44 protein-coding genes (1 of these 44 running past the window's edge) are annotated in these 57,671 nt (G+C 67.6%); 15 read left to right on the top strand and 29 right to left on the bottom strand.

What is annotated here, in order from left to right:
• From JYG32_RS18385 to JYG32_RS18355, 7 genes are all read right to left on the bottom strand, one after another.
• Window positions 1–1,149 carry the 5' portion of a putative porin gene (locus JYG32_RS18385; RefSeq protein WP_213266452.1) on the bottom strand. 666 nt of this gene lie to the left of the window's left edge, so the window shows 1,149 of its 1,815 coding nt (coding positions 1–1,149); it begins with the start codon at window positions 1,147–1,149; the stop codon falls past the left edge of the window.
• A 92-nt stretch (window positions 1,150–1,241) separates the two neighbouring features.
• Window positions 1,242–1,940 carry a TonB family protein gene (locus JYG32_RS18380; protein ID WP_174383742.1) on the bottom strand — a complete coding sequence of 233 codons (699 nt, stop codon included), beginning with the start codon at window positions 1,938–1,940 and terminating at the stop codon, window positions 1,242–1,244.
• A 4-nt stretch (window positions 1,941–1,944) separates the two neighbouring features.
• Complete coding sequence (locus JYG32_RS18375) at window positions 1,945–2,355, bottom strand: ExbD/TolR family protein (RefSeq protein ID WP_047902916.1); 411 nt, start codon at window positions 2,353–2,355, stop codon at window positions 1,945–1,947.
• A gap of 19 nt (window positions 2,356–2,374) precedes the next feature.
• Entirely contained in the window at window positions 2,375–4,180 is a 1,806-nt protein-coding gene (locus tag JYG32_RS18370) for a DUF2341 domain-containing protein (protein ID WP_213266451.1), read from the bottom strand.
• 68 nt (window positions 4,181–4,248) lie between these two features.
• On the bottom strand, window positions 4,249–5,901 hold the full coding sequence (locus tag JYG32_RS18365) for a ShlB/FhaC/HecB family hemolysin secretion/activation protein (protein WP_249744812.1): 1,653 nt from the start codon (window positions 5,899–5,901) through the stop codon (window positions 4,249–4,251).
• Window positions 5,902–6,052: 151 nt separating this feature from the next.
• The gene (cysC, locus tag JYG32_RS18360; RefSeq protein ID WP_249744811.1) at window positions 6,053–6,700 is read right to left on the bottom strand and encodes an adenylyl-sulfate kinase; all 648 of its coding nucleotides are present in this window, start codon (window positions 6,698–6,700) and stop codon (window positions 6,053–6,055) included.
• Window positions 6,700–7,872, bottom strand: a complete 1,173-nt coding sequence (locus tag JYG32_RS18355; RefSeq protein ID WP_213266449.1) for a TIGR03032 family protein — start codon at window positions 7,870–7,872, stop codon at window positions 6,700–6,702. Before JYG32_RS18355 ends, cysC begins: the two co-directional genes overlap by 1 nt.
• Window positions 7,873–8,595: 723 nt before the next feature.
• Between JYG32_RS18355 and JYG32_RS18350 the strand changes: the two genes are divergently transcribed.
• Together JYG32_RS18350 and gspK are read left to right on the top strand one after the other, a co-directional pair.
• Window positions 8,596–9,159 carry a hypothetical protein gene (locus tag JYG32_RS18350; protein WP_213266448.1) on the top strand — a complete coding sequence of 188 codons (564 nt, stop codon included), beginning with the start codon at window positions 8,596–8,598 and terminating at the stop codon, window positions 9,157–9,159.
• Window positions 9,160–9,191: 32 nt separating this feature from the next.
• Window positions 9,192–10,187, top strand: a complete 996-nt coding sequence (gene gspK / locus JYG32_RS18345; RefSeq protein WP_213266447.1) for a type II secretion system minor pseudopilin GspK — start codon at window positions 9,192–9,194, stop codon at window positions 10,185–10,187.
• Between the two features lie 86 nt (window positions 10,188–10,273).
• Here gspK and JYG32_RS18340 read toward each other — a convergent pair whose 3' ends face one another.
• Complete coding sequence (locus tag JYG32_RS18340; protein WP_213266446.1) at window positions 10,274–11,917, bottom strand: type II toxin-antitoxin system Phd/YefM family antitoxin; 1,644 nt, start codon at window positions 11,915–11,917, stop codon at window positions 10,274–10,276.
• A 182-nt stretch (window positions 11,918–12,099) separates the two neighbouring features.
• Here JYG32_RS18340 and JYG32_RS18335 point away from each other — a divergent pair, with 182 nt between their 5' ends.
• The gene (locus tag JYG32_RS18335; protein ID WP_213266445.1) at window positions 12,100–12,924 is read left to right on the top strand and encodes a hypothetical protein; all 825 of its coding nucleotides are present in this window, start codon (window positions 12,100–12,102) and stop codon (window positions 12,922–12,924) included.
• Between the two features lie 279 nt (window positions 12,925–13,203).
• Here JYG32_RS18335 and JYG32_RS18330 read toward each other — a convergent pair whose 3' ends face one another.
• The 6 genes from JYG32_RS18330 to gspG form a co-directional block, all read right to left on the bottom strand.
• The gene (locus tag JYG32_RS18330; RefSeq protein WP_213266444.1) at window positions 13,204–13,464 is read right to left on the bottom strand and encodes a FecR/PupR family sigma factor regulator; all 261 of its coding nucleotides are present in this window, start codon (window positions 13,462–13,464) and stop codon (window positions 13,204–13,206) included.
• Window positions 13,465–13,729: 265 nt separating this feature from the next.
• Complete coding sequence (locus JYG32_RS18325) at window positions 13,730–14,725, bottom strand: FecR family protein (protein ID WP_213266443.1); 996 nt, start codon at window positions 14,723–14,725, stop codon at window positions 13,730–13,732.
• 11 nt (window positions 14,726–14,736) lie between these two features.
• On the bottom strand, window positions 14,737–15,288 hold the full coding sequence (locus JYG32_RS18320) for an RNA polymerase sigma factor (protein ID WP_174381743.1): 552 nt from the start codon (window positions 15,286–15,288) through the stop codon (window positions 14,737–14,739).
• A gap of 6 nt (window positions 15,289–15,294) precedes the next feature.
• Window positions 15,295–16,041: a secretin and TonB N-terminal domain-containing protein gene (locus JYG32_RS18315; protein ID WP_213266442.1), complete on the bottom strand. Its 747-nt coding sequence runs from the start codon at window positions 16,039–16,041 to the stop codon at window positions 15,295–15,297.
• 186 nt (window positions 16,042–16,227) lie between these two features.
• Entirely contained in the window at window positions 16,228–16,725 is a 498-nt protein-coding gene (locus tag JYG32_RS18310; RefSeq protein WP_249744810.1) for a GspH/FimT family pseudopilin, read from the bottom strand.
• A gap of 10 nt (window positions 16,726–16,735) precedes the next feature.
• A complete protein-coding gene (gene gspG / locus JYG32_RS18305) occupies window positions 16,736–17,215 on the bottom strand; it encodes a type II secretion system major pseudopilin GspG (RefSeq protein ID WP_213267413.1) in 480 nt (159 codons plus the stop codon).
• Between the two features lie 64 nt (window positions 17,216–17,279).
• Here gspG and JYG32_RS18300 point away from each other — a divergent pair, with 64 nt between their 5' ends.
• A complete protein-coding gene (locus JYG32_RS18300) occupies window positions 17,280–17,726 on the top strand; it encodes a type II secretion system protein N (protein ID WP_213266441.1) in 447 nt (148 codons plus the stop codon).
• An 8-nt stretch (window positions 17,727–17,734) separates the two neighbouring features.
• Here the strand turns inward: JYG32_RS18300 and gspF are convergent, their stop codons facing one another.
• Window positions 17,735–18,952 carry a type II secretion system inner membrane protein GspF gene (gene gspF / locus JYG32_RS18295; RefSeq protein WP_213266440.1) on the bottom strand — a complete coding sequence of 406 codons (1,218 nt, stop codon included), beginning with the start codon at window positions 18,950–18,952 and terminating at the stop codon, window positions 17,735–17,737.
• 677 nt (window positions 18,953–19,629) lie between these two features.
• On the opposite strand from gspF, the gene JYG32_RS18290 reads away from it, so the two are divergent.
• The gene (locus JYG32_RS18290) at window positions 19,630–20,922 is read left to right on the top strand and encodes a substrate-binding domain-containing protein (RefSeq protein ID WP_213266439.1); all 1,293 of its coding nucleotides are present in this window, start codon (window positions 19,630–19,632) and stop codon (window positions 20,920–20,922) included.
• Here the strand turns inward: JYG32_RS18290 and JYG32_RS18285 are convergent.
• From JYG32_RS18285 to JYG32_RS18245, 9 genes are all read right to left on the bottom strand, one after another.
• Window positions 20,919–21,170 carry a hypothetical protein gene (locus JYG32_RS18285; protein ID WP_213266438.1) on the bottom strand — a complete coding sequence of 84 codons (252 nt, stop codon included), beginning with the start codon at window positions 21,168–21,170 and terminating at the stop codon, window positions 20,919–20,921. The genes JYG32_RS18290 and JYG32_RS18285 overlap by 4 nt on opposite strands.
• An 83-nt stretch (window positions 21,171–21,253) precedes the next feature.
• Window positions 21,254–34,015 (bottom strand): filamentous haemagglutinin family protein, encoded by a 12,762-nt coding sequence (locus JYG32_RS18280; RefSeq protein WP_213266437.1) that lies wholly within the window; start codon window positions 34,013–34,015, stop codon window positions 21,254–21,256.
• Between the two features lie 185 nt (window positions 34,016–34,200).
• On the bottom strand, window positions 34,201–36,435 hold the full coding sequence (locus JYG32_RS18275) for a tetratricopeptide repeat protein (RefSeq protein WP_249744809.1): 2,235 nt from the start codon (window positions 36,433–36,435) through the stop codon (window positions 34,201–34,203).
• Between the two features lie 23 nt (window positions 36,436–36,458).
• A complete protein-coding gene (locus JYG32_RS18270; RefSeq protein ID WP_213266436.1) occupies window positions 36,459–38,702 on the bottom strand; it encodes a tetratricopeptide repeat protein in 2,244 nt (747 codons plus the stop codon).
• Between the two features lie 42 nt (window positions 38,703–38,744).
• Window positions 38,745–40,967 carry a tetratricopeptide repeat protein gene (locus tag JYG32_RS18265; protein ID WP_213266435.1) on the bottom strand — a complete coding sequence of 741 codons (2,223 nt, stop codon included), beginning with the start codon at window positions 40,965–40,967 and terminating at the stop codon, window positions 38,745–38,747.
• A gap of 182 nt (window positions 40,968–41,149) precedes the next feature.
• Window positions 41,150–41,812: a PulJ/GspJ family protein gene (locus JYG32_RS18260; RefSeq protein ID WP_213266434.1), complete on the bottom strand. Its 663-nt coding sequence runs from the start codon at window positions 41,810–41,812 to the stop codon at window positions 41,150–41,152.
• Complete coding sequence (gene gspI / locus JYG32_RS18255) at window positions 41,796–42,227, bottom strand: type II secretion system minor pseudopilin GspI (RefSeq protein ID WP_213266433.1); 432 nt, start codon at window positions 42,225–42,227, stop codon at window positions 41,796–41,798. The genes JYG32_RS18260 and gspI overlap by 17 nt, the downstream gene beginning before the upstream one ends.
• 308 nt (window positions 42,228–42,535) lie before the next feature.
• Window positions 42,536–42,742 (bottom strand): hypothetical protein, encoded by a 207-nt coding sequence (locus tag JYG32_RS18250; protein ID WP_059585120.1) that lies wholly within the window; start codon window positions 42,740–42,742, stop codon window positions 42,536–42,538.
• A 341-nt stretch (window positions 42,743–43,083) separates the two neighbouring features.
• Window positions 43,084–43,689 carry an alpha-ketoglutarate-dependent dioxygenase AlkB family protein gene (locus JYG32_RS18245; RefSeq protein WP_174381755.1) on the bottom strand — a complete coding sequence of 202 codons (606 nt, stop codon included), beginning with the start codon at window positions 43,687–43,689 and terminating at the stop codon, window positions 43,084–43,086.
• Window positions 43,690–43,960: 271 nt separating this feature from the next.
• Here JYG32_RS18245 and JYG32_RS18240 point away from each other — a divergent pair, with 271 nt between their 5' ends.
• Window positions 43,961–44,548 carry a malonic semialdehyde reductase gene (locus JYG32_RS18240; RefSeq protein ID WP_174381756.1) on the top strand — a complete coding sequence of 196 codons (588 nt, stop codon included), beginning with the start codon at window positions 43,961–43,963 and terminating at the stop codon, window positions 44,546–44,548.
• A 7-nt stretch (window positions 44,549–44,555) separates the two neighbouring features.
• Here JYG32_RS18240 and JYG32_RS18235 read toward each other — a convergent pair whose 3' ends face one another.
• The gene (locus JYG32_RS18235) at window positions 44,556–45,704 is read right to left on the bottom strand and encodes a metallophosphoesterase (RefSeq protein ID WP_174381757.1); all 1,149 of its coding nucleotides are present in this window, start codon (window positions 45,702–45,704) and stop codon (window positions 44,556–44,558) included.
• A 504-nt stretch (window positions 45,705–46,208) separates the two neighbouring features.
• Here JYG32_RS18235 and JYG32_RS18230 point away from each other — a divergent pair.
• The 5 genes from JYG32_RS18230 to JYG32_RS18210 all read left to right on the top strand — a co-directional run bounded on the left by JYG32_RS18230 (window position 46,209) and on the right by JYG32_RS18210 (window position 52,147).
• Complete coding sequence (locus tag JYG32_RS18230) at window positions 46,209–46,502, top strand: hypothetical protein (protein ID WP_012339766.1); 294 nt, start codon at window positions 46,209–46,211, stop codon at window positions 46,500–46,502.
• Window positions 46,499–47,548 carry a multidrug transporter subunit MdtN gene (mdtN, locus tag JYG32_RS18225; RefSeq protein ID WP_213266432.1) on the top strand — a complete coding sequence of 350 codons (1,050 nt, stop codon included), beginning with the start codon at window positions 46,499–46,501 and terminating at the stop codon, window positions 47,546–47,548. Before JYG32_RS18230 ends, mdtN begins: the two co-directional genes overlap by 4 nt.
• Window positions 47,529–49,598 (top strand): FUSC family protein, encoded by a 2,070-nt coding sequence (locus JYG32_RS18220; protein ID WP_213266431.1) that lies wholly within the window; start codon window positions 47,529–47,531, stop codon window positions 49,596–49,598. The genes mdtN and JYG32_RS18220 overlap by 20 nt, the downstream gene beginning before the upstream one ends.
• Window positions 49,585–51,129: a TolC family protein gene (locus JYG32_RS18215; protein ID WP_213266430.1), complete on the top strand. Its 1,545-nt coding sequence runs from the start codon at window positions 49,585–49,587 to the stop codon at window positions 51,127–51,129. The genes JYG32_RS18220 and JYG32_RS18215 overlap by 14 nt, the downstream gene beginning before the upstream one ends.
• A gap of 310 nt (window positions 51,130–51,439) precedes the next feature.
• Window positions 51,440–52,147 (top strand): MgtC/SapB family protein, encoded by a 708-nt coding sequence (locus JYG32_RS18210; protein WP_126369164.1) that lies wholly within the window; start codon window positions 51,440–51,442, stop codon window positions 52,145–52,147.
• A 42-nt stretch (window positions 52,148–52,189) separates the two neighbouring features.
• On the opposite strand, the gene JYG32_RS18205 is transcribed toward JYG32_RS18210, so the two are convergent.
• On the bottom strand, window positions 52,190–52,909 hold the full coding sequence (locus JYG32_RS18205) for an autoinducer binding domain-containing protein (protein WP_213266429.1): 720 nt from the start codon (window positions 52,907–52,909) through the stop codon (window positions 52,190–52,192).
• A 73-nt stretch (window positions 52,910–52,982) separates the two neighbouring features.
• On the opposite strand from JYG32_RS18205, the gene JYG32_RS18200 reads away from it, so the two are divergent.
• The 3 genes from JYG32_RS18200 to JYG32_RS18190 all read left to right on the top strand — a co-directional run bounded on the left by JYG32_RS18200 (window position 52,983) and on the right by JYG32_RS18190 (window position 55,064).
• Window positions 52,983–53,426 (top strand): DUF4902 domain-containing protein, encoded by a 444-nt coding sequence (locus JYG32_RS18200; protein WP_213266428.1) that lies wholly within the window; start codon window positions 52,983–52,985, stop codon window positions 53,424–53,426.
• Window positions 53,427–53,639: 213 nt separating this feature from the next.
• Window positions 53,640–54,248: an acyl-homoserine-lactone synthase gene (locus JYG32_RS18195; RefSeq protein WP_174380588.1), complete on the top strand. Its 609-nt coding sequence runs from the start codon at window positions 53,640–53,642 to the stop codon at window positions 54,246–54,248.
• Window positions 54,249–54,299: 51 nt separating this feature from the next.
• A complete protein-coding gene (locus JYG32_RS18190; RefSeq protein WP_174380589.1) occupies window positions 54,300–55,064 on the top strand; it encodes a hypothetical protein in 765 nt (254 codons plus the stop codon).
• A gap of 202 nt (window positions 55,065–55,266) precedes the next feature.
• On the opposite strand, the gene JYG32_RS18185 is transcribed toward JYG32_RS18190, so the two are convergent.
• Window positions 55,267–55,557: a hypothetical protein gene (locus JYG32_RS18185; RefSeq protein WP_213266427.1), complete on the bottom strand. Its 291-nt coding sequence runs from the start codon at window positions 55,555–55,557 to the stop codon at window positions 55,267–55,269.
• A 292-nt stretch (window positions 55,558–55,849) separates the two neighbouring features.
• Between JYG32_RS18185 and JYG32_RS18180 the strand changes: the two genes are divergently transcribed.
• Complete coding sequence (locus JYG32_RS18180; protein WP_213266426.1) at window positions 55,850–56,236, top strand: VOC family protein; 387 nt, start codon at window positions 55,850–55,852, stop codon at window positions 56,234–56,236.
• A 21-nt stretch (window positions 56,237–56,257) separates the two neighbouring features.
• Here JYG32_RS18180 and JYG32_RS18175 read toward each other — a convergent pair whose 3' ends face one another.
• A complete protein-coding gene (locus tag JYG32_RS18175) occupies window positions 56,258–56,824 on the bottom strand; it encodes a GNAT family N-acetyltransferase (RefSeq protein ID WP_213266425.1) in 567 nt (188 codons plus the stop codon).
• A 153-nt stretch (window positions 56,825–56,977) separates the two neighbouring features.
• Window positions 56,978–57,628 carry a GTP cyclohydrolase II gene (gene ribA / locus JYG32_RS18170; protein ID WP_114179492.1) on the bottom strand — a complete coding sequence of 217 codons (651 nt, stop codon included), beginning with the start codon at window positions 57,626–57,628 and terminating at the stop codon, window positions 56,978–56,980.
• Between the last annotated feature and the right edge of the window lie 43 nt (window positions 57,629–57,671).

Genomic DNA, 57,671 nt, shown 5'->3' with positions numbered 1-57,671 from the left:
GTTCTGGAAGTCGTAGTACGCGACCGCGCCGCGCAGCCGGTTCTTCGCATCGATCTTCCAGTCCGCGCCGAACTGCGCGCCGAACATCCACTTCGTGTCGCTGCCGGCCTTGTCGGTGCTGTTCGACGGGAAGTTCTCGCTCGTGTACTGGATCGGGAACACGCCGAGCGTGCCGAACAGCGTGACGTCCGGATTCCACGGCAGCGCATGGCGCAGGTTCGCGGCAAGCCCGTCCATCATCAGGTCGTCGGAGAACACCAGGTCCGACTTGAAGAACGGATTGTCGAAACGGCCGGCCGTCAGGTTCAGCCACGACGTCGGCCGGTACGCGAAGAACGCCTTGTTCAGCCAGATGTTCTTCTTCGCGAAGCCGCCGCCGGCGGTCGACGTGGTCGACACGGGCCCGTTGTCGTTGCCGCTCGCGAGCTGGATCCCGGCGATCATGTCGTCGGACAGCGTCGCCGTCACGCCGAGCCGTGCGCGGTAGCGCAGCAGGTTGTTGCGGTTCTGCGTGGTGTTCTGGGTCGGCAGCTGTGTGTTGTTGGTGTTCGTGTTGACGTCGAACCCGCCGCCCTGGTTGATCGCCGCGAAGTTCGTCACGTTGTTCGCGTTGCGGCTGCCGTAGAAGTGGTATTCGTCGCGCACGCGCAAGTCGCCGTCGAGCTTGATGCGCGACACCCAGTCGGGGAACGTGTTCGGCTGCGCCCAGTTCTCGGCCTTCGCCTGCGCGATCACTTCCTGCTTCACCTGGTCGCGGATCTGGTCGCGCACGAGCTGCGGCACGTACGGCACCGCGACGTCGCCCGGCTGCGTCGGCGGGTTGACCACGGCGGCACCGGCCACCACCGGCCCGCCGGACCCACGCGCGGCCCTCGCCTGCACGGCTTCCGTGCGCGCCTCGCTGATCAGCTCGTTCGCGTTCTGCTGCGTGAGCACGCCGCGCTTGACGAGCAGGTTGATCAGGTTGATCACCACGCTCTCCGTCGGCGCGGCCTTGCCCGACGCTGCCTGCGCCTCGAGCGATTGCCCGTGCGCGGCGGACGCGCACGTCAGCCCGAGCGTCAGCACCGCCGCGCCGACACGCGACAGGCGCGCGGTCAGCACGCCGTTGCGGGGCACCCCACCCCGTCCGTTCATCTTCCGAATCATCGAAGCACTCCGAACAATTTTCGTTTCTTTTCCGGCAGCATCCGTGCAACGGCGCCGCCCCATGATTCATTCGTCATTTCGCGCGCGCATCGTCATGCCGGCTTGCGACCCTGGAGCCGGACGAGCACCGGATACGCGGTCGCGGGCGGCGGCACCTCGTCGACCTTGCCGAGCGCCTCGACCGCCGCGACCACGGCCGCATCGATCTTCGCGTCGCCGGTCGACTGCGCGACCGTCACCTTCGTGATCCGCCCGGACGCATCCATCCACAGGTTCAGGCTGCCCGCGAAACGCGCGCCGCCGGCCTCCTGCACGCCCTTGTCCTGCTCGATCGCGCGCTGCAGCACGTACACCATGTATTGCGCGTAGCTCGCATTGCCGAACTTGCCGCCCCCGCCGCTGCCGATCATCCCCGAGCCGTCTCCCGCGCCGATGTTGAAGCTGTCGGTGCCGGCCTGCGCGGGCGCATTCATCGTCATCTGCTTCGGCTGGTTGTCCGACGGCTTCGGCGCCTCGGACGGCTTCGGCGCGATCGTCGGCCGGTCGACCGGCGTCTTGACCTCTTCCTTCACCTTCTCGGGCGGCGGCTTCTGTTTCGGCGGCGGCGGGGGCGGCGGCAGCGGAATCACCGTCGTCACCTGCGGCGCGCTCACGCGCTTCACGCCCGCGGTATCGCCCGCGAAATGCCAGATCAGCGCGGCCAGCCCCGCGAGCACCAGCGCGATCGCAACCGGCTTCACGAAGCGGCCGGGGCCTTTCTGCGGCGGGCCGCCGTTATAGGTCATTTCCATCGCGCTAGCCGCCCTGCTTCGCCTTGCCGGTCACGAGCCCGACCTGCGACAGGTCGAGACGGCGCAGCAGGTCGAGCACGTCCATGACCTTCTGGTACTGCACGGCCGCGTCGCCTTTCAGCACGATCGGGAATTCCGGGTTGGTCGCCTTCTCGGTGCGCAGCCGGCTCTCGAGCTCGTCCATCGTCACCGGGTACGCGTCGAGGAAGACCTGCCCCGAATCGGCGACCGTGATCGCCTTCGTCTTCGGCTTCGCGAGACTCGCGGACGAGCTCGCCTTCGGCAGGTCGACCTTGATGCCCTGCACCGACGCGGTCGTCATGATGATGAAGATGATCAGCAGCACGTACGCGAGGTCGAGCATCGGCGTGATGTTGATGTCGTCGTACGGCTTTTCGTCGTCCTGAACCTGCATGGTGGTCTCCTGCGTGCGGTCAGTCGGCCAGCACCGCGTGATCGGGCGTGCGGTGCGCTTCGGCGAGGCGCGTGACGAATTCGTCGACGAACACCTGCATGTTCGCGGTCACGTTCTTGTTGCGGATCAGCAGGTAGTTGTAGCCGAACAGCGCGGGAATCGCGACGAACAGGCCGGTGACGGTGGCGAGCAGCGCGGCCGCGATACCCGGCGCGATCGCGTTCACGTTCACGTCGCCGGCCGCCGCGATCGCCGCGAACGTGATCATCACGCCGACCACCGTGCCGAGCAGCCCGAGGAACGGGCCGCCCGAAATCGCAATCGTCAGCAGCACCATCGATTTCGACAGCCGCTGGTTCTCGCGCACGAGCGTCGCATCCATCGACGCGCGGATCGCCTCGATCGATTCGGACGTGATCACCGTGCGGCCGTTGCCGTCCACGCGGCTGTGGATTTCATGCACACCGGCCTTGTACAGCCGGTACAGCGACGACTGGTACAGCCGGCGGCCGTCGGCGCTCGCTTCGTCGACATGCGCGAGACCGACCAGGTGTCGCCCGGCCACTTCGCGAAAGCGCTGCACGAAATACTGGTTCGCCTTGTCGACGGTGCCGACGTAGCGCGCCTTCGTCCACATCACGATCCACGACACGAGCGCCATGCCGAGCAGGATCGCGATCACGACCCACGCGTCGATGGTCACCGACTGCACGATCACGCCGAAGTAGCCGAAGCCGAAACCCGACTGCTTCTCGTCGGCGCCGTACGCGACGAGTTTCGATTCCGAGCCCTGCGCGAGCGCGTCGACGGCGAGCGCGGCCGGCGAGCGCGCGATCTTCGACAAGCGCAGTTCGTCGAGCGCGCCCGCGTAGGCGGCCAGGCCGGCCGGCGCGCCGGTCGCATCCGCGCCGATCGTCGCCGCGCCGTTCAGCGCGGGCAGCGTCGCCGCGACCTGCGCGGCCTGCTTGCCGTTCACGTAGACGGTCAGGTTCTTGCCGTCGGCCGTGACCGCCAGATAGGTCCACTGGTTCGCCGCAACCGGCGCGGCGGCCGGCGTGCGCACCGGCGCCGGGCTGCTGGCGCCACCGTCGACTTCCGCGAACGGCACGTCGTTGTCGAGACCGATCAGCAGCGCGTTCGCGCCGTCGCGGCGGCTGTACAGCACGGTGTTCGGCGCCAGCGCCGACGGCTTCACCCACGCGCTGAACGTGAAGCTGCCGCCTGCGGCCAGGTTCAGCGACGGGCTCGCCGGCAACGTCAGCGAGCCGCTGCCGTCGAATCGCACGCCCTTGCCGACGATGCCGTCCTCGACCGTGCGGAACGTCGCGTTCTGCGCGTTGTTGCCGTATGCGGTCGCGTCCTTCGGCGGCGCGCCCGCCGCGCCGTTGAAGTGATAGACGAGCGTGTAGTCGGCATCGAAGGTCTCGGCCGGCTTGCCGCCGTCCGGTGCCTTCTTGTTGCCGTAGTACATCCAGATCGACTCCGCGGCACCGGCCGGCATCGTCGGAATGTCGACCCAGATCAGGGCGACGCCAAGCACCGGATCGTATTGCTCGATGTGGTAATTCAGCGGCGTCTTGTCGTCGCCGGCGACGAAGCGGATATCGGCGCCGTTGTCGGCCAGCCCGTCGAACTGGAAGTTGCCCGAGTGCAGGCGGATCAGCAGCGGCACGCGGCCGGCCGATTCCGCGAGATTGGCACCCTTCACGCTCGCGTCGATCGTGATCGCCTTCCGGTACGACCAGTCGTTCTGCCACCATGCGTTCGCGATGCCGGGCAGCACGCCGAGCATCACCGCCAACAGGAAAAACAAGACTCGCTTCACGATCCACTCCCCCAATGTGCGGGCGCCGCGCTCGTCGCATCGCCCCCGGCACGATCAAAAAAAATCCGTCAGAACCCCAGCCTTACGTAGAAATCGAACCGCGGGCTGTACTGCCGCGTATAGACGCCCGCCTTCAACGGCCACCCGGCCTCGAAATCCGCGCTCGCATACTTCATGATCTGCAGCCGTGTGCCGACGCCGACGCTCATCAGGTTGAAGCGCGACGTCTGCTCCGGCAGCGGGCTCAGCAGCCACAGATGTGCCGCATCGAAAAACGCGTGGAAACGCCATTCGTTCACCCGACTGCCGACCGCGCCGCCGAGCCACTTCGACAGCGACGGGCTGCGCAGCTCCAGCGACGCGATCACGCCGCTGTCGGCCGTGTCTTCCGCCTGCATGTAGCCGCGCACGCTGTTCATCCCGCCCGCCGCGAACTGCTCGCTCGACACCAGCGGCGAGTTCGAGATCTGCGCGCTGACGTGCCCGTTGGCCTGCATGTCGTTCGCGAAACGCTGCGTGTGGTTGACGTCGAACTTGCCGTACACGAAATCGGGCGTCGCGTTGTAGCGCTTGTTGTCCCAGGCGCCCCAGTCGCTGCCGAGGCCGCGGATGTTCGTCGTCAGCGACGCCGAGAACGACGTCTGCGAGTTCTTCAGGTTGAGCTGGCCGTTGTACGAGAACGTCACCGGCACGTAGGTCAGCGGCGCCGTGGACGTCTGGCCCACCAGGCTCACGTTCTCGTCGTAATGCTTGCGGTCGATCTCGATGCTGACCGAATGCGCATACGTCTCCGTCGCCGGCAGCGCGTAGATCGCGGTGAAGCCGTAGGTCGTGCCCTTGCCGAGCACGTTCGTTCCGCCGACCGACGCGACGTTGCTGTCCGAGTGCACGACCGTTGCGAGGAAGCTCCAGCGCGAATCCTTGATCGGCGCGAGATACGAGAACGCGTAGACGCGCGCATCGTTCGGATGCTGCGGCGCGATCACATAGGTGCCGGAAATCACGTGGCCGAGCTGCCACAAATTCGAGTAACTGAGGCTCGCGCTCGTGCGCAGCGTCGACGTGCCGGGGCTGTTGTCGTTGTTCAGTTCGAGCGTGCCGCGCAGCGGGCTGTGATCGTCGACCTTCAGGTCGACGTCGACCGTCTGCGGCAGCGCGCCCGGCTTGAGCACCGGGATCACCTGCCGGTCCGCCGAGCGGTTCAGGTCGGTGAGCTGCTGCTGCGCCTGGTTGAAATCGGGCACCCGGCCTTCGGCCAGCGCGGGCACCGCATCGCGAATGTTTTGCGGCGAGTTGTACTTCGCACCGTCGACGCGCAGGCGACCGACCTTCGCCTCGGTCACCTGCAGCAGGATCACGCCGTTCTTTACCTGCTGCTGCGGCAACTCGACGACGACCGATTGATAACCACGCTCCTGATAAACCTTCTGCAATGCGTCGCGTGCCGCGTTCACGTCGGCGAGCGTCCGGCCCGGCCCTTCGAACGGATACACGGCCTTCTCGATCTCGATCGTCGGCAGCGTCGTGTTGCCGCGCACCACGAAGGCATTCACGTCGAACGTCTGCGGCGCCGACGGTGCCGTCTTCGCGGCCGGCGCGGCAGCTTCCTGCGCATGAATGCCCGGCGCGAGGCTCAGCCCTCCGACCAGCGCGGCGCCGGCCAGGCATCGGCAGTTCAGCCGCCATCGTTCGCGTGACTTGCGGTCTACTCTCGGCGGCATGCGCCATTCCCCTTTGTTGTTCCGGATCGCAGCGAAGCGCTCGGCACCCGTCGCCCGCCCCGCTATCAAATGCCTGTTTCACTTTGATGACGATTTATTCGTCATCCTTATCATGATCTGCGCAATGCTTTTTCCCAACTTCGATTCGAACTCAGCTGTAACGCACCTGCATCGGCCGCGTATCCGCCGGGCAACCGAACTGCGCGCACGCGAATCGCATCAGCGTATCGACGCACATCGCGATCGACGCCCGACTGGTGTCGATCATGAGATCGGCTTCCACCGGCGGCTCGTACGGCGACGAAACGCCCGTGAATTCCGGCAGCGCGCCGCACCGTGCCTTCGCATACAGCCCTTTGGGATCACGCACCTCGCAGCAGGCCAGCGGCGTGCTCACATACACTTCGCGAAATGCCGGCCCCACGATCGACCTCGCTTCGTCACGCATCGCCGCGAGCGGCGAAATGACCGCGACGATCGCGAGCCCGCCGGATTCGCTCGACAGCGCCGCGACTTCGGCAATGCGCCGCACGTTCTCGAAGCGGTCGTGCACCGTAAAGCCGAGATCCCGATTCAGCCGCGCCCGCAACCGGTCGCCGTCGAGCACCACCGGCTGCACGCATCGTTCGCGCAGCCGCGCCGCCAGCGCGTCGGCCAGCGTCGTCTTGCCCGCGCCCGACAGCCCCGTGAGCCACATCACCCCGCCCGCCCGCTGCGGCGACGCGCCGCGCACCGCATGCGTCGCGTCTACCGATAAGGACGAAACGACGCCGGAAAACCCGCAACAATCGACGTTCATCACGCTCGCCCCCCAGCGTTCGCGGGCTCGTCGTCCTCGCGCGGACGCGTTTGCCAGAAGCCGCCCTGCATCGTCACGATCGACGGCGTCTCGGCCCATTGATGCGGGCTCAGGATTTCGGCACGCCGCACGTTCGGGAGCACCTGCACGTCGAAGATCTCGTCGACGCCATTGAAGAACTGAAGGATGCCGAGCACGTCGCCGCTGTTCGCGTCGAGCGCGGCGACTCCCGCGACCAGCACATCCGATTCGCCTTCGATCGGCAACCCCTGCGGGCCGCGCTTGTCGCGCAGCTTCGACAGTCCGACGAACAGCACGCCGCCGTATTCCGCGAGGCCGTGCGTAAAGCCCGGCAGCTTCGCGAGCACACGTCGTGCGCCCGACTGCGGATCGATCTGCAGGACGTGGCCGCGACCGCCTTCGAGCACGTGCAGGCGCCCGCCGATCACGCGCGGCGAATGCGGCATCGACAGCCCCGATGCGACGATCCTGCCGGACGGTACTTCCATCACGATGCCGCCGCCGGCCATCCCGCTGCGCCAGCCGAACGGCTCGTCGCTCATCCCGAGCGCGGTCACGAACCGCACCTTGCCGTCCGCAAACGCCATGCCGTTCAGGTGGCAGCGATCGTCGGGCACCGTCGCCGTCACGAACGGCGGCTGCCAGATCGGCGTGAAGTTGAAATAGCCGTCGATCACGCTGATGCATGAATAGCGCGTGTTGACCGCGAGCAGGACGTGCTTGTCGAACGCCATGTCGTGCAGGTCGAGATCGCCGGTGTAGTAGGACATGCGCGGCACGAACATCGCGTCGTAATGATCCGGACGGCCCGGATAGAGCGGCGCGAGCGTCGACACGTTGGCGAACACCATCAGCTCGTGCATCGTCGCGACCGCGAGCCGGTTGCCCGACACGGCCATTCCCATCGAGCGCGGCAACAGGCACGCGGACAGCGTGGGGACGCCGCCGTCGACGCCGATCACCGCCACGCCGGACGGCCGGCGGCTCACGGCCAGCGAGCACTTGAGCGCATCGAGCACCTGCAGGAAGCGCCCCGTGTCGCGCAGGTTGATGACCGGCGACAGCGCTTCCGCTTCCCGCGCCGATACGTCGTCCGGTGCCGCGCCGCTAGCGCCGGCCGGCCGGGTTTCCTCGAACTGTTCCACTGTCATGCACCTGTCGGCTTCATGCCGCCTGATGAGAAAAATGCGCGGATCCGCGTGCGCCCGCCCGCCGACACGACGCATGCGCATCGATCGCGAACGGGTGCCGCTTACGGCGCACCAAGACGCAGCTCCCACCTACCTAGACGGAACGAAGCGCGCATTGCCGCAATGTTTTTTTGCGTGACGTCGACCGATCTGCCGCCACGGGCAAACGGTCGACGCAAACAGCCTGCGTGTACCGCGACCGGTGCACCGGCATGCCGTGCGACCGACGAGGCGCGGACTGCAATGCGCGCGCAGCCAGCCCGGCGCGAAGCGCGCGAGACGCGGCGCATGACCTGGCGTGGCCCCCGTTTCGTGTGCGTGTCGTCGCCCGGCCGATATTCGGCTCTTCAGCGGCCCGTACTTGCGCACGGACACGCCGGCAAACGTGTCGCCGTCCTGCTGGCCATCGTGCGAAAACGCGACGCGCCAGCGTGCGGCCCGACAATCCTCCGGTTTCAACCGGGAAGTTTTCGTGACATTCCGCTGAAGATATTCACGAAACGCACGCGAAACCCGGCCCGGGACCTCCGGGACCGCACTGAGACCGCACCGAGATCGTTTACGTACCGCGGACTCGCGATGCGCCGCGCGGCAAACCGCCGGCACGCACGAAATCCTGCGGCTTGCGGTCGGCCGCTTCGTCCTAGCTATTGAGAACGGAAAACATCAACGACAGGACCCTCCATGTCATTCGCCACGATGCTCGTACGGTGGCTCGCCGGGCGCTTGTCCGGCGCCGTCGGCACGCCGGGCCGGCTGCTTCCGCCCGCCGCTCATGCAGCGCCGAATCCGCCGCTGCGCTGGCGCACGCCCTGGCTCGCGTGGCAGCTGCTGTCGTGGACCGTGCTGACGCTGCTTGCGCCGCCGATCTGGATGATCGGCACGCTGTTGCTGATCAATCCGTCGAGCGACCAGCCGCTGTTCTGGGCGCTCGCCATGACGATCGTCCCCGTAGCGAACGGGATCGCGATCGTCGCGGCGAACCAGCGGCATCACCGCACGCCGTTCACGCGACGCCCGGCGGTCGCGCTGCACATGTTCGGCGTCGCGATGGCCGTCGGCTGTACGCTGTTCGTGGTGCTGCTGTGGCGTTCGCACGCGATCGCCAGCCTCGTCGGCCCGCTTGCGGCCGACGGCATGCGTCCCGCGACGCTCGCGTGCTGGGTTGCGGGGCTCGCCGCGCTGTTCGGCATCACGTCATCTGCGCATGCGAGCATCGCGCATGCGTGGCTGGCGTTCGAGGCCTGAGCACGCCGCGCCGACACTGCGGGGGCACGCGGATGCATCGATACGGGACAGGAAGGGCCGCACACGCGCGACACGAACGCGGCATCGCGATCGTGACGGTGCTGCTCGTCGTCGCGCTGGCGGCCACGCTCGCTGCCAGCGTGCTGTGGCGCCAGCAGGTCGCGACGCGCGACGTCGAGAACCAGCGGCTCGCGACGCAGACGATGTGGGTCGAGCGCGCCGCGGTCGAATGGGCGCGCGCGACGCTGCGCGCGCAAAGCGCGACGTCGAACGTCACGTTCGTCGGCCAGCCGTGGTCGTTGCCGGTTGCCGACGTGCAGCTCTCGGACCTGCTGCCGTCCGACGCGCTGGCGGTCAACGCCGAGCTGTCGCGCGCATGGATCTCGGGCAGCGTCGAGGACGCGCAGGCGCGCTTCAACCTGATGAACCTCGTGTCGCGCGTCGCGCCCGGCAAGCCGTGGCAGTCCAACGGCGAAGGCGTGCTGGCGTACCGGCGGCTGCTCGGCCAGCTATCGCTCGAACCCGCGCTCGCGCAGCAGACGGCCGACTACATGCTGCGCTCCCTGCGCGACGCGAACGGCCCCGGCGGCTGGCCGCTGCAGCTCGTGTCGGTCGACGATCTCGCGCGCATCCCCGGCTACGACGCGCACGCGATCGAAACGCTCGCGCCGTTCGTGACGATCCTGCCCGACCTGACGGTCGTCAATGCAAACACTGCGGCCGAGCCCGTGCTCGTCGCCGCGATTCCGACGCTGTCGCCCAGCCAGGCAAAGCGGCTCGTCGACCGGCGCGCCACCGCGTATTTCGTCAGCACCGGCGACATCGCCGAATACCTGCTGCCCGCGCAGGGCGGCAACCCGACGCTGCCGGACGGCTCGGCCGTCGGCGTGACCAGCGGTTATTTCATCGTGCACTGCCGCGTGCATTCGGCGCGTATCAACGCGCGCATCGACACGCTGATCGCGCGCTACGGCAGCGGCAATTTCGCGTGGACGTCGGTCATCTGGGTGCGTCGGCTCGCGAGTTGAAGCCGGAGGGGTGTGCATCCGCGTGGCTAGTCGCGCGGCGGGCCGACAACACGCAGTCGGCGGCCCGTCTTCCGCAGCCATGCCCGCTAGTTCAGCGACGATTCGCTCAACGCGACCGGGCGCACGCCCTGCGACGCCGCCGCATCGAACGACAGCCGCGTGAGGCTCGTCTCGCGCACTTCGCCGAGCAGCCGGTTCCAGTCGTCGATCGACACGAGCAGCGCGATCGGCCGGTTGTATTTCGTGACCATCACGAGCGCCTCGCCCGCGTGCCGCAGCGCCTTCGACGGATTGCTGCTGAAGTCGCGCGTCGCCATCGCGATCGTGCGCAGGCTGAACACATTCGCGGCCGGATCGTCGCCGTCGTCGTGCATCAGGCGCTCGAGCGTCGCCGCGCGCAGCAGCGCCTGCGACTTCGTGGACAGCCGGTTGTCGCGACGCCGGCGCCGCTCGCTGCGCGGATCGACATGCACGGCGAGCATGCGCACGATCTGGCCAAGCGTCGTCGCGGGCAACTGGTCGTAACGCTCCCACCACTCGGGCGGCAGCGCGATCATCATCCCCGCATAGGTGGCCGTCACGCCGTCGGCGATCAGCGACGGCAGGCGGTCGACGTCGCGCGCGTCGAGCGCGAGCGCACCGCCGACGACGCGCGTCATCACGCTGAACGCGTTGTACGCGAACGCCGCGATCCCGCTCGCCAGCAGCGCCGCGCGCGCAGGCACGCCGCCGAACGGTGCGCCGCCCGTCACGGGCTCGAGCGACAGCGGCAACGCATCGCGCCAGCGCCGGCAGGACAGTTGCACGACCTGCGGCGCGCCGAACCGCTCGGCCGGCAGATCGGTCAGCAACGTGACGATTGCGCCGGTTTCGCCGTGCGCCGCGGCGCGGCGCCATTCGATCCGCCGAAACGCGGCCGACACCCCGCCATCGCCGGCCATGCCGACAGACTGTTCGTACACGCGACCGTCGCCGAGCCCGCCGGCTTCCCGCCAGTCGCCAAGCGGCCGGCACGCGGCCGAACGACCGTATTCGCGCACGACGAACGCGCCGCCGCGGCGCGGCCAGCCGGACAGGATCGCGTCCGTATCGAAGCGCCCGTCGACGATCCACAGCTCGCCCGGCCTGACCGTTTCGAGCAGCGCGCCGACGAATGCGCGCTCATGCGAGCGGCCGCGCTCGTAAGGCAGCAGGTCGACGATCATCCCGAGATCCGGATCGTAGACCGGCAGGACGCGCGGTCCGCCCGCGGCGGCATCGCGCGCGGGGTCGTCGCACGCACGTCCGCAGCCGCAACCGTCGGCCCGGGGCGCGCATGCATCGCCGGCACCGTCCAGCACGCGCAGCCGCATCCCGTCGACTGCGCGCGCGCCGTCGACGGTGCGCACCGACGCGACGGGCAGCAGCAGTTCGACGCTGTCCTTCGCCAGCGCGCGCCCCCAGCCGGACCGCCACCGGCTCATGCGGTCGTGCAGCGCCGCCACCGCAGCGCCCAACCCCGGCGCAGCCGCACCGGCTGCATCCGGCATCCGCTGCCAGGCGGCAAGCGCCGCGATCGCGCCGACGGCGAGTGCGAACAGCGCCTCGCGGGTCGACTCGCCGTCGGGCTCGCCACCCGCGTCCGCCGCGGCACCGATCCAGTCGTCGTGCAGTGCGCATTGCAGCACGAGCCGCGTCATGATCGTCATCGGGCTCTGCTCGACAAAGCGTTCCACGATCGTGCGCATCATCGGGTTACCCCTCACAGTCTGGTTGAATGCGCGGGCCGCCGCAGCGGCATGCGCACGCGTGCGCCGCGATGCGATCGCACTTGACGGAGCGCTTTCGGCGCCGCAGCATCGTGGGCGACCGGATCCGCCCGACGACGCACCGTCGCGGCGGTCCGCCCGCAATCGATGCACGAGGCACCGGCATGTACGTAGATCCACGCGTGGCGCACGGCCGCGCCCGGTTCGACCTGAGCGGCTCGCCGCGGCTCGTCGCCGATGAGCGCCGCTGGGAAATCAGCGACGTCGTCACGCGCGGCATCGACGATTTCACGGGCGTGCGCAACCGCCGCAACCTGATGCGGCTGCTCGAACGCCAGATCGCGCCGAAGCTTGCGCGCCTCGGGCTCGCACCGTACGTCGGCGCGCTCGGTCATGCCGAAGGGCTGTTCGTCAACTTCTCGACGATGAGCGCCGAGCACGGCCTGCGCGAATTCCAGCTTCAATTGACGGTGCCCGACCTCGTACTGCGCAGCTTCGCGTCGAACGCGATCCGGCCGCACGCGGTCGCGCGCTGCATGCAGCGCAACGGCGTGATGTCGCTGGCGGAAATCGAGCATGAAACGCGCGTTGCGTTCGTCGCGGCGCGCGTGATGCGCTCGCTCGCACTCGCGGAAGGCTGGCAGCAGATCGGCGTGCCGACGCCCCACGGGCTGTTCGTCGGCACGCTCACCGACGCGCACGACGTCGCGATGAACACCTATTTCCGGCCCGGCGACAACGACCGGCCGTCGCGCTGGAGCGGCTTCTCGGCCCTCTTCTCGACGATGCCGGACTGGCGCCCGGAACAGGTCCGGCACGGCGGCGAACTGCTGCAATGGATGGTCAACCATATCGTGGCCCTGCAAGAATCCGCACCGTTCGTCGAACGCTTTCCCTTTCTGCGCGAGCCGCTGCGCGACGCCGGCGATCCGCTCGACGCCGCATGGAGCGGCGCACGTGCCGGCCTGCAGCAGGGGGCGCCATCCTGAATCGTGAATCCGGGCTTCCGTGGTCCGGTCGGCAGGATCTCGCCGCACGCCGTCCCCTGCATGAACGGCGATCCGGGGGCCGATCCCGGCCCCCGGTCCCGCTCTACAGCCCCAGCTCTACAGCCCCCGCTCTACAGCCCCTCTTCACGGCCCCCTCGCTCTCTCGTATACAAGGTCGAAGCGAGCCCGCGTAACCCGCAGACTTTCTTGCAACGCCCGTGCGCCGCGGCGTGAACGCGATTCCGGCGCGTGCAAATGCGCACCGCGCCGCTCGCCGCGTCAATGCGTGCGCGTCGACCCGCCCGGCTCACCCGGCTCCTGGCGGCCGACCGTCTCCAGCACGGCCCACATCCAGATCAGTTCGCGGACCGTGCGCGCATGCTCGTCGCTCTGCGCGCGCCAGCGCCCGAAAGCGTCGAGTTCGTGTTCCGTCGTATCGCCGGCGCGCAACCACAGCAGCCAGCGCACCGCGCCCTCGCGGATCGCGTCGGCGCGCGTGTTCGCGTCGCCGGAATCCGCATCCCGTTGCGATTCGTTCATGATCACGCCACCGCCCGAAGCTCCATCGACACATCCCCCGCACCGCGCATCGCATCGCATCGCTGCGCGGCCGGGGCGCTTGCCACCCACGCCTCGGGTCCGACGACGCCCCGCCGGGCCGCCACGAAAGGCAGCCTGGCGTTTGCCGGCCCTCATTGATCAGGTCGTATCGGACGGCCGTAACCCGCAGCGCGCGGACAGCCGAAAAGGAGGCGAATGAATCGCCCGTGGCAGGAAGACGGGGAAGTAAAACGCCGGAAGCCGGTCAGCTCAGCAGCACGATATTGCCGGGCAAACGCGTGATGTGCGCGCCATACAGGCGCCCGACCATGTCGATCACGTCGTCGAGCCGCGTGATCGGGAACTGCGCCTGCATCCGGTTCGCACCGAGCGACGCGCGGCGCAGGATCACCCTGCCGCGCCGGTAGCGGTTGATCTCGTCGACGACATCCGCGAGCGGCACGCCGTTGAACACCAGCATGCCGCGCCGCCATGCGCTGACCGCGCCCGGATCGATCCGCGACACCGGCTGCACGCCGCGATCGTCGTAGACCACCTGATCGTCGGCCGTCAGCGTGCGCGCGCCGCGCGGATGCTCGAGCGCGACCGTGCCCGACAGGCAGGTCACGCAGACCTGCGAGCCCGTGCGCCGCACATTGAAACGCGCGACGGTCGCCTGCATGCGACCGCCGCCCGCGACCACGGTGACGGGCTGGATCGGCGTCGCGCGGCCCGCCGGCGGCACGGCCGCGTCGATTTCCGCTTCGCCCGCGACGACTTCGACGCCGTGCGCGGCATCGCTCGCCGGCAGCACGTCGACGCGCGTCTGCGTATTCAGCTCGACCGTCACGCGCGACGACAGCGCGATGCTGCGCTGCTCGCCCGTGCCGGTGTGGTAATCGGCCGCGAGATCGCCGAGCGAAGGCCACAATTCCATCGGCGGGCGCAACGCGAGCCACGACGCGCCGGCCGCGACCGCGAAGCCGATGAACGCGCGCCGCCCGGTGCGCATCGTGCGCTCGCGCTTCGCAACGTTTGCCCAGGCAGCGGCCGTGCGTTCCTCGTGCGCGAGTTCGGTCGCGGCCGTGCGCAGCGAACTCCAGGTGTCGCGCAGCAGATCGGCGGCCTGCGGACGATCGGCGCACCAGCGCTCGAACGCGTCGGCTTCGGCCTGGCTCGCGTCCCCCGAGCGCAGACGCAGCAGCCACGCACTCGCTTCGTCGAGTTCGTCGTGGGCAGGTTCGGCCTGGGCTTTCGTCATCGTCCGGATACTCAAAATTTGCGCGGGCCGCCTCGCGAACCCGTGTACGAATCACCGTCTTCTTCCTGCATGCGTTGCAGGCAGTACTTCATCGCCGCGCTCAGCTCGCTTTCGACGAGCCGCAGCGAAATACCGAAATGCTCGGCGATCTCGCGATTCAGCAGGCCGTCCACGCGGGCGGCCAGCAGGATCGCGCGGCGCCGCGGCGGCAGGCCGCGCAGCACGTCCTTCAGTGTATCGACCTTGCGGCGCGCCGCGACGATGCGCTCGGGATCGGCCAGTTCGTCGGGCATCTCGAGCAGCGTCTCGACGTCGTCGTCGTGCAGATGGCGCCGTTCGCGGCGATGCTGGTCGATCGCGACATTGTTCGCCATCCCGAGGATATAGGCGTCTGCATTCGTCACCTGCGTGGAAACGTTCGCGTTCTCGAGGCGCAGCCAGGTTTCGTGCAGTGCATCGGCGGCGCCGTCCTTCGACCCCGTCACGCGTTCGAGGCGCCTGACCAGGTACGCGTAGCGCGACGCCAGCAGTTTCCTGAGCCCGGTGCGGTTGCTGTCGGTCATCGCGGCCTAGCCCCGAACGGCCGGCTGCGGCGCCGGACAGCGGAAATGCACGCCATTGCCGGCCGGCCGCAACAGGATCGTGACCGGCTGCGGCAGATCCGCCGGCGGCCCATCGTCCAGCTTCAGCGCGCGCAGCGCGCGCATCACCGCCGCGTCGCGGGCGGCCGAACCGCTCGATGCCACCATGTTGACCGCCACCACCGCCCCCCTGTTGTCGATGCGCACCTGCGCGACGAGTCGATAGCTGCCCGGCACTGCCGCCGGCTGCGCGCACAGCGCATCGATCAGATGCGCCTGCAGCAGGCCCGCGAACGCGCGCCGCTCGCCGGAATCGCCGATCCCGTCGATCGGCAAGGCCGCATCCGCCGGCGTGTCGGCCGTCGCGGGCGCCATCTCGGCGGCCGGCTGCGCGACGATGATCGCTTCGTCCGGACGCGAGAATTCCGCTCGCAACCCCGTTCCGGCCAGCATCCGCTCGAGCGCGTCGCGCGGCGCGAATTCGCCCTGGACCGGCGCACTCGTGCGCCCGTCGAGCAGCGGCGCCGGCGCCAGCACGATCAGTTCGGTGAGCCGCGCGAAGTCCTGCAAGGTCTTCGCGAGCGGCTGCGCGGGCAGATCGAACTGCACCACGCTGCCCGGCTGGCGACCGATGGAGCCGGCCTCCTGCGCCTGTACGCCGCGCATGCACAGCACGACGAACGCGAGCCACGCGACGAGCGCCAGGACACCGGTCGGCGCCCGTGAACGAGTCATGAATCCCTGGACGGAAGTGGAGTTGCACGTTGCATGCCGGAATGCGCACCCCCGTGAGCGGTTCCGTCGCAAGCGAACGACAGATTGTGGGCGGGCACTATGACAGTCAGGTGAACCGTGCAGCCACGCGAATCAATTCGACGCACCACTTTCGAGCGTCACGCGCTTACGGGTCCCGCATGCGATTCATGGCCGGCGCACGACGAAGTTGCCGATGCCCGTACCGACGACGGCCATCCGCACATCACCGGCCCACAGCGTGATCGTCACCGGCACGTCGATGCTTTCGCTGCCGAGCACGATCCGCGACGGCGCTTCGCCGCCGCCCGTATAACGCACCGACACGCCCGTGACTTCGGTGCCCCAGCGGCGCGCGCGATACAGGTCGTCGGTCATCGGCGCCCAGGTGCCGCTTTCCGTGCGCTGCACGAACCGGTAGCCGCCGCCCACCGGCTGCCACGCAATCGGCATCGACCGCACCTGCGCTTCGTCGCCTGCCGATTCGAGCAGGTTCGCGAGCCGCTGCGCTTCCTCGGCCAGATCCGTGCGGCGATTGCGCGACGGCGCGAGCGTCACGACCGCGACCAGCAGCCCGACGATCAACAGCACGACGAGCATTTCCAGCAGCGTGAAGCCGGCGTGGCGACTTCGACGCAATCGCTGCCGTGCTTTCATGCGCGTCATGCGCGCGCCGTTACTGCCACGAACCGATGTCCGCATCGTTCCCCTCGCCGCCCGGCTTGCCGTCCGCGCCGTAGCTGAACACGTCGATCGCGCCGTGCGCGCCCGGATTCAGGTATTGATACGCGTTGCCCCACGAATCTTTCGGCAACCGTTCCAGATAACCGCCGTCCTTCCAGTTGTTCGGCACCGGGTCGACCGCCGGCTTCTGCACCAGCGCGATCAGCCCCTGCTCCTGCGACGGATAGCGGCCGTTGTCGAGGCGATACAGGTTCAGCGACTGCATCATCGTGCCGATGTCCTGCTTCGCGGCGATGCGGCGCGCTTCGTCCGGCCGGCTCATGATCTTCGGCACGATCAGCGCGGCAAGAATCCCGAGGATCGCGACGACCACCATGATCTCGATCAGCGTGAAGCCGCGTTGCGTGCGGCGGCGTGCGTTTTCATGCGGCTCGCCTGCGCGCGACGTTCGGGTTTCGTCGTGGCCCGTCATCATGCATTCACCCTTTCATCAAAGAATGGAAATCGTCTTTCGTCCATCGCACCGACCTGTCGCCATGAAACCGTTCGCCCTGCTCCGCTTCGTTCCGTCCCGCGCCGATCTCCTGCCGCTTGTCGCGACACTCGCTTCCGGCGCGGCGCTCGTCGCCGTCTCGCTGTGGGCCGTGCGTTTGCTGAGCGTGTCCGATGCGCCGGCACCTTCGCCTGTCGCACCGCCCGCGCCGTTCGACGTCACCGCGAGCGCGCAGCTCTTCGGCGCAAAACCGGACAACGGCCGCGATGCGATCCAGTTGCTCGGCGTACTCGCGTTCGATGCGCGCCGCGCGGCCGCGATCGTCAGCATCGGCGGCGACGCGTCGCGCGTCGTGTCGCTCGGCGCGGCGATCGGCGAAGCCGCGAAGCTGGCCGAAGTTCGCGCGCGCTCGATCGTCGTCGATCGCAACGGCCTGCAGCGCGAGATCGCACTGCCTGCCGCGGAGAAGGCGAACGCGTTCGTGCGCTGAGCCGCGTATCACTGCACCATGTTGTTCAGCTCGATGATCGGCATCATCACCGCGAGTACGATTACGAGCACGACGCCGCCCATCGCGAGGATCAGCAGCGGCTCGAGCAGGCTCGTCAGGAACATCGTGCGACGCTCCAGCTCGCGCGATTCGCCTTCGGATGCGCGATCGAGCATCGTCGTCACGTCGCCGGTCGCCTCGCCCGAGCGGATCAGGTGCACGAGCACCGGCGGGAACGTCTTCGTATGGGCCAGCGCGCGCGACAGCGCCGTGCCTTCCCGAACGCGCACGATCGCATCGTCGACGTTCGCGCTCATCGCGCGGTTCGACAGCGTCTCGCCGGCCGCCTGCAATGCGCGCAGGATCGGCACGCCGGCGGCCGTCAGGATGCCGAGCGTGCTCGCGAAGCGCACCGTGTTGTAGCCGCGCACGAGCTTGCCGGCGAGCGGCGCGGTCAGCAGCCAGTGATCGAACCTGAGCCGCGGCCCTTCCTGAGACAGCACCTTGCGGATTGCGAAGACGATCGCGACCGTCGCGAGAAGAGACGCCCACCACCAGTGCCGCACGAAATCGGACAACGCCATCATCACGACCGTCAGCGTCGGCAACTGCTGCTTCGTGCTGGTGAACACGTTTGCCACCTGCGGCACCACGTAGCTCAACAGGAACGTGACGATGCCGAACGCGATCAGCGTGACGATGCCCGGATACGTGAACGCGAGCAGGATCTTCTGCTTCAGCGCGTTGCTCTGTTCGATGTAGTCGGCCAGGCGCGACAGCACGACGCCGAGCTTGCCCGTGTGCTCGCCGGCCGCGACGAGCGCGCGATAGATGTCGGGAAAATCGCGCGGGTGCTGGCCGAGCGCATTCGCGAACGAATGCCCGCCGACGACTTCCGCGCGGATCGACGCCATCAGCTCGCGCAGGTATTCGCGCTCGGCCTGCTCGCTCAGCACCGACAACGATTCGTCGAGCGGCAGCCCCGCGATCAGCAGGCTCGCGAGCTGGCGCGTGAGGATCGCCTGCTCGCGCTGCGACAGCTTGCGGCCGAGCGACAGGCGTTGACGACGCTCGCCGTGCTGGCGTTGCCCGGCGAGTTCGACGACGAGCGGCGTGAGCCCCTGCGTGCGCAGATGACTGCGCCCGGCGCGCGCGCTGTCGGCTTCGAGCACGCCTTTCAGCGTGCGGCCGGTGGGATCGATCGCTTCGTAGCGGAATGCCGACATGTCTGTGCCCTCGTGTCACGCGTAGGACTTTCCGACGACGTCGCGCAACGCGCCGGACGGAGTCGCCGGGGAAGACTAAGGAGCGAACCGGCGCAAATTTGTGACGGATGTTGGGCTACCTTTTTGGGCAGGGTTTATTACTTTCGGTCGTTATTCTTATATCGGAAAAACGATTTCATTCCGGATCGCGCCGGAGGTCATTCAAGCATTAACGATCAGGCGCACGCGAATCAGCGTTATTTTATAAAACACATTCGATAAATTTCAGGAATGTCTCGACAGAGGGCTAATCCGTTTCTGGAAGAAATGTTCCGTAGCATTCGCCACGAAACTGACTTGGAGTTGCTATAGCGCGGCACCTCATGCCGGGCGGCGTCCGTGTGACGCGCGAAAACGCGCCCCAGCACCCCGTCCACGTCTGCTCGAAGGCGAGCAGCAACGCTCCACGGTGCAATCTCAACATCTGGTAATTCCGGCACACATTGGATATCGACTAAATCGCCTCTTTATCAATCCGAATAACGCAATGGATTATTCGATGAAAATGTTACGCACCATTCGTTATGAAAAATTCACACGCGTCATACGGATTTCCCCCTACATTTACCCGGCGGTCCATAAGCATTCCAACCGCAGTAGCAGGGGTTCCCGTTTATCTTCGTTCAAGGAAATTTCTCATGAAATCCAGCAAGCGCAAGATCTGTCAAGTCCTCGCTCTCCTCGTTTCCGGTCTGGGCGCCACGGCCGCGATGGCCTCGCCGAACGTGCAAGGCGGCGGTTCGTCGCTCGTCGCCCCGACCATCGGCGCGATCGGCAACAGCGCGACCGAAATCGGCCTGTTCGGTACGGCCGAAGGTTCGTTCACGTATTTCTCGGTGGGTTCGGGCGCAGGCCAGAACGCATTCCTGAACAACCAGCCGACGTTCTTCGGTGCCGGTGTCACGGGCACGGTCCACTTCGCGAACAGCGATGCCGCACTGTCGACCGCCCAGCTCACGTCGTACAAGGCCGGCCTCGGCGCGACCAACGGCCCGCTGATCCAGATCCCGTACGTCGTCACGCCGATCACGGTGCCGGTCGTCAACGGCCCGGCCGTGACGAGCACGACGACGCCGCAAACAACGCCGGGGCAGGCGCATAGCATCGCGCTGAACGACGACGATCTGTGCGGAATCTTCTCGGGCAAGCTGACGAACTGGAACCAGGTCACGAATCCGGAAACGACCGCGGTCTATACGACGAACGCGCCGATCAAAGTCATCTATCGTTCGGACGGCAGCGGTACGACCGAACTGCTGACCCGTCACCTGGCAGCTGTCTGTACGACTGCCAATACGGCTACGGGCGTGACGTTCGTCGACTCGCTGACGTTCACGGCATCGTTCCCGGGCGGCGTCGTACCGTCGAACTTCACTGCGGCTTCGGGCAGCGGCGGCGTGCGCAACGCGCTGTCGGCTTCCACCGGTGCTGCGGTCGCTTACCTGAGCCCGGACTACACGAACACGTTCCTCGCGCCGTCGAGCACGGTCGTGACGCCGGCCGGCGCGCTGCAACTTCCGGTGGCGAGCCTCGTGAACAAGACGAACGGCACGTACTACGCGCCGACGTATGCCAATGCATCGACGGCGCTGGGTTCCGTTACCCCGCCGACTGGCGCGCGCGCGTCGAACCCGGCGAACTGGGTGCCGGCCGCTGGCAATCCGGCATCGGGCTATCCGGTTTCGGGCACGAGCCAGATCATCCTGAGCCAGTGCTACAAGGACGCAACGGTCAAGACGGCTGTGCATGACTTCCTGAACAGCCACTACACGAATGCCAGCTTCGCATCGATCGTTCACGGCAACGGCTTCGACACGGTTCCGTCGAACTACCGGACGGAAATTTCGAACGACTTCCTCAGCAACGTGAACGGCGGCAACCTCGACATCGGCAACGCGAGCGTCTGTACGGGCACGGTCACCGGTCGTTAAGCGGTTCGGACTGTATGGTCCGCAGCTGACTCGACTGCGCCTCCGGGAAACCAGGGGCGCAGTTTTTGTATTTCCGCTCGATCCATGTTGCGCAGCGCGTCGGCCTCGATGGCCGTTCTCATCGTGATGGGTGGAAATTCGTCGAACGTCGCACCGATGATCGGAACAATCGGCAACACGAGCATCGGCGCCGGAATCACGACCGGACGATAGCGACGAAATTCGCTCTCAGTCAGTCCACATTGCATCGTGTCCGCGATGCGGGCCTTTTCTCCTTGCGCATCGTCGGGTGCAAGCTGCCATTCGTTCCGGCAGCCTGCACGACTTTTGCTCAGATCTTGCCCAACCGTGCGCGCTCGTCGGGCGTGAGCGCTGCCCGTTGCGATGGCCCCGTCTGCCCGAAACCGAGGATCGACACCGAACTCGACGGGTCATAGCCAACCTGCTGCTTGTGCTTCTTCCCGCCGTCGCCGCCCGCGTCGCCGAACCCCTCGACCTGCACCGAGATCGTCCAGCGCCGCGCCGACGCACCGGACGCGTTGTTCTTCGCGATATCCTGTGCGACCTGGGTCGCGGCCGATGCGGCCGCACTCGCAGCCGTCAACGCGCCCGTATTCACGGCCTGCACGAGCGGGATGCCGCTTGCCTTGCCGGTCACCTGGATGTTGTCCGCGTTCACGACACGCAGCGCCGCGACGTTCAGGTTGCCTGCGCGAATGCCTGCGTCGCCGGCATCGACCGTGCCGCGCGGTGCGATCAGGTTGATCGTGCCGATCGGTACGCCCGGCACGCTTTGCAACGTCGCGATGCCCGCGCCCGTGACCTGCCCGCGCGCGTCGACCGTACAGTAATGGTTTGCATCGCACACGTATTGCGGCGCAGGTGTATCGGCCGACGACTTCGCCCCCTTGCCCGCGTTGATGTCGCCGTTCGAGCTCCAGATCGTCATATCGCCGCCTTGCTCGGTGAAGATCCGGCTCTGCGCGAGCAACACGCTGCGATCCGTAAAGATGTCGATGTCACCCTTCTCGAGCGTGAGGATCCCCATCGTCCCGGGCCCGGCAATGACCTTGCCCGTTGCATCGACGATCTGCGGTGGTGCGGATGTACTACCGATCAGCGCCTGTCCGCCCGGGCCGAGGATCGATACGTTACCGCCCTGCTGCGTCTGGATGGTCGTGCTGCGAATGTCCAGGTCACCCGTATCGATCAACCTGTTCGCACCGTTGCTGCCTCCGCCGAGATTGTTGGCCGTGTAACCCAGCGAAGCCGGGAACATCGTATTGAGCGCCTCGTATCCGCGTGCATACTTCTGATAGTACGGACTGGCGGGATTGTTGTAATCCTCGCCAACGCTGGTCAGCACCTTGAACAATACCTGTTCGGCAAAGATCTGCTGAACATACGGCGGCAGCGCCTTGAATTTCGACCACGCTTCGTCCGAGGTCAACGGCTTGATCGCCGGCTGATCGTTGACCAGCCCCGTATCGACCGAGAGACCCGCCTCGTATTGCTCCATGAACGTGACGAGCGCGGGCGCCGCACTGGAAACGCCGGGTACGGATTTCGCCGGATCGACGTACGTCGAGATGAACGAAGCAGTGTCGATACCCGGCCCGACCCCGAACAACACATTGACGTTTGCGCTTTCATGCGGCAAATACGGATTGTTCGCGTTGCCGATCGCATCGATTCCCGTTTGCAGCCCGGCGACGTAACTCCCGCTGCCCAGGGTTGCAAAGGCATCGGCTTGACTCGTCAACGGTCCGATGTTCCGGCCCGCCTCGATATCAAAGGTGCCCGGGCCGCCAAGTGCAAGTACGGGCGTAACACTCCCCCCCAATCCCGCCGTATCGTAAATGTCTCGCCCGGCCACGATTCGGGTCACGTCCGACTTGCGCAGGTTCTGTCCCACGAACGACAGGTTGACGATGTCTCTGCCCGCCTGAATCAGCGCAGGCTTGTCTATCACGACCGGTACAAGATAATCGTACCGGCCCGCGATCACGCCGGTCGTCTGGAGAACACCGTCGACGATATCGCCGTTGAGACTGTAGATTCTTGCCGGCACGGCGTCGTCGCGATGCAAGCCATCGGGATCATGTGCCGCCGCCGAAGCAACCGTCGGATTCGTGACGAATACGTTCGGCCTCGCCGGTGATGGCATCGCGGACGGGGCGACGTCGAGCATACCGAATGACGGCGACCCGGTAGGGGGCCCCATTCCGTTAATGGTCGACAGATTGACGGACTGGTCGGCAATCAGATTCAGATTGCCCGATGCCGACGGGTAAAGCTCGCCGCTCGCTGCCACCGTGATGCCGCCGGTGAACGCGGTCAAGTCCACCGACGCCGGCAGGATGGACGACAGGTCGAGCTTGCCCGGTGTCATCGGGTTGAAATTGCCGCCGCCGATCAGCGCGACGTTGGAAAGCGTGCCGATCGATACATCGCCCGTCGTCGACGCGATATTGACGGCGGATGTCGACGAATAGCCCTTCATGTCGGCTTGTTGCTTGTACGCAGACAACAGTACATTGCCCTGCACATACGACGGATCGAGCACGCGCCCGATGCTGACGCCTTGTCGCGCGTTTACGTCGAGTACGCCATCCTGCGTAGCCAGCAACGTATCCATCGTCACGGCCCGCGCACCGTCAAAGTTCGGAGGCACCACAATATCCGCCCCGATCTTCCCGCCCGCGGTGATCGTGCCCGATCCTTTCGCAACGAAATAGCCGCCGCTCAGAATGTCCCCGCCGGCCCGCACGGTCAGATTGCCACCGCCGATCGTATTGACCGTCGGGCTATCGGTATTTGCGCCAGTCAGATACCACGTCGTCGGCAACGACACCGACAGGTCGGAAATGTTGCCCCCAGCCGACACGGAGACATTTCCGCCCGAACTCAACACACCTTGGTCGAACGCGCCGAAGTTGATCGACGTCTGGACGGTCTGAGTCACGGGATTCGTTGCGCCGACCATCCCGGTCGGATTACCGATCTGCATCCACTGCCACCAGAATTGACTGATGTTGGCGCCACTCCGTCCGGTCACCGTTCCGTTCGTATCGATCACGTACTCGGCGCCCGTGATGTCGCCCTGCGCGTGGATCGTGATATCGCCCGCCGAATCGGGGCTCACGGTCGGCGTAATCAGAATGTCCTGATAGCCGGTTCCGGCATGCAGGATTGCCAACGTGGGGCTGCCCGCAGGCGCCGAAGCCGCGGGCGCACCGCCCGTATAGATCACGCCCGGCACGAGCACATCCGCATCGTTCGCTTGCGCGGCACCTGCGTCGAACAACGCGACACCGTTGGCCGCCGCCACGTCGATCGCCCCCGTTCCGGTACGGATCGACGTCGGCGCAAGCACGGCGAACCCGGTGTTGGCGACGTACGTCGTATGGCCGTCGAACACGACACTCCTGCCGTTCGTTCCGCCCCCGGCTGTCAACGGTCGAAGCGCAAGCGGATTCGTGCTGTCCAGGTCGGCGCCCGCGACCACCCGGAACGAACTGCTCGCTCCGCCGGCCAACGATGCGGACTGCAGCGGAATCGGATCGCCCGCGACAGGTGTCGGCGACGGAGAATTGTCGGTCACGGCCGGCAGGCTGATCGTCGGCGTAGCAATCACCGCAACAGGTTGCACGGCAGGTGCTGCAACGGTCGCGATCGAAGGCCATGCGCCCTTCTGCACCCGGAATCGAACTGCATCGCTCAGGTATTTCTGATACTGATTCAGATAGATCAGGTAGGAACCGGGATCCGTCGCTTGTTGCGCGGCAGAAGGCGCGACCGGTGCATTCGGTTGGCCGGGCACCGGGCTCGTACCGTTGAGCGTCAGCTTGTAGACGATTCCGATGTTGTTGAAACTCGGATCCCAGTTTAGCGCTGACGAAAGACTGGTCGCGGTCTGGTCCAGAAAATTCGCATACGCCATATAGAGCGCATAGTATTCTGCAATCTCGTCCGGTGTACCGCCAACCGGCTGCCCAGGGGCGAACGCTACATTTTTCTTCGCGTAGTACCAAATCCCATAGCCATAGGCTGCGTTGTAACCGGACGCCAGATTGAAAATGGCGTCCGCTACGCTCGACGTAGACAGCGGCGGCACCGGAATCGTCCCCCCACCGCCCAACGGATTCGCAATCTGGAAGAACCCATCCGACAGGCTCGCCTTCACCTTCACGTTGTTTTCGGCGCGTAATGTAACCACCGGCGCCTGCCCGTCAAACCGGAACGCGAGATTCGTCGGCGACGTACCCGCGCCGAGGTTCCAGTTCGTCAGCACCTGGATATCGCCGCCATTGATCGTCGAACTCGGGTTGTCGAGTTCGATCCCCGGCACGATGCGCGTGTTCGCAATGCCCCTCCCCGCGAACGGATCGACCAACGTATCGAGCCCATGCTGCACGAAGCCCATCAGCGTACCCGGCGCCGTTGTCGACGCATCGCCGTTCTGGTATCCGTAGAAGGTCTGGTGATCCGCATTCGCGCCACCGCTCGCAGGCGCGAAGTACATGTTGTTCAGCCCGCCGAACCCGATCGCGGAATTGCCGCCCTGAAGCTGCGCCTGCGTGACGCTCGCCGATGCACCCGTCGCCTGGTTCGTCAACGTGCCGCCACCCGAGCCGTCCGGCGTAAACGAGAAAGTCGCCGGCGTGCCGGACGTCCCCTGCGCGGTAAACGTGCCGGCCAGCAAATGCCCGCTGCGGTCATACCATCCCGCCGGGTCGATGATGCCGTCGAAGTGCTTCGCGCCCGTCGTCGCGTCCGTCGTGCTCCACACCGCATACGCTTCCAGCGACGTCGCGCGCGAACCGGCGATCCCCTTGCCGTTGTTGAACGTATCCGGCAGATTGAAATTCACACCGTTGTCGATCAACAGCGGTGCGCGGAAGTTCACGGTGCCGCCCGACAATCCTCCCGCCGTCCCGCCCGACACATCGATCAGCGCATTCGCGCCGAGCGTGATGGCACCCGAATTCCCGCGCAGGATGTTCTCGTAACCATAGGTCGCGTTGTACGCGTTCGAATTGCCGTTCGCATCGACGATCGTCGGATCGAACAGCGCGGTCGTACCGATGTTGACCTTGCCGCCGCGCTGGTTCGGGTCCGAACCACGTGCGAGCAGCGAACCTTCGATGTCCACGCCGTTGCGGCCGTACAGGTCGATCTCGCCGCCGGCCTTGCCGGACGCGTCGATCGTCCCGAGCACGTTCACGTTGCCGTTCGCCGTATCCGCCGCGCTGCCCGAACCGCCATCGGCCGTGAGCAGCACCGAATGCGCGGTCAGCCTGTTGCCTTGCGACAGCGTCAGGTTGCCCGTCTTCGTGTGAATCGCGATCGCCTCGTTCACGCCGCTCGACGCGAGCGTCTTCGACAGCGCATCGAGATCGGCCGCGCCGCCCGTATTCAACGAAAACGAGCCGCCCGCATAACCGCTCGCCGCGCCGCCCTTGATCGTGCCGTTCAGGTTCACGCCCTGCTGCTGCGCCGACAGCGCAAGGCTGCCCGCGGCACCGCCGCCGCTCGCCCCGGAAAAATCCAGCGTCGAGCCGGCCTGTACGTCGACGGTGCCCGCATCGGCCGTCAGCGTGATCGACCCGGCCGGCGCGTAACGCGTCACGTCGAAGAACTGCTTCGACACGCCCGCCGAACTGACCGTCGATCCGCCGCCGATCGTCAGGTTGCCGCTCGTTGCTTCGAGCGTCACGTTGCCCGCCGGCGCGCTGATCGTCGCGCCATTGTCGGCAACGGTGCCGCCGATGAAGGTCCACGCACCGCCGACCGCATCGTGCTTCAACGGCGTGCCCGATGCACCGTTCAGCGTCAGCGCACCTGTCGTCTTCACGGTGGCGGCCGAGCTCGTATCGGCCAGATAGACCGGCGCGTTGAGCGTCACCGGCAGCGCGCCGAAGTCGAACGTGCCGGTACCCTGCCCGACGATGCCGCCCGTCGCATTCATTACGGCCGAGCCGAAGCCGCTCGCCGCCTTCGAGCCGGTGCCGAAATCGATCTCCTTCGCGTTGACCGTCAGTGTGCCGCCGCCGGCCGTCGTCGCGCCCGGCGTGGCACCCATCTCGTTCGTGAACGCGATCTGCTGCGCGTTCAGCGTCACGTGACCGCCATCGCTCGTGAAGGTGCCCGCGCTCAAGTCGACGTTGTTGCCGAACGTCGCGTTCACGTCGCCGACGAAACCGATCGCACCGTAGCTGCGCAGCGTCACCTGCTGTGCATTCGAAAATTGCGCGAGGCCGGTCGGGTCGATCACGAAACCCGGCAGGCTCGCGGCCGCGCCGCCGCTCGCGTTCGTGAACGTGATCGCTGAGCCGTCCGCCGTGATCGCCTTGGCCGACAGCACGGCGGACGGATCGACCTTCAGGTTGCCGGACGAATCCAGCATCAGCGCCTGGCCGCCCGCGAGCGTCGCACCCGCGCCGACCGTCAGCAAGCCCGTGCCCGTGCCGCCGGTACGCGTCAGCGGTGCCATCGCGCCGTTCGACACGCGCAGCAGCGCACCGTCGCCGGCGATCGCGATCGGCTGGTCCTTGGCTGCCGGATAGTCACCCTGCGCGGCAATCGACGCGCCCGCATCGACGCGCAAACCGTTCGCCGCATTCGGATCGGTGCCGCTGCCGTCGGTCTTCGTGACGAGCAGGATCTCGGGGCCCTTGAGCGTCGTGTTCCCGGCGTTCGACAGGACGACGCTGTTCGCGATCGGCGTGATCGTGACGCCGCTGGTCGTCGTCGCACGCGTGCCGCCGATCAGCAGGCTGCCCGCGTTCAGCGAATCGAGCGCGTCGCTGCCGATCTGCAGATAGCCGGGCAGCGCCGCGCTGCCGTTGCCGGTGATCTGGATGTCCTGCGATGCGATATCGACCTCGGCCGGCGCACCCCCCGCACCGGCGGCCGCGTTCAGCGTCGCGCCGAGCGTCAGCGCCTTCGTCGCGGCCAGCACCAGCTGGCCGCCGTCCACCGGCAGCGGTGGCGTCACATTGCCCTTGCTCGCGGCGAGTTTCGTGAAATACGCGTTCGCGCCCGTCAGCGTGTATTGCGAGTACTGCTGCCACACACTGTTCGACTGTACGTTGAACAGCGTCGGCGTCGCGCTTCGGCTGCCCGTCAGCGTGTCCGCGAAATAGCCGGCCGTCACCACCGTGCCGTCCTGCAGCACCTGGCTCGCGCCCGGCACGACGTTGCCGGACGTATTCGACATGGTGACGCGATATGCACCCGGCAACGTCGCGTACTTGCCCGGCAGCAGCGTGTAGTAGCCGGCCGGCAGCCCCGGCACGCCCGACAGGTACACGGCCTTGCCGACCGCATCGCTCATGCCGGCCTGACCGACGCCGAGCGTCGCCGTCGCGGTCGTCGCCGTACCGTTCGCATTGGTCGACGGCTGCACCGTCTGTGCGAACGTCGGGTCATAGGCGGCGACGGGCGATTGCTTGCCCGGCACGATCGCATAGACGTTGCCGGCTCCCGCGTTGACAGGCACGGCTGTCGCGCCCTTGCCGCTCGCATAGCTCACGTTGTATTGCGACAGCACGTCGCGCGTGCCGCCCGTGCCCGGCACCCATTCGGCGGCCTGCAGGTCGCCGCCGCCGGACAGGTCGATCGTCGCGCCCTTGTCGAGTGCAACGTTGCCGGCGTTCACGCCGACATATTTCGCAGGCGATGCGGTCAGGTCGGCCGTCGTCGTGCCGGCGACCGGATTGAACTGCCACTCGACCCCGTCGATCGTCGTGCCGTACGGGATGACCAAACCTTCGTTCGACACCGACGTCACGCTGCCGCTTGCCAGCCTGACCGAATCCGTCGCGACGAGCGGCAGGCCCGCGAACTGCGCCTGCGTTGTCGTATTCGACGGATCGCCGATACCGAACACGAGCGTGCCGGACGGTGCGCGCACCGTGCCGCCCTGCACGATGTTCGCCGCGTCCACGAGCAGCGTGCCGCCTGCGGACAGCGGCGTGCCCGACGCGCCGTTCGCCGCGAACGTGACCGTCGTCGGCGCCGGTTTGCCCGTGGCCGGATCGGTCGGGCCGACCGCGTCGACGATGAAGGTGCTGCCGGTCGCCGGATACAGGTCCGCTGCCTTGAACGTCAGGTCGCCCGGCGTATAGAGGATGCCCGGCGTCAAGGTTTGGCCGGCATTCGTCGAACTCAGCCGGATGTCGCCGCCGCTCGTGAAGTTCGCATGGCTGAAATTGTTGAGCTGAAGCTGGTTCTTCAGGTCGATGAACGACGCATTCACGTTCAGCGTCGCATCAGACAGCGTCGCGACCGGTTTGAACGCGGGTGCCTGCGTCTGGATGAACGGCCCAGACAACGTGACGTAGGGCGCATCGATTTCCACCGTCGTGCCGAGTGGCGTTTGCGGCGCCTGTGCCAGCACGGCGTCGACCGCCGACGCAATCGTCCCGTCCGGCTTGCGTACCGGCGTCGACAGCAGCGTCGACAACTGCCCCATGCCGATGGCCGCAATGCGTCCCGCATTCAGGGTCACCGATTCGGGCAAAGACAGCGTAACGTCACCCGCAAACAAAATCTGTGTCGGTGATACGCCGAAGAGATTCGGCGGCGTGGCACCGCCGAGCACCAGGTTTGCTATGCCGGACCCGGTCAACCGGTCGGCCGCGAACTGGATCACCCCGGTCGGCTGGCCGATCGGCAAACCGGTTGTCGGATCGATCGCCGACGTAAAATCCTGTCCCGGCGCCAATCCCGCAGGCACGAGCGTTCCGTCTTGCCGCACAACCAATGCCGTGCCGCTCGCGCCATCGTTTTGATGCGGCAGGATCGTCAACGTACCGCCGCGTGCCTGCGCCGCCCCGGCATGCCCCGCCAGCGTCGCATCGGCGAACGAGCCGTTCGCCGCCAACAGCGTGATCGAGCCGGCATCGCTCCAGACCGGCTGCGAAGCGTAAGTACCATTGGCCTGCAACCGGTCGAAATTCGCCGACGTGCCGGACACATCGATCTTCGAGCCCGCCTGCGCTACCACGTAGCCCGTATCGCTCGACATCGTCACCGAGCCGCCGGGCAATACCTTGCCCGAGTTCGGCACGACCGTCGTCGCGCCGATCTTGACCGGCGCCGCAAGCGGATTGGCCAATGCCGTGCCCGATACGTCGAGCGACGCATCCGCGCCGAGCCACACCGACTGGCCCGCGCTCCGGAAACCGGTGTTGAACTGCCCGGCCTGCGCATACGTGCCGCCGCCGTCCGCGCTCAGCGTGATCGATCCACCGGGCGCGACGATCGAGCCGAGCACCGTGACCTGTGTCGGCGAACCGAGGCCGATGCTCGCGCCGGCATCCGCATGGATCGACGCTCCTTCCGACACAGTGACCGCGCCGGTCCCGCCCGGGTACGTTGGCACCGCGCCGGCTGAAGTCAGCCACGACGTGTAATTGCCGCCCGTCAACACGAAGTTCGTCGCCTGCCGGTGATACGCATCGAGCTGGCCGATCGACGTCAGGCTGCCCGCCGACAGGTTCGCGCCCGTACCGGCCTGTTGAAGCGCGACCGCATCCGGGATGCGGTTCAGTTGTGTCACGCCGACCATGGTGCCCGGCGCGACGGTCGCGTCGTAATACGCGTTCAGCACGTACTTGCCGAACCCTTGCCGCGCGAAGAAGGTCTCCGGGAGATACACGTCGAACGGCGACGCGGCCGCCGCATCGCCACCGATCCGGAATCCGAGCGCCTGAAGCGTCAGCGTGCCGCCGCCCGAAAAACCTTCGCTCAGGATCGTGCCGCCCAGCGCAAGCGTGCCGGCCGTCGGCTGCGTGGCGGGCAGCTCCGCACCGCCGCCGCCATCGGTCGTATGACCAAACTGTTTCGATTGCGGTGCCGCATAAGTCTGCAACGACACGTTGCCGCCACGCCCGGCCGGAACGCCGTTCTGCATCAGCATCTGGCCATTCGCCAGCATCTCGCCGCCGCTCGACACGTCCAGCACGCTGCCGGGCGGTAACAGGACCGAGCCGGTCGCGTCCGCATAGCCGGCGCCGGGCACAATCTGCGAATTCTGGATTGCCGACAGCGAGATCGTGCCGCCGTTGATGAACTGGCTGTTGCCCGGCGTCGAACCGGGCGCGGCCTGCACGTCGTTGTTCACCCATTGACCGGCAGCACTGATTGCCCCCTCCGGCCCTACGATGACGTTACCGCCGCTTGCAATCGAAATCGATCCCGACGGCACGATCAGCTTGCCTGCCACATTGACGTCGGCGCCGGGACGCGCGCTGCTGAGCGAAATGGAGCCTCCCGGCTGCAATTCCAATTGCGTGCCTTGCGGCACCACGATTCCCTTGCCGCCGACCTTGTCCTCGGTCACGTTCAGGTTCGCGAAACCACCGTTGTTCAATGTCGCGACCGGTACGACGGTGGTCAACAACACGTTGCGCGGGTCCGTGGCGGGCAGCGCCTGCAAAGTCTTGACGTCGAGCGGCGTATCGATGGAGAAACCCCGCGCGATCTCGTCGAGCGACGGTGCGTTGTCCTGCAGCACAACGAGGCCGGTGGCGCCGGTTCCCGCGTCGTGGTTGTTCGACGTCAGATGCACCAGCGCAGTGCCGTCGAGCTTCGGATCGGCCCCGAGGTTGAACGTCCCGCCGCTCGGCAGGCTGTTGCCCTGCATCTGCTTCGCGCCGCCGAACGCCTGCGCGCTGATGTCGCCGTCGAGCACCGCCGTCTGAGACGCATACACGTCGAGCGTGCCCGCATTGCCGCCGACGATGTAGTCGCCCTGGTATGCACCCGCCGTCTGCAGCGGGTTGTACCAGGACTTCGTCACGCCCCAGCGTGGATGCGATTCGATGAATTGGCCGGCAATGCCGACATAGGTGTCGTATGGGCTCGCCTGCCCGATCGGCACAATGGCGCCGTTCGCATCGACCAGGCGCGTCGTGTTGACCATCCCGCCGTCGTAATGCACGTAGCCGCCGTTCAGGTTCATCGACGAACCCGCCGCGGTCATCACCTCGTTGCCCGACAGCGTGATCGAACCGCCGTTGGTCAGCAACTGGTCGACCATGCGCGGAATCAGGTTCACATAGCCCGACAGGTTCAGGATCGGGCTGCCGACCCACTGCACGCCGTCGCTGCGCGTGCCCGTCAGCGTGCCGTCGAACACGAGGTTCTTGTACCCGAGCAGGAACCCGTTGCGCAGCAGCGGCGAATCCGCGAGTTCGTTCTGGCCGATCCTGTCGACCGTCACGAGTGTCTGCGAGATCGGCACTTCGACGTTCGCGAGGCCCGACACGTCGATCGTCGCGCCGTTGTCGACATAGATGCGGCCCGGCACGGCAGTCTGGCCAGCCGGCGTCTGCGCACCCGACGTGGACGGTGTCAACGCCGCGACGGTGACCTTCGACCCGGGCGCCTCGATCAGCGAGCCGCCCTGGAACCAGATCGAGCCGGCCGTCATGCCGATGCTGCCCGGCGTGAACGTCGCGCCTGGCGTCGACGGCGTCGTCTGACCGTTGCCGTCCGGCATCACCGTCGTCACCGAATCGGGGCCGAAGCTCAGCAGGCCGGCGCGATGCGTATCGCTGCCGGTGCTCTGCTGGCTCGTCGTCACAAGCCCTTGTCCAAGATACGCGGCGCCGGCCGGATTGTTCGACTGGTATTCGTCGACCGTGGAAATCGTGATCGCGCCGGGCGCGTTGACGCTCGTCGTCACGCCGACCACCCCGTTCTGCGCAACGCGGCTGCCAAGCAGGTTCACGTTACCGCGCGCAGCTTCGACGATGCCGGTATTGGTCAGCGTGCCGGCCGGCGTAAGGTCGATTGTCCCGCCGTTCGGCCCAAGCAGCAGAATCTGCCCGCTCAGCTCCGGCAGCAGCACCTGAGGATTCACCGTGGCGCCGCTATTGGGCCGCAGGCTCACGCCGACGCCGGCCGCCAGCACGACCTGCCCGTCCGTCGCCTTGATGTGCCCCGCGTTCGTCACGTTCGGCGCCGCGATCATGACGAAACCGCCGTCGCTCGCGTTGCCATTCGCGTGCGTGGTGATCGACGCCCCCTGTTCAATGGTGACATCGCCCCACGGTTGATACTGGCTTGCAGACGTGAGGTTGACTTGATTGCCGAGCCCGAGCACCTCGTTCGGCACCGTGCTATTGCCATTCACCGCCGTCGAGCTACCCGACTCCGGATACGCGAGCCCGCCCGTCGTCCCGGCCGGCAGGCTCAGGAACTGCTTGTTGCTCGCGACGATCCCGGCGGCATCCTGCGCAAGCGTGTTGTCCGTCACAACCGGCACCCGGTTCAGCAAGGTCTGGTTGTAGTTGTTCATGTTCAGCACGTCGAGCGACGACGCCACCAGCGAATGCACATTCACCTGCGACCCGGCGCCAAACAACACGCCATTCCGGTTGATCACATACACCGCCCCCTGCGCGGTAATGTTCCCGAGAACCTGGCTAGGCCTGCCGCTCGGATCGTTGACCCGGTTCAACACCGCCCAGTTGTTCGCGCCGTTCGTCTGCGTCCCGCGCGACTGGTCGAAGTTCAGCGTCGTCTGCCGCCCGACGTTCATCGTCTCCCACGTCAGCACCGCGTTCTGCCCGGTCTGCTTGACGTCGACGTTCACGTGCCCGGTCGCGTCGGTATTTTGCGTCGGCGCGTTCGCGTTGAACCACAGCACCGGGTTGTTGGTATCGCCCGTCGCCCCCGCCGCGACCTGCAGCCCGCCGGGCGCGAGCCCGTTCGGCACGGTCGACGGCAGCTTCGCCGCCGCCGCGGCCGCGTTCTGCTGCGCGGCGATCTGCGCGGCAATCGCGTGCGCGGCATAACCGAGGTTGCGGATCGACGGCTGGCTCGCCTGCAGCGCCTGCTGCGGCGACACACCGAGATTCGGCATGCCCGGCGTAGCGCCGACACCGCCCGCGCCGCCGCCCGCCGCGCGCGCAGTGGCCTGCCCGAGGTTCATGATGCCCGCCCCGTGCGCATGCGCGGACACGCCTGCCGCGAGCATCAGCACGACTGCCCGGTACAGCGGGCTAAGTTCCGACTTCAGGACCGACCGCGAGGCCGTGGCGCGAGGTTGCCGATCCGTACGTGCGCGTGCTGCCATTCTTTCCACCCCGATGCTAGGAAATTGCGCGCGGCGCCGGTCCGGCACCGCACATGTCGTTGCGCCCGAAACAGGCCGCTGGAATCCGGAGACCATACGAAGCGCGAATGGCAGCGACATGGCGACTGTTACGGACCATTCCGGCCGCCGCGAAAAGGTCCGTAGCTTTTGTCATGGAAGGCCGGTCACGCCGCCCCGGAACGCCCGCGGCGTGCTGCGCCAAGCGCTTCGGCCACCCGCTCGACCACCGCCGGCCAGTCGCCGGGCCGCGTCTGCCGGAACAGCGTCGCGGCCGGATACCACGGGCAGTCGTCGCGCTCGAGCAGCCAGCGCCAGTCCGGCACGCGCGGCAGCAGCACCCACACGGGCCGCCCGAGCGCGCCGGCCAGATGCGCGACCGACGTATCGACGCTGATCACGAGATCCAGCGCGTCGACCAGCGCGGCCGTTTCCGCAAAATCCGTGAGCGCGTCCGCGAACGACAGCACGCCGCTCGCGGCGAACGCATCGGCATCGCGCGCGCGTATCTGCGGCTGCAGGCTCACGAACGTCGCATCGCGCGCGGCGACGAGCGGCACGAGCGCGGCGAACGGTATCGAGCGGTTCTCGTCGTTTGCGTGACGCTGATTGCCGGACCACGCGAGCCCGACCCGCAGCCGGCCCGGCGGCGCAAGCGCGTCGAGGCGCTGCGCCCACGCATCGCGCCGAAGCGCATCGGCGCGCAGGTACGGCACGTCGGCCGGCACCGTGTCGAGCGTCGTGCGGAACGCGTACGGCAGGCTCATCAGCGGACACTGCAGGTCGAACGCCGGCGTCGGCTGCCCGTCGGTAACGATCCGGCTCACGCCGCGCAGCGTGCCGAGCAACTCGCCGAGCGCGGCCGGCGCTTCGACGATCACGGTCGCGCCGAGGTCGTGCGCGAGGCTCGCGTAACGGCAGAACTGCAGCGTGTCGCCGTAACCCTGTTCCGCGTGCAGCAGCAGCGTGCGGCCCGCGAGCGGTTCGTCGCCGGTCCACAGCAGCCGATCGGCATGACGCCGGTGCAGCACCACGTCGGCCGCGTCCCAGCGCGTCTCGTGCTGCCGCCAGCCCGCGTCGAAATCGCCCATCAGCAGCCGGCAGAACGCCTCCGACCGGCGCGCGGCGCCGTGGTGCGGATCGCGCCGGCACGCGTCGGCGTAATCCGCCAGCGCCGCATCGTAGTCGTCCAGGTGCTGGCGCGCGAGCGCACGGGTAAACAATGCCTGCGCGGCGTCCGCCGGCGCGGCCGCTGCCGCCGCGTGGCTCGCGAGCGCTTCGTCGTAGCGGCCGAACTGCTGCAGCGCGAGCGCGCGGTTGTAATGCAGCTCGACATGCGGGCCCGTCAGCGCGAGCGCCGCGTCGTAATCGGCGAGCGCGTCGTCGAACCGGCCGAGCGCACGCAGCGCGGCCGCGCGGTTGCGTCGCGCGTCGATATCGTCGGGTTTGCGCACCAGCGCTTCCCCGTACGCCTGTACGGCTTCCGCATGACGTTCGAGCCCGAGCAGCGCATTGCCGCGTCCGACCCATGCCGCGACGTTGCCGCGATTCAGCGCGAGCAACCGGTCGCAGCGTTTCAGCAATTCGTCGCGGGCGTGCAGCAGATCCAGCGCGACGCAACTCGCGTACAGCAGTTGTTCGTCGTTCGGCAGCCGCGCAAGCCCCTCGTCGAGGCACGCGAGCGCATCGGCCGGCCGGCCGAGTTCGGTCATCGCCACGCCGCACGCATAAACGAGATCGGGCGTCTTGCCGCGCACGACCATCGCAAGCTGATAGCTGTGCAACGCCTGCTCGCGATGACCGAGCGCGCGCAACGCATGCCCTCGTTCGGCATGCGCGGCCGGATCGTTCGCGTCGATCCGCAGCGCGCGCTCGATGCTGATCAGCGCGTCGGCGGGCCGCTCGAGCCGCCTGAGCGTCTCGCCTCGCTTGCACCACGCGGCCGCGTGGGCCGGCTCGCGCACGAGTGCGCGATCGTATGCCGCGAGTGCCGCGTCGTATTGTCCGAGCGCGAGCAGCGCATCGCCGCGCGCCGCATTCGACGGCGCATGGTCCGGGTCGGTCGCGAGCGCGCGATCGGCAACCGCGAGCGCGTCGCGATGGCGACCGACGCCGGTCAGCGCCGCCGCGTGATTCGCGAGATTCCACGGCTGGTTCAACCCGAGCCGCATCGACCGCGCAATCAGCGGCTCCGCGCGCACGGGATCGCCGAGCTTCAGGTAAACGAGCCCGAGCAGGTGCAATGCCTCGACGTTGCCGGGTGCCATCGTCAGCACGCCTTCGTAGAGCCGCCCGGCCCCCGCGAAGTCGCGTTGTTCGAGCCGCGCGCGCGCATTGCGTAACGCGTCGGCAAGTACCGCATGCAGCGGCACGGCCGCGGCGCCCGGCATGGCGTCCGCCATTGGCGCAGCCTCGCGGCGCGCGCTCATCGCGCGCCTGCGCCGACGAGCGTCGGCAACCCGGCCGCGATCCGCTCGACGACGGGCGCCCACTGCCCGCCCTCGGGCTGGCGGAACAATCGCGCGGACGGATACCACGGGCTGTCGTCGCGGTCGAGCAGCCAGCGGAAATCGGGCGTATGCGGAATCATCAGCGCAAGCGGCCTGCCGAGCGCGCCGGCCAGATGCGCGACGGACGTATCGACGCTGACGATGCCGTCCATCAGCGCGGTCAGCGCCGCCGTGTCGGCGAAGTCCCCCAGTTCGTCGCCGACGAAGCGCACCGCGCTCGCGTCGAGCGCCGGCCGATCCTCGTCGCGCACCACCTTCTGCAGGCTGATCCACTCGTAGCGGTCGTCGAACAGCGGCAGCAGATCCGCGAGCGTCATCGAGCGGTTGCGATCGTTCAGGTGCAGCGGGTTGCCGGACCACACGAGGCCGATGCGCGGCCGCGTCGACGCGCCGAGCCGTTCGCGCCAGCGCGCGACGCGCGCGGGATCGGCGCCGAGATACGGCACGCCCGCCGGAATCGACGCCAGATCCGTGCGAAATTCGAGCGGCAGGCTCAGCAGCGGGCAATGCAGGTCGAACGGCGGCAGCGGCTCGCCGCGCGCGACGAGCGTGTCGACGCCGTCCAGCGTCGCGAACAGCGTCTTCAGTTCGACCGGCGCCTCGAGCACGACGCGTGCGCCGAGCGCCTTCACGAGCGGCACGTAGCGGCAGAACTGCAACGTGTCGCCGAGCCCCTGTTCCGGGTACAGCAGGATCGTCTTCCCGGCGAGCGGCATCCCGTGGGTCCAGCGCGGCTGCGCGAACGCGCGCCGGCTCGCGTCGAGCTGGGTGTCGCGCCAGCGCCATTCGTACTCGGCCCAGCCCGCTTCGAAATCGCCGATCGACAGGCACAGGAACGCGCGCATGCAGTGCGCGAGCACGTAGTCGGGATCGAGGTCGATCGCGTCCGCATACGCCTGCCGCGCGGCGTCGTGACGTCGCAGCGCACGCAGCGCGTTGCCCTTGTGAAAGTGCGCGAGCTTGTCGCGCGGCGTCGCGTCGATCACGCACGCGAAATCGTCGAGCGCGGCCTCGTAGCGGTGCGTTTCGAGCTGCACGCGGCCGCGCGTGAACCATGCGGGTACAAAGCTCGCATCGAGCGCGAGCGCGCGGTCGCACATGTCGCGTGCATCGTCGTGACGTTCGACACGCATCAGCGCGCTCGCGTAGTTGCACAGCACGCCGGTACTGCCCGGTTCCACATCGAGCGCGCGCGCATAGCTGTCGACCGCGTCGCGATAGCGCTCCAGGTGGCTGGCCGCGTTGCCGCGGTTCGCGAGCGCCCGCGCATGGCACGGATCGATCGCGAGCACGCGGTCACAGCGCCCGAGCGCCTCGTCGTGCCGGCCGAGCTGCTCGAGCGCGATCGAACTGTTGAAGATCGCATCGACGAAGGTCGGGCTCGTCGCGCTCGCCGCATTGAAATCCGCGAGCGCGCGTTCGGGGTCGTGCAGGTCCAGATACGCGACGCCGCGCAGGAACAACACTTCGGCGCTGCCCGGCATCTGCGCGAGCGCGTGGCCATAGCTGTCGACCGCATCGCGGAAACGGCCGAGTGCGCGCAGCGCGAGTCCACGCCCGCGCATCGCGTCGAACGAACGCCCCGCAAGCGTGATCGACCGGTCGCAGTCGGCGAGCGCTTCGTCGTGGCGGCCGAGTGCGCGCAGCATGTCGCTGCGCCTCACATAGCCGTCGGCGAAGCCGGGCGTCAGTTCGAGCAGGCGATCGTAGACCGTGCGTGCGTCGTCGTGCCGCGCGAGTTGCGCGAGCAGCCCCGCGCGCTGGAACAGGACGCGCTGATGGACGGGATTGATCGCGAGCGCCTCGTCGAGCCGCGCGAGCGCATCATGCGCTCGCCCGAGCCCGGCCAGCACCGCCGCGTAATTCGCAAGCGCGAGCGGCACCGGCTGGCGCTCGACCGAGCGCCGCATCAGCGGCTCTGCATCGTCGAGCCGCCCCTGCTGGAAGCGCACCGCGCCGAGCAGGTGCAGCGCCTCCGGATGCTCGGGGTCGAGCGTCAGCAATTCGGCATACGCGTTCTCCGCATGCTGCAGCGCGCCCTCGTGGTGTGCCCTGCGCGCACGCAGGAGCAGCCGTTCGAGCTGCGCGGTGTCGGGCGGACGTCGATCCGGCGCGACCGGCGCGCTCGCGAATGTCGTCCCTTCCCCGTTCGGTATCATCGTGTGGCTCCCACTGGTCGCTGTTCGTATCGCGTGTCGTGTCTAACGTGTCATCGGCTCGAGCGCGGCACGCACCGCGTCGATCGCGCCCGCCCAGTCCCCCGGCGCCGGCTGCCGGAACAGCCGCGCGGACGGATACCACGGGCTGTCGCCGCGCGTACGCATCCAGCGCCACTCCGGCGGATCGGGCAGCAGCACCCAGACCGGATGGCCCAGCGCGCCCGCCAGATGAGCGACCGCGGAATCGACCGCGATCACGAGATCCAGCGCGCCGATCAGTGCGGCCGTATCCGCGAAGTCGCCGAGTTCGTCGTCGACGCGGCGGACCGGTGCAGCCGCGAGCCGCGCCTCGTCGCGTTCGCGCACGGGCTTTTGCAGGCTGATCCAGTCGACGTCGAGATCGAACAGCGGCGCGAGCCGCGAGAAATCGATCGACCGGTTGTGATCGTTCCGGTGCTCCGGATTGCCGGCCCATGCGAGGCCGATCCGCGGCCGGCGCCGTTCGCCGAGCAGCGCATCCCACTCGCGCGTGCGCTGCGGGTCCGCATGCAGGTAGGCATCGGCGCGCGGAATGGTGGCTTCTTCCGTTTGAAACGCATGCGGCAGGCTCAACAGCGGCGCCTGGCAGTCGAATGCCGGCAGCAGCTCGCCGCGCGCGATCACGTCGGCCGTACCGGCCAACGACGCCATCAGCGCGCGCAGCGTCGGCTGCACCTCGAACACGACCCGTGCGCCGCGCGCGGCCACCAGCGGCACATAGCGGCAGAATTGCAGCGTATCGCCGAAGCCCTGTTCCGCATGAATCAGCACGGTCCGGCCGTCGAGCGGCGTGTCGCCCTGCCACGCCGGCTGCGTAAACGGCCGGCAGTGCCGCGCAAGCTGCGCATCGCGCAGCCGCCATTCGTATTCGGGCCAGCCGCGCGCGAAATCGCCTTCGATCAGATACAGCGACGCGCGCGCGAAATGCGCTTCGGCGTAGTCGGGATGCAACGCGATCGCGCGGTCGTACGCGGCGAGCGCGTCGTCCGTGCGCGCCGTTTCGAAATGCAGGTTGCCGCGATTGAGCCAGTTCGTCGCATGATCGGGACGCAGCGCGAGCGCGCGATCGAGCGACGTCATCGCTTCGTCGTAGCGGTGCAGGTCCTGCAACACGCTGCTGCGGTTGGTCCACGCTTCGGCAAAACGCGCGTCGCGCGCCAGCGCGGCGTCGTAGCTGGCCAGCGCGTCGTCGTAACGCTTCAGATAACGTAATGCGGTACCGCGGTTGCACAACGTCTCCGCCGCGTGCGGATCGAGCGCCAGCGCGCGCGCATAACCGGCCAGCGCATCGTCGTAGCGCTGTAGCTGCAGCAACGCATTACCGCGGGTCGCATGGGCGCGGACATGATCCGGATCGAGCATCAGCACGCGCTCGCAGCGGGCGAGCGATTCGTCGGCGCGGCCGAGCCGTTCGAGCGCCACGGCGCTGTTGTAGAGCACGTCGATCCGCGCGGGATCGGCCGCGATCGCTTCGTTGAAGGCGGCGAGCGCCTCGCCCGGACGATCGAGATCGATCAGCGTGCGGCCGCGCTCGGCCATGATCGCGGCGACGCCGGGCCGGATCGCGTTGGCGCGATCGAAGCACTGCAGCGCGTCGGCCGGCCGCTGAAGTTCGCGCAACACGAGGCCGCGGTTGAACCACGATTCGAACGAACGCGGGTCGACCATCAGCGCGCGATCGTAGGTGTCGAGCGCTGCGTCGAAGCGGCGCAGCGCACGCAACGCGCTACCGCGATTGCAGAGCGCATCGAGCACGAGCGGCGACACGGCGAGCGCGCGGTCGAACGATGCCAGCGCGTCGTGGTAGCGGCGCAATCCGAGCAGCGTATTGCCGTGACGCACGAGCGTCTGCACGTCGTCGGGCGTCGTGCGCAGCGCAGCCGTGAAATGCTCGAGCGCCTCGTCGACGCGGCCGCGCTCGCCGGCGATCGCGCCGAGATCCGACAGCGCGCGCGTGCCGGGTGCGATCGCGATCGACTGGCGCAGCAACGCTTCGGCGTCGTCGGCCGCGCCGCGCTGGAACTGCAGTACGCCGTACAGGTGCAGCGCCTGGGGATGGTCCGGCTCCTTCGCGAGCACGGCGAGATATTCGCGCGCAGCGTCGTCGAACCGTCCGGCGCTGTGCCAGTTTTGTGCGCGGCTCAGGATCGCCGCCGCTTGCTGTTGCCCGCGCGCGTCGTTTCCCGACGCGCCCGCGTGTGCATCATGCCGGTGCTCGACCGTCACGTTCGCCCCCTTCCCGTTTGCCGATGCCGATGCCGCCGCCGAACCGGCCAATGGAACCGGTCTCGGCGGTCATGCTCGTCACGAGACTAACGGACGGGCAATAACAGACGTATGACGAAAGTTACGGACCTTTTTGCCCGGGGGACGGAACACGTTTCGGGCCGGGGCGGCACACGCCGCCGTCACTGTCCGATCGGAATCGTCCGCACGTATTCGACCGCCGGCGAGCCGATCGTGACCGCGAAGCGCACCCCGCGCGGCAGCGGCATCCCGAGCGACGTGATGCTGCTGACGCCGTGCTGCGCGAGGAACTGCGCGTAGGTCTGCTCGACGCTCGCCTGGCTCGTCGTCCAGCCACCCGGCGGAACCCACACGGAAAGCTGCATCGACCGCGCATCGTTGCTGACCACCACCCGCGCGAACGCGTCCATGTGATGCAGCGCGTCGTCGACGTCGGCCAGCGACGCGAGCGGCTGCGACGCACTGCGCACGAGCTCGCGCCCGTTGAGCTGGTAGCGCACGACCTGCATCTGCGTCGGTCCGCCGCCGACACCGAGATGGCGCACCATCACGAGTTCGCCCGGGCGGATCCGCAGCGGCGGCCCGAACACTTCGTCGGCCGTCACGAGGTTCGTCAGGTCGAACTGCAACTGCGAGAAATAGCGGCCGAGCAGACGCGTTTGCGCCAGATTCGACGCGATATCGTCGCGACCGCGGATCGTCGCGTCGAGGCCGCGCCACGACAGCAGCGCGATCACGGCGAGCAGCGCGATCGCGACCAGCATCTCGATCAGCGTGAAGCCGCGCGCGCGCGCCGCCGCGCGCGGTTCAGCGGCGCGCTTCATTCTGGATCACCGTGACGACTTCGGCGAGCACGTTGCGGCTCGATGCGGAAGGATAGACGCTCACCGTCACGCGACGCACGAGCGGGCTCGGCAACGCGGCCACCGACTGGCGGCACACGAACCGGTAGCGGCCCTGCGGACACGCGAACGTGTTCGTGCCGACGGGCGGCCAGGTCGACGCGATGCGGATCTCGCCGAGCGCGTTGTCGGCGCTCCATAACGCGAGCAGGCGCATGCGGGCCGTATCGGTATCCGACGCAAGCGCGCCGATCGCGCGCATCACGGCGCCGAGCGCCACCGCCACGATCGCCAGCGCGATCAGCACCTCGATCAGCGTGAATCCCCGTTCCGGCGCCCGCGCCGTGCGCGATCCGCCGCGCGCACGGCGGTTGTAGTCGGTGTTGTCGTCGCACATGACCTGCGTTCTTGTCGATGGGTCGTCGCCCGGCGTCCGGCGCGCAAACCGCGGCGCAGGCCGCACGCCGACGCGACGGGCGCCATGCAAGGACGTTAAGCGCGGCGTATGGCAGACACGTGTCGAATGGTACGAACCATTTGGCTCGGCAAGCGCGGGCGGACCGGCGGACCGGCGCACCGCATGCGGTGTCGCGCGATGCGCGCATCGCGGCAGACGGAAGGCGGGAAACGATCGGGGAAAACCGCCCGGCAACGAGCGGTGGACGACAGTGAAGGCGATCCTCGGGCGGGATCGACGCGACGGCGTCAGGCCGTCACGGCGGCGTCATACTCGGCGCGGGCAAGCTGGCCGGCGGCGTAAGCCTCGGCTTCGCCGCGAAAGCCTTCCCGGCTGAATGCGACGACTTTCACCCCGACGCCGGTCGCCCGCTTCACCGTCAGCGCCCATTGCCATCCGCCGTCTTGTTCAAAGACGTGCAGCGAGGGTTCGAAGGAAGGGTCGAATACGGTCACGCGTTGGGCTCCTGCCCCGTTGCGCGTTGCATCGGCAACGCACGGGGCATATCAAAAGGTCGCGCCGGTATACCGACGCGTTTCATCCATTCGACAGTCTAGTCAATGATTGTTGCGACGCACCATCAGAGGTTTCACTCATCTATCGGAACCCCGAGGTCGATCGAAGATGCCTGAAACCCAGATGGGACGGGACTCAGCGCCGCTTCAGGCCGCACGGTACAGCGTTCGTGCGGCAACGTGCCGCACGCCAGGCCGATTGCTTGCATCGGTCGTTCGTGGGTCGAAAAAAACGGGGCGCGAATGACCGGGCCACTCGGGCGCCCGGTGACGACCGGTTGCTACCGGCCCGTACCGGCCGGCATCACGCGCCGGAATGTCAGGTTGACGCGCTCGCCCTGTACGCTCGGTGCCTTCGGCACGCGATGCTGCCACTCGGACTGCGTCCGCCCGCGCATCACGAGCAGGCTGCCGTGTCCAAGGCGATACGCATGCGTGACGCCGGTCGCGCGATGGCGGAGATCGAACACGCGCATCGCACCAAGGCTCACCGACGCGATCACCGGCGCATCGCCGAGTTCGGGTTCGTTGTCCGCGTGCCAGCCGAGGCTGTCCTGCCCGTTGCGGTAGCGATTGAGCAGCACGCTGTTGAAGTGTGCGCCGCACGTCGCCTCGACCGCGTGCTTCAGGTCGAGCACGGCCGGCGTCCACGGTGCCGGCACGTTGCGGATTCCCGAATACACGTAAACGGCATCCGGTTCGCCCTGCCACGCGGTGAGCCTCGGTAACGGAATGCGTCCGCGCGGTGTGCGGATCGTGTCCTGCTGCCACGCGACCTCGCCGATCAGCGCGGCCAGCGCGCGATCGGCGTCGGGCTGCGCGAGCCAGTCCGGGTACCAGTCCACGTCGGGCACGGGCGTATCAGCGAAGAGATCGGGCGTCGACATGTCGGGAATCAACGGACGATGAAGGGGCGATGATGGGGCGATGATGGGGCGATGAACGGGACGAGCCATGCATGTCTGCATACTAGCCAACGGCGCCGCGCGCCGCCATGCGCTGTCATTCGCCGCGCGAGGAAAACCGCCGCGCACCGCGATGCGCGTTTGCGCATCACGCTATCATCGCGGCGTGTCGCGGTACGCCCTGCCGAGGGCTGCCGCTTTCTTCCGCCATGCCCGCCGGCGCGACCCGGCCGCTTTCTTTCCGGATCCCATCATGACGACGCTCTCCGATTCCGCCCTCGATCAACTGTTCCTCACCGCGCGCACGCACAACGCGTGGCAGGACAAGCCCGTCGACGACGCGCTGCTGCACCGGTTGATCGACCTGACGAAATTCGGCCCGACGTCGGCGAACTCGAGCCCCGCGCGCTTCGTGTTCGTCAAGTCGCCCGAAGCGAAGGCGCGCCTGAAGCCCGCGTTGTCCGAGGGCAACCTCGCGAAGACGATGGCCGCGCCCGTTACCGTGATCGTCGGCATGGATTTCGCGTTCTACGAGCACCTGCCGCGCCTGTTCCCGCACGCCGACGCGCGGAGCTGGTTCGCTGGCAACGCTGCGCTGATCGAGGCTACCGCGTTCCGCAACGCGTCGCTGCAAGGCGCGTACCTGATCCTCGCCGCACGCGCGCTCGGCCTCGACGCGGGCCCGATGTCGGGCTTCGACGGCGCGAAGGTCGATGCCGCATTCTTCGCGGGCACCACGATCAAGAGCAATTTCCTCGTGAATCTCGGCTACGGCGATCCGGCCGGCCTGTTCCCGCGCAGCCCGCGCTTCGACTTCGACGATATCGCCCGCATCGAGTGACGGCTCGCTAGCCGCCGCGCGTCAGCCGGATCAGCGTGATTTCGGACGGCACGCCGAAGCGGTTCGGCGGCCCCCAGTATCCGGTGCCGCGGCTCGTATAAAGCCACAGATCGCCGAAGCGGCTCAGCCCGCCGATCACCGGCTGCTGCATGCGCACGAACGGCGGCCACGGCAGGAACTGGCCGCCGTGCGTATGCCCCGACAACTGCACGGTAAAACCCGCGCGGTTCGCCGCTTCCGCGCTGCGCGGCTGGTGCGCGAGCAGGATCTTCGCGCCGACGTCGCGCGGCGCGCCGGCCAGCGCCTGCTCGGGATCGCTGCGATGCGCGGGATCGAACCCGCCCGCCGTGAAGTCGGTCACGCCGGCGAGCACCGCGCGCGCGCCGTCGTGCTCGATCAGCACGTGCTCGTTCAGCAGCACCGTCAGCCCGATGCGCCGGAATTCGTCGATCCACGCATGCGCACCCGCGTAATACTCATGGTTGCCCGTCACGAGAAAGCTGCCGTGCCGCGACTGCATGCGGCCGAGCGGCGCGGTGTGTTCGCGCAGGCGCTTGACCGAGCCGTCGACCACGTCGCCCGTCACGACGACGAGATCGGCGTCAAGCGCATTGACCGCGCGCACGATCCGTTCGATATAGGGCCGCTTGATCGTCGGCCCGACGTGGATGTCGGACAGTTGCACGATCGTCAGCCCGTCGAGCGCGGCCGGCAGCCCCGCGACCGGAATCGACACGCGCTTGACCGCCGCCGTGCGGCGCGCGCCGACAAACCCGATCGCGGTGACGAGCACCGCGGCCGCCAGCACGCCGAGCGCCGTGTCGGCCGCGGCGCCGCTCCACGCGCCGTCGTGCCCGAGATGCCGCCACGCGAACACGCCGAGCAGCACGAATTCGCGCAGGAACGTCAGCGCGAGCAGCGACGAAAAGAAGCCCATCACGAGCGAGCCGGCCCAGCCGGCCAGCGTCGCGGCCCAGCCTTCGTCGAAGCGGCGCGAGAACATGCCGACCGGAATCAGCACGACGAAGCTCGCCAGCACGAGCGCCGCGATCGTGCGCGCGACCGTCGACGCGAACGCGTCGGGAATGATCCGCATCCCGACATACAGATGGAACAGCACGCCGATTGCAATGAACCGGACAAAGAAACTTCGCATGGAGCGCTCACCTTCGTTGCGATACGGCATCCGCGACGCGCGTCGCACGAGGCGGTGACGCCCCGTGCCGCGCTTCGCGCCATACGCACGATGGTACACAGATACCGGCCACGACGATCGGGCGCGGCCGTCGGTGGAGTCTCGCGCGGCTTCGCGTGGTAATCGACCGTTTCCACACCGATTCCGACGCGCCAGCATCGCAAATGCAGCCAGCCTTCTTTCGTCTGACGATCGTTTACAGTCCGTTAGCAACCCTACACGAGCTTACGCTGGCAGAATCGCGGCGATACGGCCGCCGCTACCGAAACGCGCTGCCGGACGGGCCGACGTGAACGCCCGGTCTTGCACAGCGAGCCGCGGGGCTTGTCGCGCAGGCGGGACGGACGGCTGGCGGTCCGCATCGTGCTGCTTTATTATCGGCTCCGTATCGCGGAATCGTCGTCGCGGCGACGCACCGCATTGCGCCGCGCCCGGCATCCCCCCCATCGTCGAGCTCGTCACATCATGAGAAAAACAACGCCGCGCGCGCCCCTGCGCGTCGCCGCCGTCCTGGCGCCAGCCCTGCCGCTCGCGGGCTGCGCATCGCGCGGCGCACCGTCGTACGTCCTGTTCGGCGCGTATTTCCCGCTCTGGCTCGTCAGCGCGATCGTCGGCATCGTCGGCGCGATCGTCGCGCACCGCGTGTTCGTCGCGACCGGCTGGGCCGCCACGGTCCCTTACCAGCTTGCCGTCTGCACCGCGATCGGGCTCGTGGTCGCCGTGATCGTCTGGCTCACCGGCACGGGGCCGTTCGCATGAAGGCCGCCGGAACCGCCCGCCCCTCCATGAAAGGCCGGGTGATCGCGCTTGCAATCGTCGCGCTCGGCATCGCCGCGCTCGCGTACGCGTACCACCGCACGACGGCCTACCCGTCCACCGACGACGCGTCGATCGACGCGGATATCGTGCACGTCGCGTCGCCTGTCGGCGGGCGCATCGTGCGGCTCGCGGTGCATGAAAACCAGCGCGTCGCGAAAGGCGACCTGCTGTATGAAATCGATCCCGTGCCGTACCGGCTGTCGGTCGCGCAGGCGCAGGCCGATCTCGAGCTCGCGCGCGCATCGCTCGACACGCGCCGCCGTTCGCTGATCGGCGAGCACTCGAACGCGGCAGTCGCCGCCGAGCAGGTCAAGCGCGCGACGCAGAACGCCGACCTCGCGACGCGCGACGTGAACCGGCTCGCACCGCTCGCCGCGCAAGGCTATGTCAGCGCCCAGCAGTTCGACCAGGCAAAGGTCCGCCAGCGCGACGCGGCCGTGTCGCTCGCGCAGGCGCAGGAACAGCAGCGCGCGTCCGCGCAGACGATCGGCGACGACGCCGACGCGATCGCGACGCTGCATGCGCGCGAGGCCGCGCTGGCCCGCGCGCAGCACGCGCTCGACGATACGGTCGTGCGCGCGCCGCACAACGGGCTCGTGACGGGCCTGACGGTGCTCGCCGGCGAAACCCTCGCGCCGAACCAGTCGATCTTCACGCTGATCGACGCGAGCGAATGGTTCGCCGTCAGCAATTTCCGCGAGACGTCGCTGAATCGCATCGAGGTCGGCGACTGCGCGACCGTCTATTCGATGATCGACCGCAGCCGCCCGATGACGGGCAAGGTCGTCGGCATCGGCGCGGGCATCGCGGACAGCGCTCGCATCAACCTGCCGCGCTCGTTGCCGATCGTGCAGAATTCAGTGAACTGGGTGCACGTCGCGCAGCGCTTCCCGGTGCGCGTGAAGCTCGACGAACCCGACGGCAAGCTCGTGCGCGTCGGCGCGAGCGCGATCGTCGAGGTCCGGCATGGTTCAGCCTGCCGCTGACGTCCGCTCGCCGGGCCCGCGCGAAGTCCTGCGACTGCTCGCGCCGTTTCCGGGGCGCGCGTTGATGGCCGTGCGCGTCGCGCTGATCTGCGCGCTGGTCGTGCTCGTGACGAGCGGGTACGGCACGCCGGAGGCCGCGATCTCCGTGTACGTCGTGTTCTTCCTGAACCGCGCCGACCGCGTGACGAGCGTCGTGCTCGCGATCGCGATGCTGCTGCTCGTCACGGTCGTGATCGCGCTCGTGATGGGCGTCGCGATCTTCAGCATCGACTATTCGATTCTCCGCGTCGCGTGCATGGCCGTGCTGTCGGTCGGCCTGCTCTACCTGACCTCGGCGAGCAAGCTGCGCCCGGTCGGCGCGATCCTCGCGATGATCGTCGGCTTCGGGCTCGACCAGCTCGGCCTGGCGCCGTTCGGCGAAGCCGCGACGCGCGCGCTGCTCTATGCATGGCTGATGGTCGCGATCCCGGTCGGCGTCGCGATCGTCGTCAACCTGCTGATCGCGCCGTCGCCGCGCAAGCTCGCGCAAGCGCAACTCGCGAAGCGGCTGCGGCTCGCTGCGCGGCGGCTGCACGGCGATGACAGCGGCGACGCGCGCGCCGCGTTCGACGCGAGCCTGCGCGAAGGCGACAAGCAATTGCTCACGTGGCTCAAGCTGTCGAAGCTCGAAGGCTCGTCGGCGGCCGCCGACGTCGTCGCGCTGCGGCAGGCCATCGCATCGAGCACCGCGCTGCTCGTCGCGGTCGCGCTCGCCGACCGCGAACCGGACGCACGGTTACCCGGCACGCTTGTCGAGCCGATTGCCACGACGCTCGACGACATGGCCGCCATCCTCGAACACGGCGGCTATCCGGTCGACGTGACGCTCGCGCTGCCGGCAGCCGATACGCTGCCGCCGCTCGCGCGCGTCGTCGCAACGGATCTGCACACGGCGATCACGCACTTCGCGGAACCGGCCGCGACCGCCGCATCGGCCGATACGGCGCGCGAGCACGCCGCCGACGTGCCGGCCGAACCCGCCGCACCGCCTGCGCCGCCCGCCCCGCGCGGCGGCTTCTTCCTGCCCGACGCACGCACCAACCCAGACCACATCCGCTATGCGCTGAAAACGACGGTCGCCGCGATGTTCTGCTACCTGCTGTACTCGCAGCTCGACTGGTCGGGCATCCACACCTGCTTCATCACCTGCTACATGGTGTCGCTCGGCTCGACGGCCGAAACGGTCGAGAAGCTCACGCTGCGCATCGCCGGCTGCATCGTCGGTGCGCTGATCGGTACGGCCGCGCTCGTGTTCGTCGTGCCGTCGCTGTCGTCGATCGGCGAGCTGATGGCGCTCGTGTTTGCCGGCGCGTGGCTCGCCGCGTGGGTCGCGTTCGGGTCGCCGCGCATCGCCTACGCGGGCTTCCAGGTCGCATTCGCGTTCTTCCTGTGCGTGATCCAGGGCGCGGGCCCCGGCTTCGACCTGACGCTCGCGCGCGATCGCACGATCGGCATCCTGCTCGGCAACGTGGTCGTGTATCTCGTGTTCACCCGCATCTGGCCCGTCAGCATCGGCAAGCAGATCGACACGGCGCTCGCGGCGCTGCTCGACCAGTGGCGGCGCCTCGCGCAGATCGCACAGCCTGCCGAGCGGCGCGCACTGGCCGCCGAAGCATTCGCAAGCCACGGCGCGATCTCGCAGGAGCTCGGCCTGATCCATTACGAACCGTCGTGGGTGCGGCCGGCCGCCACGTGGCTCGCCGCGCGGCGGCGCGCACTCGCGGAACTCGGCGCGCTCGAAGGCCCGCTGTTCCTGCTCGCCGAACGCGCACCGGGCGACGCGGCGATCGGCGCGCGGCTCGCACGCGTGGTCGACCTGCGCGACGACGAAGCCGCGCCTCGAACGGATGCCCCCGCGCCGCCGGCCCCGCCGCCGAACGCCGCCCCCGCTGCCCCCACCGATCCCGCACGCGACGCGCTGCTGAACCTGATCGACTCGCGGCTCGCGCACATTGCCGACGCCGCCCGTCAAGCCACACCGAAGGAGCCTGTCCCCCATGCGCCTACCTGAACCGCCGGCCGCCCCGATCGCCGCCGCCGCCCTCGCGACCGCCGTCGCGCTGGCCGGCTGCGCGACGTCGTCGATCGATCTGGCGCCGGAGGCGTCCAACCGCCCGTGGCAGCCGCAGACATCGGCCGCGGGCGACATCGTGTCCGCACCGCCGCGCGCGAACGCGCAAGGCGCGCACGACTACACGCTACCGGCCACGCCCGCGCTCGCGTCGGTACCGTCGCCTGCCGCGCTCGATGCCGCGCATGCGTACACGCTGCCCGAACTGATCGACCTCGCCGAATCGGCGAACCCGCTGACGCGCATCGCATGGAACGACGCGCGCAATGCGGCGCTCGCGGTCGGCATCGCGAAATCCGCCTACCTGCCGAAGCTGTCCGCAACGGCCATGGGCGCGTATCAGGCGAACCACGGCTCGACATCGACGATACTCGGCGACTCGTCGAGCGACACGACCGTGCACGGCACGATCTCGGCGCTGTCGCTGCAATGGCTGCTGTTCGATTTCGGCGGCCGCGCAGCGCGCGTCGAAGCGGCCGAACAAGCGTCGATCGCGTCGAACGTCGCGTTCACGGCCGTGCACCAGCAAGTGATCCACGACGTGACCGTCGGGTACTACCGGTACGAAGCCGCGCGCTCGCGCGCACTCAGCGCGCAGCAGGGCCTCGCGAACGCGGACGCGATCCTCGCGGCGTCCCGCGCGCGGCTCAAGCATGGCGTCGGCACGGTCGTCGAGCTTGCGCAGGCGACGCAGAACCGTGCGCAGGCGAACCTCGCGCTCGTGCAGGCGAGCGGCACGGAAAGCGACAGCTACCTCGCCCTCGTCTCCGCGCTCGGCATCTCGCCGCTGTCGAAGCCGACGATCGCCGCGCTGCCGAAACGGCCGCTGCCGCCCGCGCTCGGTTCGTCGGTCGACGCGATCGTGTCGGACGCGATCGCGCGCCGCCCCGACCTGCAGGGCGCGTTTGCGCTCGAAAAGGCCAATCGCGCGAAGATCAAGGCCGCCGAAGCCGCGTTCATGCCGAAGATCTTCCTGTCCGCTTCGACGTCGTATGCAAGCGGCGGCACGGCCATCACCGCACTGCCCGCGATCGGCGACCAGGCGCCGACCGTCAACCTGAACGGCAGCCGCTACGGCGGCGGCGTGTTCCTCGGCGTGACGATCCCGCTGTACGACGGCGGCCTGCGCTCGGCCGTGCTGATGCAGGCGCGCAACGATGCTCAAAGCGCATCCGCGCGTCTCACGCGGACCAAGGAGGAAGCCGTCCGCCAGGTCGTTGCCGCGCAGAACGCGGTACAGACGAGCCTCGCGTCGCACGACGCCGCGACGGCGCTCGTCGATGCCGCGCAGACGAGCTACGATGCGGCGCTGACCGCGTACCGGAACGGCGTCGGCTCGGTCACCGACGCGACGATCGCGCAAAGCCAGCTGCTCGCGGCGCGGAACGCGGAGGTCGACAGCTACGCCGGTGCGCTGTCGGCGGCTGCCGCACTCGCGCTCGCGACCGGGACGATCGGCTCCGCGCAGTAGCGCAACCGCCGCCGGGCGGTTGACGCATGCGCACGCCGCCCACTAGAATGCCGCCCATTCTTCCTTCAGGAACCATCGTGGACAGTTGCAGCACTCCGTTGCGTGCGCCGCTTGCCGCCTGAACGCCTGTCCGACGCAGTTCTCTCCTGCCCCGGCTCGCGTTCCGCGAGCCCGCACGCCTACCCGTTTCACACTGAATGACGCATACGCGCGGTACAGTACCGCGCGATGACGGCTATCGTCGCGTCGCCTTCGGCATTGCGCCGCGGCGATGCGAGCCGGCATGCGCTCCTTGCACGGCAGGACAACCATGACTTTCGATTTCGCACTCCGTCTTTTCACCGCGTTCGCCTGCGGCGTCGCCATTGGCCTCGAGCGCCAGATGCGCCAGCGCACGGCCGGCCTGCGCACGATCACGCTCGTCGCGAGCGGCGCGTGTCTGTTCGTCACGCTCGGCGTGCTGACCGGCAACGGCGTCGCCGGCGTCACGCAGATCGCCGCGTACGTCGTGTCGGGCGTCGGCTTTCTCGGCGGCGGCGTGATCATGCGCGACAAGGGCTCGATCCAGGGCATCAACACGGCCGCGACGCTGTGGTGCTCGGCCGCCGTCGGCGTGCTGGCCGGCTCCGGCCATTACGTGCCCGCGCTCGCCGGCACGGGCGTCGTGCTGCTCACCAACACGGTGCTGCGCGGCGTCAGCCAGGCGATCAACGCGACGCCCGTGTCGAACGCCGACCTCGTGCGCGAATACCAGATCACCGTGATCTGCCTGGCCGCCGACGAAGTGCACATCCGCACGCTGCTGTCGAACGCGATGTACGCGAAGCCGCTGTCGTTCCAGAGCCTGACGAGCGAAGACGTGCCCGACCAGCCGGACCGGCTGAAAGTGACCGCGACGCTGAAGCTGCATCCGAAGGATCAGCAGAAGCTCGAGCAGATCGCGAGCCGGATGAGCATGGAGAAGAGCATTTCCAGCGTGAGCTGGACCGCGAAGGAAGCGGAACCGCTGATGGAGTGAGCGGCACGGCGACAGCCGTATTCGCCGCCGCCCTCGCCTGCGTCAGGATGCCTCGATGAGCCCGGCCGAGATCGCCTTGACGACCGCCTGGACCTTGTTAGTCGCGCCGAGCTTCTCGAGGATGTTGTTGACGTGGAAGTTAACCGTCCGCTCCGAGATGCTGAGGATCTGGCCGATTTCGCATGCGGTCTTGCCTTCGGCCGTCCAGCACAGCACCTCGCGCTCCCGCGCGGTCAGCGTGACGCCCGCCGCGGGCGACAGCTTCGGCACCATGAAGCGGCTCATCAGCGAGTGCGACAGGTTCGCGAGCCAGTTCGTCTGCAGCGTCAGCATGTTGATCTCGGCAGGCGTCAGCCGGTCGGCGTGGCGCGCGATGCTCAGCAGCCCGAACGCACCGCGGGCCGCCCAGCTCGACTGCGCGACACCCACCGACAACCCGAATTCGCGCGCGTCCTGCCACAGCGGGCTCGGATCGATCCGGTCGACATCCGGCCAGACGATCATGTTGGTGCTGTGTGCGCCGTCGCGCACCGTCGAATCGACCTCGATGTAGTTGCGCGCCTGGTAGTGCGCCATCCAGCCGTCCGGATAGGTATCGAAGATCGCTACCGACGGCTTCGACACCGGCAGCGGCACGCGAATGCCGTAACAGCAATATTCGAATCCCAGCCGCCTGGAATAGGCGGCGATCCGCTGGAAGAGCTGCTGCTCGTCTTCCGCGGCGCTGAATTGTTGATAGGCATCCTGCCAGCGCAGTTCCATTCGTTCTCCGACAACGTCACGCTGTCATACTTGTCAGGTTCCAGCTCCTGTTCGGGGCTGCTACATTCCGCGCATGACTTCACCTTTGCTGCACCCGGTCCCCGGCCCGTCTCCGGACGGCTACGTGCGCCTGTCAGGAGGCGCACTGGCCGCGCTTGCACTCGACCATGTCTCAACCGGCCTCGATGCATCCCTGCTCGCCGAACTGCGCGACAACGCGATCGACGCGCGCCTCGCCGGCTATACCGAATGGCACCGCACGGCCAGTGCCGGCGCCCCTTACGTGACGGTCGGCTGGGACTGGTACCTCGAACGTGCGACGGGCACGTTCGTGATCGCCGGCGGCGACGTCCGCAGCAACGTGATGGCCGTCGACGCCAAGGGTACCGACATCGGCATGTTCCGCACGGCCGCCGCGCTTGCCGCGCGGCTCGCGTGCATCGACTGGCCCGCCGCGGTCGCGTCGGCCCTGCTCGGTCGCTACGACGCCTATCATGCCGGTCCGACGCTCCAGTGACAACTGGCCGCGCATTCCTCTGACCATTTCCGCGATGCTGGCGCTCTTTATAAGCAAAAGCGGCCCGGTTTTCAATCCCGTCGATCAAGAAGAAACCGTTACCACGTCCTGAATGGCGTCTTTGCACCGCCAACCTGTAAGAGTTACCAGTTACCGCCCCCTCGTGCCGCGCGATGTAATGCGCACATACAAAAGCACAAATCCGAGGACACCATGCGGACCTTCGTTCACGAGGAAGGGCGGTTACCACACGAACTTGCAGCGGATCTCGGGCGCTATCGACGCCGCGTGTTCGTCGAACAGCTCGGTTGGGCACTTCCGTCGGCGAACGAAAGCTTCGAGCGCGACCAGTTCGATCGCGACGATACCGTCTACGTGTTCGCGCGAAATGCCGGCGGCGACATGTGCGGATGTGCGCGCCTGCTGCCCACGACGCGCCCGTATCTGCTGAAGTCGCTGTTCGCCGACCTGATCGCCGAAGACATGCCGCTGCCGCAATCGGCGGCCGTCTGGGAGCTGTCGAGGTTCGCGGCGACGGACGACGACGGCGGGCCCGGCAATGCCGAATGGGCCGTGCGCCCGATGCTCGCGGCCGTCGTCGAATGCGCGGCGCAGCTTGGCGCGCGACAGTTGATCGGCGTGACATTCGCGAGCATGGAGCGGCTGTTCCGCCGGATCGGCATACACGCGCACCGCGCAGGCCCGCCGAAGCAGGTGGATGGGCGTCTGGTGGTCGCGTGCTGGATCGACATCGATGCGCAAACGTTTGCCGCGCTAGGAATCGAGCCGGGGCAGGCTGCCCGGCAAGCCATCGCCGCCTGAGCCGGAACGCGCGTTTCCGTCCGGGCGGCATCGTAACGAAGGAGAACCAACGTGGACCAGTCTCAGGTCTTTCGCGCGATGATGCCCGGGTTGACGAGCGCCAACGGCGCCCGCATCGCGGTCGCCTATCCGTCGTTTCCCAAGCCGCTGCCGCTCGTGCGGCTCGACCGCCGCGGGCTCGTGTTTCGTGCCGCCGGCGCCGCACCGCTCGTCTGCGGACTGCCGCGCGCGGCGACGCTGCTGGTCGCGGACGAACCGCTGTGCTCGCTGCGCCTCGTGATCCGCGACATCGCCCCGGCCGGCGACGGCCGCCACGACCTGACGATGCAGCCGTCCGGCGCCGCCGGCGACGAATTGCTGTGGCATGCGCTGCGCGACCACGCACCGTACCGGCGGATTCAGCACCCGCTCGCACCCGTCGATGCGTCCGTCGCCGCGGACAGCGAACCACACGTGGCGGCTGGCGAAGCCGGGCCGCGCGCGGCGCGCCGCGCGGCCTTCCGCCTGCCGTGCCACAGCGACGCGCTGTTCTTCGCGGACTGGCTCGAATATCACTTCGACGAGCTGCGCGCGCTGTCGCAACAGCACGGGCCGCAACTGCAGCTCAACCAGCTCGAGCGGCAGGTTGCCGACGACGAGGTCGGCGTGCGGTTCGTCTACGACATCGACGGACACGCGACGCGGCATGCGCTGACCGACTGCGCGCGCGAGGCCTGTGCGTGGATCGAGACGGAGATGCGCGACAAGTACGCGCTGCCTGTCGCGCAGGAGCGGTTCGGCGCGTTTGCGGCGCACGTGCGGGCTGGCGGCATGTGAGTGCGGTACGGGCCGTGTCGACGCGTGGCGACCCGTACCGCAGCAAGTTGCATCGATACAACGGGGGCTTGCCAACCCCCGGGTTTTCCCTTAAATTTACGTCTGTCTCCTCCATGTCTCCAAACATGGATTCAGCCCGCTCAAGCAGCGGGCTTTTTTATTGCCTGCTCGAATTGCGGGGACACATCGTCTTCCGTCCCGGTTAACCTGCCGGACGCGCACCGGTCGGGCGCAACCAGTAGTGGTGCACCGCAAATACCAGCGCGACCGCCACGACAAGTATCAGCAGCAGGTACAGCCAGCCCTTTCTGGTCGTCGGCAGGTCCGACAGACCACCCAGGTCGCCCGTCAGGCCCATCATCGCAACCACCGCCAGCCCGGCCAGCACCATCGTCCCCTTTGCCACCCACCCAAAGGCAACCTCCAGCACGGCCGCCCAGCGGGACTGGCGATAAGGTCCGGAAATCGGCCGACGAAGGTCGGGCTTATCCATTCCTCACCTCCCGTACGGCATGCGCGCATCCGCACGTCGGCCGGCAGGCTCCGTCGAAGGCAGGGATTCGAAAGTTTTCCGGACGAGCAGCCGCAGCGACGGGGTTCGCGCACTCGATCTGAAGCATCATGTTTTTTCTTTCGCGAGATGAGGTTCGGCGGTTCGTTTGGCCATAACGAATCCATATCGGCTGATACGGCAAGTATGGGCTGAAACACGATCCCCTTGCCTCGCGCAATCCGGTTCGGCCGGCTTATCATTGGCCGGCCCGCCACTCTCCGCCGAGTCCATCTTGCACGCCCATCTGCGCATTGCCCGCCCGGTTGGCAACCTCGCCAGAACCGAGCGCATGTATCGCGACGCCCTCGAATTGTCGGTACTCGCGCGCTTCGAGGATCACGACGGCTTTTCCGGCGTGATCCTCGGACGCGAAGGACTCGACTACCACTTCGAATTCACGCACTGTCCGGACCATCCGATCGCGCCGTCCCCGACGCCTGAAGACCTGATCGTGTTCTACCTGCCCAATCGTCCGGCATGGGAAGCCGCGTGCGAGCGCGCGGCCGCGCACGGCTTCATGCCCGTGACGTCGTTCAATCCGTACTGGGAAATATCAGGCCAGACATTCGAGGATGCCGACGGCTACCGGATCGTGCTGCAGAACGCCGCATGGCGCTGACAGGCATGCGCACGTGAGCCGTTACGCGCCGGCATTGCCGCCGGGGTGCGCGACATACACGACGTGCCACCGCAGAGCATGCCCTTCCGGCAACGCGGGATGATCGAAATCGCGCGCGGATCGGTGCTGCATGCCGAGCCGCTGCATCACGTGTTGCGATCGCAGGTTGGTGTCGGCCGTCCACGCGAAGATCTCGCCAAGCCCTATCCGGTCGAATCCGTCGACCCATGCCGCGGCCGCCGCTTCGGCAACGTAGCCATGCCCCCATGCGTGACGCGCCTGCCGCCACATGATCTCGACGCACGGTGCCATCGGATGCGTTGCGCGCGCTTCGTGCGACAGGCCGCAGAGCCCGATCAGCATTGCATCGGCGCGACGCTCGACCGCCCACGCGCCGAAACCGTATGCATCGAAATGCGCTTCGAAGCGCGCGATGACGTCGCTCGCCTCATCGACGGACATCGGGCCGCGCGCGAGCCACGCGGTCACGTCCGGATGCGCATGCATCGCCGAAAGCGCGCCCGCGTCAGCCGGTCGCCAGCGACGCAGCGCCAGGCGTTCGGTTTCGATCCTCGATGGCGTGGTCATGAGTGATACGGATCGTACGGGCGGCGGCGCGACGCAGGTAACGTCGCGAACCCGGATGCAGAACGGATGAAGGGAAAATCGCGATCGCCGCGTCGGCCGACGATGATCGGAAGAACAAACAGCGAGAAACGGGCGCCAGTGCTCCCGCTGTGATTACTCGTTTTCCTCGAAGTAATGCCCGAACTTCGTCTGCTTCGTGCGGATATAACGCTCGTTTTCCTCGCGCACGGGTACCGCGAGCGCCACACGTTCACAGACGGGAATCCCGTGCTTCGCGAGCGTATCGAACTTCTTCGGGTTGTTGCTCATCAGGCGCACCGACGTGACGCCGAGAATCCGGAGAATCGCGGCGGCCGAGTCGTATTCGCGGGCGTCGTCGGGCAGGCCGAGGTCGAGATTCGCCTCGACGGTGTCGCGCCCCTGCTCCTGCAGCGCGTATGCGCGGATCTTGTTGCTCAGGCCGATCCCGCGCCCCTCATGGCCGCGCAGATACAGCAGCACGCCGCGGTCTTCGGCGGCGATGTAGCGCAATGCAAGATCGAGTTGCTCGCCGCAATCGCAGCGGTACGAGCCGAACACGTCGCCGGTCAGGCATTCGGAATGCAGCCGCGTCAGCACGGACTGCTCGCCGGTCACGTCGCCCATCACGAGCGCGAGATGTTCGGCATCGCTGCCCGATACGCGGAATGCGTATGACGTGAACGTACCGTAGCGCGTGGGCAGCGACGCGGTGGCGACGAGCGTCACGCACTCGTCGGCCTGGCCGTTGCCCGGCGTGGGCGATTGGGGACGCGAAGACATCATGAATTCAATCGAAACGTTCAGGAATATAGGAGTTGTGTGGATA

It is taken from the genome of Burkholderia pyrrocinia, from assembly GCF_018417535.1.
In the GTDB taxonomy this organism is placed as follows: domain Bacteria; phylum Pseudomonadota; class Gammaproteobacteria; order Burkholderiales; family Burkholderiaceae; genus Burkholderia; species Burkholderia pyrrocinia_E.
This window is presented reverse-complemented; position numbering and strand designations above follow the sequence as displayed.

Excerpts from the sequence above, each read along its gene's own strand:
- JYG32_RS18380 (WP_174383742.1), bottom strand. The coding sequence starts at position 1,940 with ATGGAAATGACCTATAACGGCGGCCCGCCGCAGAAAGGCCCCGGCCGC.
- JYG32_RS18375 (WP_047902916.1), bottom strand. The coding sequence starts at position 2,355 with ATGCAGGTTCAGGACGACGAAAAGCCGTACGACGACATCAACATCACG.
- JYG32_RS18365 (WP_249744812.1), bottom strand. The coding sequence starts at position 5,901 with ATGCCGCCGAGAGTAGACCGCAAGTCACGCGAACGATGGCGGCTGAAC.
- cysC (WP_249744811.1), bottom strand. The coding sequence starts at position 6,700 with ATGAACGTCGATTGTTGCGGGTTTTCCGGCGTCGTTTCGTCCTTATCG.
- JYG32_RS18355 (WP_213266449.1), bottom strand. The coding sequence starts at position 7,872 with ATGACAGTGGAACAGTTCGAGGAAACCCGGCCGGCCGGCGCTAGCGGC.
- JYG32_RS18350 (WP_213266448.1), top strand. The coding sequence starts at position 8,596 with ATGTCATTCGCCACGATGCTCGTACGGTGGCTCGCCGGGCGCTTGTCC.
- gspK (WP_213266447.1), top strand. The coding sequence starts at position 9,192 with ATGCATCGATACGGGACAGGAAGGGCCGCACACGCGCGACACGAACGC.
- JYG32_RS18340 (WP_213266446.1), bottom strand. The coding sequence starts at position 11,917 with ATGATGCGCACGATCGTGGAACGCTTTGTCGAGCAGAGCCCGATGACG.
- JYG32_RS18335 (WP_213266445.1), top strand. The coding sequence starts at position 12,100 with ATGTACGTAGATCCACGCGTGGCGCACGGCCGCGCCCGGTTCGACCTG.
- JYG32_RS18330 (WP_213266444.1), bottom strand. The coding sequence starts at position 13,464 with ATGAACGAATCGCAACGGGATGCGGATTCCGGCGACGCGAACACGCGC.
- JYG32_RS18325 (WP_213266443.1), bottom strand. The coding sequence starts at position 14,725 with ATGACGAAAGCCCAGGCCGAACCTGCCCACGACGAACTCGACGAAGCG.
- JYG32_RS18320 (WP_174381743.1), bottom strand. The coding sequence starts at position 15,288 with ATGACCGACAGCAACCGCACCGGGCTCAGGAAACTGCTGGCGTCGCGC.
- JYG32_RS18315 (WP_213266442.1), bottom strand. The coding sequence starts at position 16,041 with ATGACTCGTTCACGGGCGCCGACCGGTGTCCTGGCGCTCGTCGCGTGG.
- JYG32_RS18310 (WP_249744810.1), bottom strand. The coding sequence starts at position 16,725 with ATGACGCGCATGAAAGCACGGCAGCGATTGCGTCGAAGTCGCCACGCC.
- gspG (WP_213267413.1), bottom strand. The coding sequence starts at position 17,215 with ATGACGGGCCACGACGAAACCCGAACGTCGCGCGCAGGCGAGCCGCAT.
- JYG32_RS18300 (WP_213266441.1), top strand. The coding sequence starts at position 17,280 with ATGAAACCGTTCGCCCTGCTCCGCTTCGTTCCGTCCCGCGCCGATCTC.
- gspF (WP_213266440.1), bottom strand. The coding sequence starts at position 18,952 with ATGTCGGCATTCCGCTACGAAGCGATCGATCCCACCGGCCGCACGCTG.
- JYG32_RS18290 (WP_213266439.1), top strand. The coding sequence starts at position 19,630 with ATGAAATCCAGCAAGCGCAAGATCTGTCAAGTCCTCGCTCTCCTCGTT.
- JYG32_RS18285 (WP_213266438.1), bottom strand. The coding sequence starts at position 21,170 with ATGCAATGTGGACTGACTGAGAGCGAATTTCGTCGCTATCGTCCGGTC.
- JYG32_RS18280 (WP_213266437.1), bottom strand. The coding sequence starts at position 34,015 with ATGGCAGCACGCGCACGTACGGATCGGCAACCTCGCGCCACGGCCTCG.
- JYG32_RS18275 (WP_249744809.1), bottom strand. The coding sequence starts at position 36,435 with ATGGCGGACGCCATGCCGGGCGCCGCGGCCGTGCCGCTGCATGCGGTA.
- JYG32_RS18270 (WP_213266436.1), bottom strand. The coding sequence starts at position 38,702 with ATGATACCGAACGGGGAAGGGACGACATTCGCGAGCGCGCCGGTCGCG.
- JYG32_RS18260 (WP_213266434.1), bottom strand. The coding sequence starts at position 41,812 with ATGAAGCGCGCCGCTGAACCGCGCGCGGCGGCGCGCGCGCGCGGCTTC.
- gspI (WP_213266433.1), bottom strand. The coding sequence starts at position 42,227 with ATGTGCGACGACAACACCGACTACAACCGCCGTGCGCGCGGCGGATCG.
- JYG32_RS18245 (WP_174381755.1), bottom strand. The coding sequence starts at position 43,689 with ATGTCGACGCCCGATCTCTTCGCTGATACGCCCGTGCCCGACGTGGAC.
- JYG32_RS18240 (WP_174381756.1), top strand. The coding sequence starts at position 43,961 with ATGACGACGCTCTCCGATTCCGCCCTCGATCAACTGTTCCTCACCGCG.
- JYG32_RS18235 (WP_174381757.1), bottom strand. The coding sequence starts at position 45,704 with ATGCGAAGTTTCTTTGTCCGGTTCATTGCAATCGGCGTGCTGTTCCAT.
- JYG32_RS18230 (WP_012339766.1), top strand. The coding sequence starts at position 46,209 with ATGAGAAAAACAACGCCGCGCGCGCCCCTGCGCGTCGCCGCCGTCCTG.
- mdtN (WP_213266432.1), top strand. The coding sequence starts at position 46,499 with ATGAAGGCCGCCGGAACCGCCCGCCCCTCCATGAAAGGCCGGGTGATC.
- JYG32_RS18220 (WP_213266431.1), top strand. The coding sequence starts at position 47,529 with ATGGTTCAGCCTGCCGCTGACGTCCGCTCGCCGGGCCCGCGCGAAGTC.
- JYG32_RS18215 (WP_213266430.1), top strand. The coding sequence starts at position 49,585 with ATGCGCCTACCTGAACCGCCGGCCGCCCCGATCGCCGCCGCCGCCCTC.
- JYG32_RS18210 (WP_126369164.1), top strand. The coding sequence starts at position 51,440 with ATGACTTTCGATTTCGCACTCCGTCTTTTCACCGCGTTCGCCTGCGGC.
- JYG32_RS18205 (WP_213266429.1), bottom strand. The coding sequence starts at position 52,909 with ATGGAACTGCGCTGGCAGGATGCCTATCAACAATTCAGCGCCGCGGAA.
- JYG32_RS18200 (WP_213266428.1), top strand. The coding sequence starts at position 52,983 with ATGACTTCACCTTTGCTGCACCCGGTCCCCGGCCCGTCTCCGGACGGC.
- JYG32_RS18195 (WP_174380588.1), top strand. The coding sequence starts at position 53,640 with ATGCGGACCTTCGTTCACGAGGAAGGGCGGTTACCACACGAACTTGCA.
- JYG32_RS18185 (WP_213266427.1), bottom strand. The coding sequence starts at position 55,557 with ATGGATAAGCCCGACCTTCGTCGGCCGATTTCCGGACCTTATCGCCAG.
- JYG32_RS18175 (WP_213266425.1), bottom strand. The coding sequence starts at position 56,824 with ATGACCACGCCATCGAGGATCGAAACCGAACGCCTGGCGCTGCGTCGC.
- ribA (WP_114179492.1), bottom strand. The coding sequence starts at position 57,628 with ATGATGTCTTCGCGTCCCCAATCGCCCACGCCGGGCAACGGCCAGGCC.